We start from the raw sequence: 56,254 nt of genomic DNA, 5'->3' as shown, positions 1-56,254 counted from the left end.
CGGCGACGACGACGTCGAACTCGCCGGCGCGGATCAGCTGGTCGGCGAGCGCGATCGCGTCGAGGCCCGAGAGGCACACCTTGTTGACGGTGAGCGCGGGGACGTTCATGGGGATGCCCGCCTTGACGGCGGCCTGGCGCGCCGGGATCTGCCCCGCCCCGGCCTGGAGCACCTGACCCATGATCACGTACTGGACCTGGTCGCCGCCGATGCCCGCGCGGTCCAGCGCGGCCTTGATCGCGAATCCGCCCAGGTCCGCACCCGAGAAGGACTTCAGGGAGCCGAGGAGGCGGCCCATGGGCGTGCGGGCGCCCGCGACGATCACTGAGGTGGTACCGGACGTTCGAGACATGTGCCACGGCCCCTTGGGAGGAGAGGTTAACGAGGGTTTATCTGAATGTACTGAGCGGTACCCCGCACGTCATCGGGGTGTGGGTGTGATCGCGCGCACGTTGCGTAATCACCCCGTCAAGCGCTGCACTTGAACCATGCTGACGCGAATCGACCACATCGGGATCGCCTGTTTCGACCTCGACAAGACCGTCGAGTTCTACCGGGAGACGTACGGATTCACCGTCTTCCACACCGAGGTCAACGAAGAGCAGGGCGTGCGCGAGGCCATGCTGAAGATCAACGAGACGAGTGACGGGGGCGCCTCCTACCTCCAGCTCCTGGAGCCCACGCGGGACGACTCGGCGGTGGGCAAGTGGCTGGCCAAGAACGGTGAGGGCGTGCACCACATCGCCTTCGGCACGGCCGACGTGGACGGCGACGCCGCCGCCATCAAGGACAAGGGTGTGCGGGTGCTGTACGAGGAGCCGCGCGTCGGTTCCATGGGGTCGCGGATCACCTTCCTCCACCCCAAGGACTGCCACGGAGTCCTCACCGAACTCGTCACTTCGGCGCCCTCGGAGTCACCGACGCACTGACCTCCGTATATCCGGCCCGGTAGGGTTAGTGACCGGCCGTCCGAAGTCGGGGCGGCAGGCTGCCCGAAAGCTGGGCGGCCGCATACCGGGGTCCGGGTTTCGGGGGGCGAGCGTGGGGGCGACGACCCCTGCTCCGCCGTTGATCTGACACCATTCCCCCGGGGGCCTCGTTCGGCGGATGGACGAGGCTCGTTGGAGAGACTTGCGACCAGGAGTGGGGCCTCCCCTGCTCGAGCGCAGCCAAGAGCTCGGGGAAGGATGGGACCGCGCAGTGCGGGGCTACGAACGCCAGGAGAACTCGCGGGCTGAGACCGACAGTCTTTCGCGGTTCGAGGCCGAGATGGACCGGCTGAGGACCGAGCGGGAGAAAGCCGTCCAGCACGCCGAGGATCTCGGCTACCAGGTCGAGGTGTTGCGCGCCAAGCTGCACGAGGCGCGCCGCAACCTCGCGTCCCGCCCTGCCTACGACAGCGCGGACATCGGCTACCAGGCCGAGCAGTTGCTGCGCAACGCGCAGATCCAGGCCGAGCAGCTGCGCGCGGACGCCGAGCGCGAGCTGCGCGACGCGCGCGCGCAGACCCAGCGCATCCTCCAGGAGCACGCCGAGCAGCAGGCCCGGCTCCAGGCCGAACTGCACGCCGAGGCCGTGGCCCGCCGCCAGCAGCTCGACCAGGAGCTGTCCGAGCGCCGGCAGACCGTCGAGTCGCACGTCAACGAGAACGTGGCGTGGGCCGAGCAGCTGCGGGCCCGCACCGAGCAGCAGGCCCGCCGTCTCCTGGACGAGTCGCGCGCCGAGGCCGAGCAGGCGCTGGCCGCCGCCCGCGCCGAGGCCGAGCGCGTCGCCGAGCAGGCCCGCCGCCGCCTGGCGAGTGACGCCGAGTCCGCCCGCGCCGAGGCCGAGGCGATCCTGCGCCGGGCCCGCTCCGACGCCGAGCGCCTGCTGACCGCCGCCTCCACCCAGGCCCAGGAGGCCACCGACCACGCCGAGCAGCTGCGCTCCACCACGGCGACCGAGTCCGAGCAGGCCCGCCGGCAGGCCGCCGAGGCGAGCCGGGCCGCCGAGCAGCGCATGGCCGACGCCGACACGGCGCTGCGCGAGGCACGGGCCGAGGCCGACAAGCTGCTGGCCGAGGCCAAGGAGAGCGCCGGCAAGCAGCTCGCGGCCGCCGAGGCCGCGGGCGAGCAGCGCACCCGCACCGCCAAGGAGCAGGTCGCCCGCCTCGTCAGCGAGGCCACCAAGGAGGCCGAGTCCGCCAAGTCCGAGGCGCAGCAGCTGATCGCCGACGCCCGCGCGCAGGCCGAGAAGCTCATCGCGGACGCCGCCGAGAAGGCGCGCACGCTCGCCGCCGAGGAGACCGCGGGCCAGCTCGCCAAGGCGGCGCGGACGGCCGAGGAGGTCCTCGACAAGGCCTCCAAGAACGCCAAGGAGACCACGCGGGCCGCCACCGAGGAGGCCGAGCGGATCCGCTCCGAGGCCGAGACGGAGGCCGACCGGCTGCGCGCCGAGGCGCACGACATCGCCGAGGAGCTCAAGGGCGCGGCGAAGGACGACACCAAGGAGTACCGCGCCAAGACCGTCGAGCTGCAGGAGGAGGCGCGCAGGCTGCGCGGCGAGGCCGAGCAGCTGCGGGCCGAGGCGGTCTCCGAGGGCGAGCGCATCCGGGGCGAGGCGCGGCGCGAGGCGCTCAAGGAGATCGAGGAGGCCGCGAAGTCCGCCGAGGAGCTGCTCGCCAAGGCGAAGGCGGACGCCGAGGAGCTGCGTACGGCCGCGACCGCCGACAGCGAGCGGCTGCGCGGCGAGGCGCAGGAGAGGGCGACGAGCCTGCGCGCGCAGGCCGAGGAGACCCTGGAGCGCACCCGCGCGGAGGCCGAGCGGCACCGCGAGGAGGCCGCCGAGCAGGCCGCGAGCACCAGGGCCGAGGCCGAGGAGGCCGCCCGGACGCTGCGCGCGGAGAGCGAGCGGGCCATCGCGGCCCGCCAGGCCGAGGCGGCCGAGGAGCTGACCCGGCTGCACGCGGAGGCCGAGGAGCGTCTGGCCGCCGCCGAGCAGGCGCTGGCCGACGCGCGTTCCGAGGCCGCGCGCATGCGCAAGGAGGCCAAGGAGGAGACGGACCGGCTGCGGGCGGAGTCCGCCGAGCGGATCCGCGCGCTCCAGGCGCAGGCGGAGGCGGAGGCGGAGCGGCTGCGCGACGAGGCCGCCGCCGACGCCTCGCAGGCCCGCGCGGAGGGCGAGGCCCTCGCGGTCCGGCTGCGTTCGGAGGCCGCGGCCGAGGCCGAGCGGCTCCGGACCGAGGCGCAGGAGTCCGCCGACCGCGTGCGCGCGGAGGCCGCGGCCGCCGCCGAGCGGGTGGGCGCGGAGGCCGCCGAGGAGCTGGCCGCCGCCCAGGAGGAGGCCGCCCGGCGCCGCCGCGAGGCCGAGGAGACCCTGGGCTCGGCGCGCGCGGAGGCAGGTCAGGAGCGCGAGCGGGCCCGTGAGCAGAGCGAGGAGCTGCTCGCCTCCGCCCGTAAGCGGGTCGAGGAGGCGCAGGCCGAGGCCGTGCGCCTGGTCGAGGAGGCCGACCGCCGCGCGACGGAGATGGTCTCGGCCGCCGAGCAGACCGCCCAGTCCGTACGGGATTCCGTCGCCGGCCTGCACGAGGCGGCGCAGGAAGAGGTCGCGGGCCTGCGTTCGGCGGCGGAGCACGCCGCGGAGCGCACGAGGACGGAGGCGCAGGAGGAGGCGGACCGGGTCCGCGCCGACGCCCACGCCGAGCGGGAGCGCGCCGCCGAGGACGCCAGCCGCACGCGGCGTGAGGCGGCGGAGGCCTCGGAGGCGGCCAAGGCCCTCGCCGAGCGCACGGTCTCGGACGCGATCGCGGAGGCCGAGCGGATGCGCTCGGACGCCTCGGAGCACGCCCAGCGGGTGCGCACGGAGGCCTCCGACACCATCGCGCAGGCCGAGCAGGACGCCGCCCGCACCCGGGCCGACGCCCGTGAGGACGCCAACCGCATCCGCAGCGACGCGGCCGGGCAGGCCGACACCCTGATCGGTGAGGCCCGCAGCGAGGCCGAGCTGCTGCAGAACGAGACGATCGCGGAGGCCGAGCGGCTCAAGGCGGAGTCCACGGCGCAGGCCGAGCGGCTGCTCGCCGAGTCGACGGAGCGCGCGGAGCGGCTCAAGGCGGAGTCGACCGCCGAGGCCGAGCGGCTGCACGCGGAGTCGACGGAGCGGGCGAAGCGGCTCGAGGCGGAGTCGACCGCCGAGGCCGAGCGGCTCAGGGCCGAGTCGAGCGCCGAGGCCGAGCGGGTCCGCGCGGAGTCGGTGGCCAAGGCGGAGAAGCTCATCTCGGACGCCTCCGGCGACGCGGAGCGGCTGCGCGCGGAAGCCGCCGAGTCGGTCAACTCCGCCCAGCAGCACGCCGAGCGGATCCGCGCCGAGGCCGAGCGGCTCAAGGCGGACGCGGCGCGGGAGGCCGAGCGGCTCACGTCCGAGGCGCGCGAGGAGGCCGAGCGCACCCTGGACGAGGCGCGCCGGGCCGCCAACAAGCGCCGCCAGGAGGCCGCCGAGCAGGTCGACACGCTCATCACCAAGGCGACGGCCGAGGCCGAGAAGCTGACGTCGGACGCCCAGGAGAAGGCGCTGAAGGCGACCACGGACGCCGAGGCGCAGGCCGACACGATGGTCGGCGCGGCCCGCAAGGAGGCCGAGCGGCTGGTCGCCCAGGCGACGGTCGAGGGCAACACGCTGGTGGAGAAGGCCCGTACGGACGCGGACGAGCTGCTCATCGGCGCCCGGCGCGACGCGACCGCCATAAGGGAGCGCTCGGAGGAGCAGCGCGACCGGCTGACCACCGAGATCGAGGAGCTGCACGAGCGCGCGCGCCGGGAGTCGGCCGAGGCGATGAAGTCCGCCGGTGAGCGCTGCGACGCGCTGGTGAAGGCGGCCGAGGAGCAGCTCGCCGAGGCTCAGGCGAAGGCGAAGGAGCTGGTTTCGGACGCCGATTCCGAGGCGGGCAAGGTGCGTATCGCCGCGGTGAAGAAGGCCGAGGCGCTGCTGAAGGAGGCCGAGACCAAGAAGGCCTCGCTGGTCGGCGAGGCCGAGCGGATCAAGGCCGAGGCCGAGGCCGAGGCGACGCGCACGGTCGAGGAGGGCAAGCGTGAGCTGGAGGTCCTGATGCGGCGCCGCGAGGACATCAACGCGGAGATCTCCCGTGTCCAGGACGTGCTGGAGGCGTTGGAATCCTTTGAGGCCCCGACGGGCGGGGCGAAGTCCTCGTCGGGCGGCGGCTCCGGTGGGGGCGGCGTCAAGGCGGCGGCCGCGGCCGGATCTACTCGTTCGGGTGGCAAGACGTCAGAGGGGTAGCGAAAGAGGGCCTACCGTGCTTGTGAGGACCTTCGGCCCTGTCGCTGGCAAGTCCTCTGACGTCTTGCCACTCAAAAGGGGTGTCATTCTCCAGATCAAACAGGCATCTGCTCGATGACACGCCGCCTGGACCCCTAGGATTCCCTCTATCACCTCACCGGTCTCATTCGACAGGAACCCCATGAGCGACACTTCCCCCTACGGCTTCGAGCTTGTGCGGCGTGGGTACGACCGCGCTCAGGTGGACGAACGTATCTCCAAGCTCGTCTCCGACCGTGACAACGCTCTCGCCCGTATCACTGCTCTGGAAAAGCGCATCGAGGAGCTGCACCTCGAAACGCAGAACGCCCAGGCCCAGGTCGCCGACGCCGAGCCGTCGTACGCCGGGCTCGGGGCGCGCGTCGAGAAGATCCTCCGTCTCGCGGAGGAGGAGGCGAAGGACCTGCGCGAGGAGGCCCGTCGCGCGGCCGAACAGCACCGCGAGCTGGCCGAGTCCGCGGCGCAGCAGGTGCGCAACGACGCCGAGTCTTTCGCCTCCGAGCGCAAGGCGAAGGCCGAGGACGAGGGCGTCCGGATCGTCGAGAAGGCCAAGGGCGAGGCGAACACCCTGCGGGCCGAGGCCCAGAAGGACGCGCAGTCCAAGCGGGAGGAGGCGGACGCCCTCTTCGAGGAGACGCGCGCCAAGGCCGCCCAGGCCGCCGCCGACTTCGAGACGAATCTCGCCAAGCGGCGCGACCAGTCCGAGCGCGACCTGGCCTCCCGTCAGGCCAAGGCGGAAAAGCGCCTCGCGGAGATCGAGCACCGTGCGGAGCAGCTGCGGCTTGAGGCGGAGAAGCTGCGGACCGACGCCGAGCGTCGCGCCCGGCAGACGGTGGAGACGGCGCAGCGTCAGGCCGAGGACATCGTCGCCGACGCCAACGCCAAGGCGGACCGCATCCGCTCGGAGTCCGAGCGGGAGCTGGCGGCGCTCACCAACCGGCGCGACTCCATCAACGCGCAGCTCACCAATGTGCGGGAGATGCTGGCCACCCTCACCGGTGCGGCGGTCGCCGCCGCGGGTACGCCCGCGGAGGACGAGCCGATCTCCCGTGGGGTGCCGGCTCAGCAGACGCGCTGAGGCCGTGCTCGTCACAGCCCCCTGCCGTCGCTGAGTGGCAGGGGGCTTTGAGCCGTTTTAGCGTTGCCGCATGATCGAGCTCGACGGGCTGACCAAGCGGTACGGCGAGAAGGTGGCCGTCAACAACCTCACCTTCACCGTCTCCCCCGGCATCGTCACCGGTTTCCTCGGTCCGAACGGCGCGGGGAAGTCCACCACGATGCGGATGATGCTCGGGCTCGACAACCCGTCGGCCGGCGATGTCCGCATCGACGGCCAGCACTACTCCCGGCTGCGGGACCCGCTGAAGCACATCGGTGCCCTCCTCGACGCCAAGGCCATGCACGGCGGGCGCAGCGCCTTCAACCATCTGCTGTGCCTCGCGCAGAGCAACGGCATCCCGCGCGGCCGCGTCGGCGAGGTCCTCGACACCGTCGGGCTGAGTGCCGTCGCCAGGAAGAAGGCCAAGGGCTTCTCGCTCGGCATGGGCCAGCGCCTGGGCATCGCGGGCGCGCTGCTGGGTGACCCCGAGATCCTGATGTTCGACGAGCCGGTCAACGGCCTCGACCCCGAGGGCATCCACTGGATCCGCAACCTCATGAAGTCGCTGGCCGCCCAGGGGCGTACGGTCTTCGTCTCCTCGCACCTGATGAGCGAGATGGCACTGACCGCCGACCACCTCGTCGTCATCGGCCAGGGCCGCCTCCTCGCCGACACGTCGATGTCCGACTTCATCCGGCGGAACTCCCGCTCGTACGTACGTCTGCGCTCCCCGGAGCACGAACGGCTCCTCGACGTGCTGCACCAGGCGGGTGTCACCGCCGTGGCGGCGGACGGCGGCGGCGTGGAAGTGGACGGTACGACCTCGGAGCGGCTCGGTGAACTCGCCGCGGCGCACGGGCTCGTCCTGCACGAGCTGAGTCCGCAACAGGCCTCGCTGGAAGAGGCGTTCATGCGGCTCACCGCGGAGTCGGTCGAGTACCACGCGCACTCCGGCCCCACCGGCGCGAGCCCGCCGGCCCCGGCGGCGCCCGGCTGGGGCGCGGGCTGGCAGCAGCGCGGGAAGGGGGCCTGAGCGATGGCCGCGACACAGGTACTGAAGTCGGAGTGGACGAAGATCCGCTCGGTGTCCTCGACCGTGTGGACGCTCGGTCTCGCCGCCGTCGTCACGATCGCGCTCGGCATGCTGATCAGCATCCTGTCCAAGAACGACTACGACAGCCTCGACGCCAAGGAGAGGCTGAGCTTCGACCCGACCTTCATCAGCTTCGCCGGGATGTCGCTCGGCCAGCTCGCGATGATCGTCTTCGGGGTGCTCGTCGTCTCCAACGAGTACAGCACCGGGATGATCCGCACCTCGCTCGCGGCCGTGCCCCAGCGCGGCACGTTCCTGTTCGGCAAGGTGCTCGTGGCCACCCTGCTCGCCCTCGTGGTGGGCCTGGCCACCAGCTTCGTCACGTTCTTCGTCGGGCAGGCGATGCTCGGCCCGTACAAGGCGCAGATCGGCGACCCCGGGGTGCTGCGGGCCGTCATCGGCGGCGGGCTCTACATGACCCTCATCGCGATGTTCTCGATGGGCGTGGCGGCGATGCTGCGCAGCCCGATGCTGTCGCTGGGCATCCTGATGCCGTTCTTCTTCATCATCTCCAACATCCTGGGCAACGTGTCGGCCACCAAGAAGATCGGCCGCTTCCTGCCCGACCAGGCCGGCAGCAAGATCATGCAGGTCAGGACCCCGTTCGACGACGACACGCCCTACGGCCCCTGGGGTGGCCTGGTGATCATGGTGGCGTGGGTGGCGGCGGCGCTCCTGGGCGGCTACGCCGCCCTGAAGAAAAGGGACGCGTAGGGGACACCGGCCAGCACCGGCGTAAGAGGGCCGCCGCCCCTTTACCCGCTCTTGGGTGGAACCGTCAGCTCCCCGTTATCCTCCTAACCCTTACGGGGGCGTGTGCCCCGACGTCCTGAACCATTCGATGGGTGCGGAGAATGATCGAGGCAGTCGGCCTGACGAAGCGCTACGGCGCCAAGACAGCCGTGTACAACCTTTCCTTCCAGGTGCGACCCGGTACCGTCACCGGCTTCCTCGGGCCCAACGGCTCCGGCAAGTCGACGACGATGCGCATGATCCTCGGGCTCGACGCCCCCACCACGGGGCAAGTGACGATCGGCGGTTACCCGTACCGCAAGCTCCCCAACGCGCCCCGCCAGGTCGGCGCCCTGCTCGACGCCAAGGCCGTGCACGGCGGCCGGCACGCCCGCAACCACCTGCTGAGCCTCGCGCAGCTCTCCGGCATCCCGGCCCGCCGGGTCGACGAGGTGCTCGGCGTCGTCGGACTCCAGGACGTGGCGAAGAAGCGCTCCAAGGGCTTCTCGCTCGGCATGGGCCAGCGCCTCGGCATCGCGGCGGCGCTCCTCGGCGACCCGCAGGTGCTGCTCTTCGACGAGCCGGTCAACGGCCTCGACCCCGAGGGCATCCTCTGGGTCCGCAACCTGATGAAGTCCCTCGCCGCCGAGGGCCGCACGGTCTTCGTGTCGTCGCACCTGATGAGCGAGATGGCCCTCACCGCCGAGCACCTGATCGTGATCGGCCGCGGCCAGCTCCTCGCCGACATGAGCGTCAAGGACTTCATCTCGCACAACTCCGCCGACTTCGCGCGGGTGCGCACACCGGACACCGACCCCCAGCAGCGCGAGAAGCTGACGGCCGCGCTGACCGAGGCCGGCGGCCAGGTCCTGCCCGAGCAGGACGGCGCGCTGCGCGTGACCGGTCTGCCGCTCCCCCGCATCAGCGACCTCGCCCACGGCGCCGACGTACGCCTGTGGGAGCTGTCCCCGCACCAGGCCTCGCTGGAGGAGGCGTACATGCGGATGACGCAGGGCGCCGTCGACTACCGCTCGACGGCCGACCAGCTCGCGGGCTTCCAGCAGCAGCCGCCCCCGGGCGCCCTGCCGCCCGGCGCCCTGCCGCAGGGCCCGCTGCCGGTGCCCGGCCAGGGCCAGCCCGGCTGGTACGCCCCGCCGCCGCCCCAGCAGGGCGGCCACCCCTTCGCGACCCAGCAGCCGCAGGCCGGCCCCGGGGCACCGAACCCCTACGCCACCGCCCCGCAGCCGCCGGCCGCCCCCGCCCCCGCCTCCGCGCCCGAGACGACCAAGCGCGCCACCGACAACGAGGATGCCTCCCGATGACCACGCCTGAGACTCCGCAGCAGCAGCCGCAGGCGCAGCAGGCCCCGCAGCACCAGCCGGCGTACGCCCAGGCCGGCGCTCCCCCGCAGGGCGCCCCGATGGGCGCGCCGGCGGCTCCCCCGCCCGCCGCCCCGGCGCCGCCCTCCGCCTGGCAGCAGGCCATGGCCAACGCCTACACCTCGCCGATCCCGGTGAAGAAGACGCACCTCGGCAACGCCCTCGCCTCCGAGTGGACGAAGATCAAGTCGGTCCGCTCCACGATGTGGACGCTCGGCGTCTTCGTCGCCCTGGTCGTCGGCATCGGCCTGGCCGCCGCCGCGCAGACCACCCCCGAGGACTACGCGGACGTGCCGTTCACCATCCCGGCGTTCTTCGGCCTCATGCTGGGCCAGATCTGCCTGATCACGCTCGGCGTCCTGGTGACGTCGTCGGAGTACGGCACGGGCATGATCCGTACGACGTTCACCGCCTCCCCGCAGCGTTACCGGGTGCTGGCCGCGAAGGTCGTGGTCTTCTTCGTGACGGCCTTCGTCGTCTCCGCCGGTTCCATCCTGCTGGTGGGCCTCGCGGCCTCGTCGATGAACAGCGGCCCGGGCGCCGGCGACCTGCCGTGGGCGGGCACGGTCTTCAAGGGCGGCCTGTACGTCTCGCTGCTCGGGGTCCTGGCGCTGGCCGTGGGCTCCATGCTGCGGCACTCCGCGGGCGCCATCACCGCGATGCTCGGCCTCGTCCTCGTCCCGGCGATCCTGCCCGCGTTCCTGATGATCTGGCAGAGCACGCAGTCCCTGGCCGAGAAGATGACGGACTACAACGCCATCAACTCCCTCGCGATGATCTTCGGGGCGGACGGCGCCGACGGCGCCACGGGCACCTCCCAGCTGATGGTGCTGGTCGTGGTGACGGCGATCGCACTCGGCGGCGCCTTCGCCCTCCTGGAGAAGCGCGACGTGTAGTCGGCGCGAGGCCCTAGTACCTGGGCGCGTTACGGGACCGCTGCACCCGCGTGGTGCGGCGGTCCTTCGCGTTCCAGCACGCCTTGTGCCAGTGCCTGCGCTCGTCCACCCCGGAGTGCTCCGGCCAGGCCACCACGTGCGCCAGGGACGAGGGGATCTCCTGGTCGCACCCGGGGCAGCGGTACCGCTTGCCCGGCGAGGCGGCGCCCGCCACATGGCGTACGCTCCACTGCTCGCCCTGCCAGGTCTCGGCGTTCTGGAATCCGCCGTAGCGTCCCGAGGACTCCGCGTCCAGGGACGCCCTCGGCTCTGCGGTGCCCTTGGGGCGGTTGCGACGCGGGGACACAGGACACCTCACGGCTGTACGGCGATCAGGAGGATGACCAGCCTACGCGTCGTCCCACCGGGTACTCCTCCCGTGCCCACTCCCCCGGGCCCCACCGCGCCGCGCGGAAAATCCAACAATCTTCCTGCCAGGCCGTGCCTTTGGCACGTGTCACGCGTTGTTGCCCGTGGGGAGTGCCTGCGTCGGCGCCAAGGAGGCAGGAGTTCGATGCGTGTAGGTAGTTTTGTGCTGGCCGCCCAGTTCCCCGGACAGGGGCAGGGGGAGGCGCTGCACCGCGCGGTGCGGTCCGCCGAGGTGGCCGAGGAGGCGGGGCTCGACTCGGTCTGGCTCGCCGAGCACCACTTCGTGCCGTACGGCACCTGCCCGTCGGCGGTGACCCTGGCCGCGCTGCTCCTGGGGCGCACCCGCCGGATCCGGGTCGGCACCGCCGTGAGCGTGCTGCCGACCGTCCACCCGGTCGCGCTCGGCGAGCAGAGCGCCCTGCTCCACATCACCTCCGGCGGCCGCTTCTCGCTCGGTGTCGGGCGGGGCGGGCCGTGGGTGGACCTGGAGGTGTTCGGGGCGGGCCTCGACGCGTACGAGAAGGGCTTCCCCGACTCCCTCGACCTGCTGCTCAGGTGGCTGGGCGAACCGCGGGTCGGGAGCACGGGCGGGCGGTTCCCCTTCCGCGAGGTCGCCGTCGTACCCCGCCCGCAGGAGGCGCTGAGCGGACAGGGCGACAGCGGCCCCGAGGTGATCCTGGCCTGCACCTCGCCGTCCAGTGTGCGGCTGGCCGCGCAGCGCGGTCTGCCGATGCTGCTCGGCATGCACGTCGGGGACGAGGAGAAGGCCGAAATGGTGGCCCTGTGGAACCGGCACGCGCGCGCCGCCGGGCATACGCCGGAGGACATCGCCGCCGCCGCGCACATCTCCGCCGGAGTGGCGCAGATCGCGGACCGGCGCCTCGACGCGGCCGAGACCCTGCAGAAGACCATGCCGGGCTGGCTCAGGCACGGCCTGGACGCCCATGTCACGATCGACGGCCGCCGCCGCCCCATGCGGGACCCGGTGGCGTACACCGAGCTGCTCTGCGCACTGCACCCCGTCGGCACCCCGCGGATGTGCGCGGACCGCCTGGCCGCCACGTCGGAGCGCACGGGCATCACGCGCTTCGCCCTGCTCGTCGAGGGCTCGGGCGACCTCGCGGCCACCGAGGAGAACGTACGAAGGCTCGGGGCCGAGGTGCTGCCCCACCTCGGCTGAGCGCCGGGCATCGCGCGAAGACGGGAGCTGCCGCTCCGGACTGACACACCTCCCGCGTACGGAGCGGCAGCAACAAGCGTCAGCAGTCCCGCAGTTCGGGCGACTGGTTGAGCAGCTGGCCCCGGATCGAGGTGAAGCGGGCAAGCCTGTCGTCCACCGAGGAATCCAGCGGGAACACCGCCACACGGTGGCAGTTCTGGAATGCCAGACGCACTCCGAAGTGCCGCTGCAGAGCACCGCGAATCGCGTCACTCGCGAGCGCGCGCAGCAGCTGTCCACGTGCCTGCTCGTCCGGGGGCGGCGTCTGGTTGTCGGCGAACTGTCCGCCGTCGACCTTCAGCTGGGCCACCAGGGAGCTGATCATCTCCCACGCGTAAGGCAGGGAGGTCCGGACGCAGTCGACGAAAGCTGCTTCGTCCACCTCGCCTCGCTCGGCCTGTTCCAACAGTGCCGGTGAGACGTCGAGCGACATGGGTTCTCCTCTCGCACCCCCGTCGAGCGAGGGCTTACGGACAGGGATGGAGTCCGCATACGCAGCGTGCACGGATGGCGACCTCCCGCTTCTACGGTAGGCAACGCGAGGGGAGCGCACCAGGAGATTGGACGCATAACCGGCCAGGATCGAAGGGTTCATCGGCGGACAAGTCGTGCGGCCCGCCCCGCTCCCCCGGGCCGTGGGCGGGCGAATCGCGCGCACCGCCTCCAGTCGAGTAGCGTTGCGCCCCATGCGTCTCGTCATTGCCCGATGCTCCGTGGACTACGCGGGCCGGCTCACCGCCCATCTCCCCTCGGCGCCCCGCCTGATCCTCGTGAAGGCGGACGGCAGCGTCTCCATCCACGCGGACGACAGGGCCTACAAGCCCCTCAACTGGATGTCCCCGCCCTGCACGTTGAAGGAGGGATCAGGGGGCGACGCCGGTGTGTGGACCGTCGTGAACAAGGCGGGCGAGAAGCTCATCATCACGATGGAGGAAGTGCTGCACGACTCCTCGCACGAACTGGGTGTGGACCCCGGCCTCATCAAGGACGGCGTGGAAGCGCACCTCCAGGAGCTGCTCGCCGACCGGATCGAGACACTCGGTGAGGGATATTCGCTCATCCGCCGCGAGTACATGACGGCGATCGGCCCCGTGGACATCCTGTGCCGGGACGCCGACGGGCAGACGGTCGCCGTGGAGATCAAGCGGCGCGGGGAGATCGACGGCGTCGAGCAGCTGACCCGCTATCTGGAGCTGCTCAACCGCGACCCGCACCTGGCGCCCGTCCGCGGCATCTTCGCCGCCCAGGAGATCAAGCCGCAGGCCCGCGTCCTGGCCACGGACCGCGGCATCGGCTGCACGGTCCTGGACTACAACGCCCTGCGCGGCATCGAGGACGACAAGCTGCGGCTGTTCTGAGAGCCGCCACGCACAGGTGACAGATGACGAAGGGGCCGGGTCCTGCGGGACCCGGCCCCTTCGTCATGACGCGCTCGCCTGCTTCGAGGTGCCGGTCGAGGCGGGCGGGGAGTCGCTGGAGGGCGTGGCCGGCGGCGGCTCGTCGGTGGTCGGCGGGTCCGTCGGGTCGGTGGGCCGGGCCGTGGTGGGCGGGTCCGTCGGCTTGTCGGTCGGCTTCTCCGTCGGCTTGTCGGTGGGCTTGTCCGAGGGCTTGCCGGTCGGTGTGCCGCTGGGTTTGCCGCTCGGCTCCTCCGACGGCTCTCCGCTCGCGCTCGGCCTGCCCGAGGGCGCGCCGCTGGCCGAGGGCTTCGGGTCGTCGGCGGTGCCGACCACGCCGTCCTCGCCGGGGCCGCCGGGGCGGGTCGGGGAGCCCTGCCACGGCTCGTCGGCGGTCGGCCCGCCGTCGTCGTCGTGGTCCTCCCGCGCCGACTGCTCCGTGCGGACGCGGTGGTCTTCGGGGTGGTCGTCGTCGGACGTGGCGCCGAGGGTGACGACGGTGCCGAGCACGGCGGCGAGCAGCGCTCCGGCTCCCGCGGCGACGAGGTTGCGGCGGGTGCCCCGCAGGAGGGAGCGGCGGCCGGGCGCGGGGCCGGCGACGGCGGGCGAGGCCGTGCTGGCGACCAACGTGTCCGGCTCGGCGGAGGCGGGGGGCGGTGCGGGCGGCGCCGGCAGCGCGAACGGGGCGGGGACCGCGCTCGGGGGCGGCGCCGATTCCTCGTGGCGCGCGCCCGGCACCTCCTCGCCCGCGGTCGTGCGCCCGCCGGGCAGCGGGCCGCCCGAGCAGTCGGTGACCAGGGCGAGCGCCCGGCGCCCGGAGATCGCGCCCCGCTTGTCGGCGAGGGCGCCGCGCAGCCCGATGGAGGCCTCCAGCTCGGCGCGGGCCCGGTCGAGCCGCCCGCCGCAGAGCGCGAGGATCCCCAACTCGTGGTGGAAGTAGGCCTCTTCGGCGACCTCCCCGGCGTTGCGCGCCGCCTCCAGGCCACAGCGCAGCGCGCGTTCCCAGGCGCCCCAGCGCAGTGCGCCGGCGAAGGCGGGCGCGGCCGTGCGGGCCAGCAGCACCGCGGTGCCGCTCTCCGCGGTGACCAGGGCGCCCAGGGCGGCCAGCACGGCGTCCGCCTCGGCGGCGACCCGCTCGGGGGTGACCGAGGGGTGGCCGGCCCACCAGGCGTAGTGCCGGGCGGCGGTCCTGGCGTACTCGGCGGCGTCGTCGCCGTAGCCGGCGTCCTCCAGCTGCGCGCGTACGCCGGTGGCGAGGCGGTGGCGTGCGCCGACCGGGGTGACCAGGGCGCAGCCGACCAGTTCGGCGAGGGCCGCGTCGGCGTGGGTGTCGCCGACGAGGGCGGGCAGGTGGGCCTGGTGCGGCAGTTCGCCGCCGAGGGCCACGGCGAACCTCAGGGTGGCGCGGGCCGAGGGGCTGAGGCGTGCGGCGAGCAGGGCGGCGGGCGCGGCTCCCTCGGCGAGCGAGGGCAGCGGGGCCTCGGCGTCCTCGGGGGTCTCGGCGGCGCGGCCGTCCTCCTCGCCGGCGTGCGGGTCGGCGCGCGGCTGGTCGCGTCGGCGCAGCAGGGCGCCCGCCTGGGCGAAGTGCAGCGGCAGGCCCTCGGACGCGAACCACAGGTCGCCGGCCCAGTGGGCCTCCTCGTCGGCGAGGACGCGGCCGGCGGCGCGCTCCAGGAGCTCCAGGCTGCTGCCGCGGCCGAGGCCGCCGAGGAAGACCTCTTCGAGGTGGGAGTCGGCCGACGGGGCGGCGACGTCGGGTGTGGCGGCCAGGAGGAAGGCGCACTCGGGCGTCGCGTCGAGCAGTTCGTCGAGGGCGGTGCCGCCGAACTCCAGGTCGTCCAGGACGACGACGGCGCCGATGTCGCGGACGAGGTCGAGCAGCAGGGCGCGGTCGGGGCGGTGCAGGGGTGTGTCGTAGACGGTCGCGCAGAGGTCGTGGAGCAGCTCCGTGACGGTCCTGCGGTGGCCGGAGAGGCGGACGACGCCGTCGGGGGCGAGGTCCGCGCAGGCGTCGGCGACGGCGCCCAGCAGCGCCGTGCGGCCCGATCCGGCGGGTCCGGTGAGCCGCACCGAGCGGCCGTGCGAGAGGAGCCGTACGAGGCGCTCACGCTCCTCCTCGCGCTCCAGGAGGGGCGGCGCGGGCAGCGCGGGGCCGGGCGGCACGGGCGGCAGTGCGGCGCGGCGCAGCTCCTCGCGGTCGGCGGCGGTGCGCCGGGTGGGCCGCCGCGGCCGCTCCCCGGGCGGGCAGGGCTCTATCTCGCTGCCGTCGACGGGGTTGACGGTGAGCAGGAAGTCGCCCGAGACGAGCCGGACGGTGCGGGCGAGCGCGGGCTGTCCGAGGTCGGGCGTCAGCGGGTCGCGCGGGTGCGCGGCGTCGTCGTGCTCGTCGCCACCGCCACCGTGGCCGTACTCTTCGGGTTCCCGGTTCATCGGGTCCATGATCCCAGCCCCCCAGATGCGTGGTGTGCAGAGCCCCTTCCGGCCTTCGTGCACACTGCGCTGTCGCTTCTGGTCCGGTGCCCCCGCGCGGGTCCGTCCATCGGCGGGCGTGGGAACCCTAGACCTCGGCCAGTATCTCCGAGTGGGCGGGGTGCCGCCCCGCCCGAGACGTCACGGTCTCGTGAGGATTGCGTGGGAGGTTCTGTTCGAGACCTGTGGTGCGGTTCAGGTCCTGTGGTGCGGTTCAGGCCCTGGGGAGCGGTTCGACGCCGATGCCGCCCTCGATGGCGAGGATGCGGTGCAGTCTCGTCGCGACGAGCAGGCGCTGCATCTGGGGCGGTACGTGGCGCAGGACGAGTCTGCGTCCGCACCGTCCCGCGCGCCGGTGCGCGCCCATGATCACGCCGAGCCCCGTGGCGTCCCACGAGTCGAGTTCGGACAGGTCGAGCACCAGGTCGCCGGCCCCGTCGTCGACGGCCGAGTGCAGGACCGTACGGGCGTCCGCCGCGCTACGTACGTCGAGGCGTCCCCCGACGACCAGCTGGGCCTGGTCGCCCTTGATGTGCATATGCGCTCCCCGAGAGTGCTGAGTCGGCTGAGACGTCTGAGCCGTACGTCGTCGTCTGCGTATGTCACTGCAACTGACTGCCGCGTGGGACAGGAAGTTGCCGTCTGTAAGCGAACCGATACCGAATTCACTCCGAGGGGTGACCCAGCGGGCGACGAATCGTCGGACGAGGCGTCAGCGGGCGTACACGGGTGCCGGTCAGTGCTTGTAGAAGCCCTGCCCGCTCTTGCGTCCGATGTCACCGGCGTCAACCATCCGGCGCATCAGCTCGGGCGGTGCGAACTTCTCGTCCTGGGACTCCGTGTAGATGTTGCTCGTGGCGTGCAGCAGGATGTCGACACCGGTGAGGTCGGCGGTCGCCAGCGGGCCCATGGCGTGGCCGAAGCCGAGCTTGCAGGCGATGTCGATGTCCTCGGCGCTGGCGACGCCCGACTCGTAGAGCTTGGCGGCCTCCACGACGAGCGCGGAGATCAGACGGGTCGTCACGAAGCCGGCGACGTCGCGGTTGACGACGATGCAGGTCTTGCCGACGGACTCGGCGAACTCCTTGGTGCGGGCGAGCGTTTCGTCGCTGGTCTTGTAGCCGCGTACCAGCTCGCACAGCTGCATCATGGGGACCGGCGAGAAGAAGTGGGCGCCCACGACGCGCTCCGGGCGCTCCGTGACGGCCGCGATCTTGGTGATCGGGATGGCGGAGGTGTTGGAGGCGAGCACCGCGTCGTCGCGCACGAGCTTGTCGAGCGCGCGGAAGATCTCGTGCTTGACCTCCAGCTTCTCGAAGACGGCCTCGACCACGATGTCCGCGTCGGCGACGGCGTCCAGGTCGGTGGTCGTGGTGATGCGCCCGAGCGCGGCCTCGGCGTCCTCGGCGGCGAGTTTGCCCTTGCCGACGAACTTGTCGTACGACGCCTTGATGCCGTCGGTGCCCCGGGTCAGCGCCTCGTCGGTGACGTCGCGCAGGACGACGTCCCAGCCCGCCTGGGCGGATACCTGAGCAATGCCCGACCCCATGAGTCCGGCTCCGATGACGGCGACCTTGCGTGCCACTCCGACTCCCCTACCGCTTGTCCCGCTTGGCTCACACGCTGTTCACGCGAGCCTCTGCAGCGGACATTAGCGGCCGTGAGGGCGCCTGTGGCGGCGAAGAGATGCGCGTCACGTCTCAACTGACGGACATCACACCGATACGCGTCACCCGGCCGCGCGCGTCGCGTAGTTGAGGACCTTCTCACCGAGGAGGGCCTCCATCTCGTCCAGCAGGGCGAGCCCCTCGCGGGAGACCTCGGCGACCTCGCGGCCCTTGGCCATCTCGTCGCCGATGCGGCTCATGAGCGTGGTGTGGAGCCAGGAGAGCTGCCCCGCGACGAGCGCGGGCAGGGGGTCGCCGTCGGCGGCGCCGGCCTCCTCGGCGAGGGTCGCGGCGAGGTTGTCGAGGGCTTCCTGCTGGATGGCCCAGAGGCGGGAGCGCAGCGGCGGCGCCTCGGTGATGACCTTCATGAAGTCGGCCCAGCCGGTGACGAGCCCGACGGCCGGCGAGGCGCTCTCGACGTCGGTGCGCAGCTCGCGCAGGACCGCGTCGGCGGCGGACTCCCCCGCGCGGCGGCCGCGCACATGGCGGGAGAGCCGGTCGACGGCGTCCGCGCCCCGGTCGAGGAAGAGGTCCTCCTTGGCCGGGAAGTAGTTGTAGACCGTGTTGACCGAGACGTCCGCGGCCTCGGCGATCTCGGCGATGGTCACCGCCATGAAGCCGTGCTCCAGGAAGAGCCCGGTCGCGATGTCCGAGATCCGCTGCTTCATCTGCCGCTTCTTGCGCTCCCTGAGCCCCTCAGCCATGTCGCCATCTTAGGCACTCTGAAAACTTGGGGGGATTGCAAAATTACAGGCACTCTGTTTTTGTGGTCCCTATGCCCATCATCAGCACCGCCGGGCTCGCCCGGACCTTCCGCACGAAGAGCGGACCCGTCGAGGCCGTGCGCGGCATCGACCTGACCGTCCAGCCGGGCGAGATCCTCGGCTTCCTCGGCCCGAACGGCGCCGGCAAGACGACGACGCTGCGCATGCTCACCACCCTGCTCGCGCCCACCGGCGGCGCCGCCACTGTCGCCGGGTGCGACCTCGCCGCCGACCCCGCCGGGGTGCGGCGCAGCATCGGCTACGTCGCGCAGTCCGGCGGCGTCGACCCGAGCGTCTCCGTGCGCGAGGAGCTGATCACCCAGGGGCGCCTGTACCGCCTGTCCAAGGCACGGGCCGAGGAGCGGGCCGAGGAGCTGGCGCGCGACCTCGGCCTGGGCGAGCTGATGGAGCGCACCTGCGGCGCGCTCTCCGGCGGCCAGCGCCGGCGCCTGGACATCGCCCTCGGTCTCACGCACCGGCCCGAGGTGCTCTTCCTGGACGAGCCGACCACCGGCCTCGACCCGGGCAGCCGCGCCGACCTGTGGGCGCTGGTGCGCCGGCTGCGCGACGAGCACGGCACGACGGTCTTCCTCACCACGCACTACCTGGACGAGGCCGACGCCCTCTCCGACCGGCTCGTCGTCGTCGACAAGGGGGTCGTGGTCGCCGAGGGCACGCCGAGCGCGCTGAAACTCCGGTACGGCGGCTCGATCGACGCCTCCCTCCAGGACACCTTCCTCGCCATCACCGGGCGCGCCCCCGCGCCCAAGGACACGGCCCCCGTCGCCGTCTGACCCCCAGGACTCCCCGATGCCCGCACTGCTCCTTGACACCGCGCTGATCTTCGGGCGGTACGCCCGGCAGACCCTGCGCTCCAAGTTCCAGATCCTCTTCGGCGTCCTGACGCCCCTGCTCTACCTGCTCTTCTTCGGGCCGCTGCTCACCGACCTGCCGCTGGGCTCCGAGGGCGACTCCTGGCAGGTGCTCGTCCCCGGGCTGCTGCTCCAGCTCGGCCTCTTCGGCGCCATGTTCAGCGGTTTCGCACTCATCATCGAAAAGCAGTTCGGCGTGGTGGAGCGGATGCGGGTCACCCCCGTCAGCCGCCTCGCGCTGCTGCTCGGCCGGATCCTGCGCGACGCCGCGCTCTTCGTCTTCCAGGCGGTGCTGCTGGTGCTCGCCGCGCTGGCGATGGGGCTCAGGGCGCCGCTCGGCGGCATCCTCATCGGGTTCGCGTTCGTGGCGCTGCTGAGCGCCTCGCTCGCCTCGCTCTCGTACGCGCTGGCCATGAAGCTCGGCAAGGCGCACGAGTTCGGACCGGCCGTGAACGCCATCAGCATGCCCTCGATGCTGCTCTCCGGCCTGATGCTGCCGATGGCGCTCGCGCCGACCTGGCTCGACGTCCTGTCGCACTTCATGCCGTTCCGCTACCTGGTCGACGCCATGCGGGCCGGCTACGTGGGCGACTACGCGAGCACCACCATGCTGTACGGCGCCCTGACGGCCCTCGCCTTCGGCCTGCTGTCCGTGACGGTGGGCACACGGGTCTACAAGAAGGCCGGCGCGTAACTACGCTGGCCGCATGGTCAATCTGACGCGCATCTACACCAGGACCGGCGACCAGGGGACGACGGCCCTCGGGGACATGAGCCGCACCGCCAAGACCGACCCGCGGATCGCGGCGTACGCCGACACCAACGAGGCCAACGCGGCCATCGGCACGGCCATCGCGCTCGGCCGGCTCGACGAGGCGGTCGTAAAGGTTCTGGCGCGGATCCAGAACGACCTCTTCGACGTGGGCGCCGACCTGTCCACGCCGGTCGTCGCGGACCCGAAGTACCCGCCGCTGCGCGTCGAGCAGTCGTACATCGACAAGCTGGAGGCGGACTGCGACCGCTTCCTTGAGGAGCTGGAGAAGCTGCGCAGCTTCATCCTGCCGGGCGGCACGCCGGGCGCGGCGCTGCTGCACCAGGCCTGCACGGTGGTGCGGCGGGCCGAGCGCTCCACGTGGGCCGCGTTCGAGACCCACGGCGAGACGATGAACCCGCTCACGGCGACCTACCTCAACCGCCTCTCCGACCTCCTGTTCATCCTGGCCCGCACGGCCAACAAGGAGGTCGGGGACGTGCTGTGGGTGCCGGGCGGCGAGCGCTAGGCCCGGTCAGACCCCGGCCGGCCGCTCCCCGTCCCGTTCGCCCGGGGCCGGGGCCGGGGCCCGCTTGGGGAAGAGCGCGTAGCTGAGCGCGATCAGGCCGTGCAGGCCCGCCGTCCGCCACGCCGTGTGCATCCACGCCTCCAGCGACGAGGTGCGGCCGGGGTCGTCCACGTACCACATGGCGAGCAGCAGCAGCCCGCTGGCGACGGCCGCCGCGACGACGGTGCCGAGCCACACCTTGGCCTCGTGGACGGCGCGGGCCCTGCCGTGGCGCGGCGGGCTCGGCACCGGCGTGCCCTCGAAGCGGTGCGCCGCGTGGCCGTCGAGCCACTTCACCGTGCGGTGGCCGTGGCCCACGGTGTAGCCGATGTACAGCGCGGCCAGGCCGTGCTTCCAGCTCGGCTCGGCGCCGTTCCTCAGGTCGACGGCGGTCACGACGAGGAGGACGACCTCCAGCAGCGGCTCGCAGAGCAGGAGCGCGATGCCGAGGCGCGGCATCCGCAGCGGGTAGCGGGCGGCGAGGCCCGCCGCGAGCAGCACCCAGAAGCCGACCTCGCAGACGACGATCAGCGTGACGATCACGGTTCGCTCCTCTCGCTCGCCCCTCCAGGCTCCCCCGGGAGCGGGCCCGGATCGTCGTCGTCAGTGACGAAGTGGGACTGCATCCTTCGATGTAGCGGGCGGTTCCTCCCCCAGGACCAGGCACGCGGTCCTGACTGCGTGTTGGATGGAGGGCATGGCCCTGTCCCCGCCCCGCCCGCAGCGCGTCGACGTGCAGATCGCCGTCGTCAGCCTGCTCAGCGGGCTCGCGCTGTGGGCGCTCGGGCTGCACATGCAGACGGACCGGCTGCTCGGCGCCGACTGGACGCTGATCCCGCTCCTCGCCCTCGCCGCGCTCGAACTGCTGCGCAGCAGCATGCCCCAGACCGCCCTGGTCCTCGCCACCTGCGCGCTGGTGTTCGACCAGTTCACGACGGGCAACCTCGCCTCGGTGATGATGTTCACCGACATCATGTACGCCGCCGTCGTCTACGGGACGCCGGCCGCCGCCCGCCGCATCCCGCTGACCACCGGAGCCATCACGGTCGCGGTGACGCTCGGCCTGCTCGCGTGGTGGCGTGAGCCCGACGCCGTGCTCGTCGGGGTGCTGACCGGCATCGTGTCGTTCGGCCCCGCCGCCACCGGCTCCCTGGTGCGCAACCACCGCGAGGCCGCCGCCGCGGCGAGGCTGCGGGCCGAGCAGACCGCGCTGCTCGCCGAGATGGACCGCGTCCAGGCGGTCACGGCCGAGCGCGCCAGGATGGCCCGCGAACTGCACGACATGGTCGCCAACCACCTCTCGGCGATCGCCATCCACTCCACGGCCGCGCTCTCCCTGGACGACCCGGCCACCAGCAAGGACGCCCTCGCCGTCATCCGGGAGAACAGCGTCGAGGGGCTGGCCGAGATGCGCCGGCTCATCGGCATCCTGCGCGACGACAGCGGCGACCTGGAACCGGCCGCGGCCCCCACCCTGGACGGCCTCACCGCCCTGATCGACGGGGCCCGCACCAACGGCCTGGACGTCGCCCTGGAGGACGCGCGCCCCCCGCGGGGCCCCGAACTGCCCGCTCCGGTCGGGCTGGCCGCGTACCGCATCGTCCAGGAATCCCTGACGAACGCCCTCAAACACGCCTCGCCCGGCCGGGTCACCGTGCGCCTCACCCAGGAGCCCCGCGCCCTGAAGGTCCGCGTCACCAGCCCGTACGACGCCCCGGCCGGGCCCCGCGCCCCCGGCTCGGGAGCCGGCCTCGTCGGCATGCGCGAGCGCACCGAACTGCTCGGCGGCACCTTCGAGTCGGGCCCCGAGAACAGCCACGACGGCATGGCATGGACCGTCTCCGTGTCCCTGCCCGTCGACCCCGCGGACGAAGGAGCCAAGGAATGATCCGGGTGTTGGTCGCCGAGGACCAGTCGGCCGTACGCGCGGGACTCGTCCTGATCCTGCGCAGCGCGCCCGACATCGAGGTGGTCGGCGAGGCGGCCGACGGCGAGCAGGCGGTGGCGCTCGCCCGCGAGCTGCGCCCCCACCTGATCCTGATGGACATCCAGATGCCGCGCCTGGACGGGGTGGCGGCGACCCGCCAGGTGGTCGCCGAGGGGCTCGCGGACGTCCTCGTCCTGACCACGTTCGATCTCGACGAGTACGTCTTCGGGGCGCTGCGCGCGGGCGCCTCGGGATTCCTGCTGAAGAACACCGAGGCGAAGGACCTCCTCGAAGGCGTTCGCACGGTCGCGCGCGGCGAAGGGCTGATCGCCCCGGCCGTCACCCGCCGGCTGATCGCCGAGTTCGCCGCCCCCCGCAGGCCCCCGCGCGGCCACGGCGCCGCGGACCCGGCCGTCCTGGAGAGCCTCACCCGGCGCGAGCGCGAGGTGCTGTCCTGCATCGGGGAGGGGCTGTCGAACGCGGAGATCGCGGACCGTCTCGCCATGGCGGAGGCGACGGTGAAGACCCATGTGAGCCGCATGCTCGCGAAGCTCGAGCTGCGCAGCCGGGTCCAAGCGGCCGTGCTGGCACAGGAGTTGGGCGTCTGATCGCGGCCCCGGCGAACCGGGCGATCAGCGACTGATCGCTCCGGACCGGCACAATCCGGCCAATGGTTCAGACCTCTTGACCCGCTGGTCCAGACCTTTCTATTCTCGCCGCACTGCGGTGAGCACTTCCCCACGTGTCCACGTGCTCACGGGCGGCGCAGGGTCCCACCCCGAACCCCCGGATCTCACCCGAGGAGCACCTTGTGCGCTTCACACAGAGCACCACACGCCCGAGACTCAGATTCCGACACAGGACCGTGGCCGGACTGACCACGCTGCTGCTGCCGTTCGCCACCCTGGTCGCTCTCGGCGCTCCCGCCGAGGCGACCCCCGAAGCCGCCTCCCAGGCCGCTTCCGAGGCCACCGCCACGTACACCAAGACCCAGGACTGGGGCAACGGTTTCGAGGGCAAGTGGACCATCAAGAACACCGGCACCACCACGATCGACTCGTGGAACGTCCAGTGGGACTTCCCCGCCGACACCAAGGTGACCTCCGCCTGGGACGCCACGGTCACGAACTCCGGCACCCGCTGGAGTGCGAAGAACCTCGGCTGGAACGGCACGCTCGGCCCGGGCGCCTCGGTCTCCTTCGGCTTCAACGGCACGGGCCCCGGCGCCCCGGCCAAGTGCACGCTCAACGGCGGCAGTTGTGACGGCGGCAGCGTCCCCGGCGACAACCCGCCGAGCGCCCCGGGCACCCCGACCGCGTCCGGCGTCACCGACACCTCGGTGAAGCTCGACTGGAAGGCCGCCACCGACGACAAGGGCGTCAAGAACTACGACGTCCTGCGCGACGGCGCCAAGGTCGGCACGGTGACGGGCACCTCGTACAGCGACAGCGGGCTGACCGCGGGCACGGACTACTCGTACACCGTCCAGGCCCGTGACACCGCCGACCAGACCGGTCCCGCGAGCGGCGCCGTCAAGGTCCGCACCACCGGCGGCGGCGGCGACCCGGGCCCCGGCCCCGGCGACAAGGTCAAGCTCGGCTACTTCACCGAGTGGGGCGTCTACCAGCGCAACTACCACGCGAAGAACATCGCGACCTCCGGCTCCGCCGCGAAGATCACGCACATCAACTACAGCTTCGGCAACGTCCAGGGCGGCAAGTGCACCATGGGCGACTCCTACGCGGCGATCGACAAGGCCTACACCGCCGACCAGAGCGTCGACGGCGTCGCCGACACCTGGGACCAGCCCCTGCGCGGCAACTTCAACCAGCTGCGCAAGCTGAAGGCCAAGTACCCGAACATCAAGATCCTGTGGTCCTTCGGCGGCTGGACCTGGTCCGGCGGCTTCACCGACGCCATGAAGAACCCGGCGGCCTTCGCCAAGTCCTGCCACGACCTGGTCGAGGACCCGCGCTGGGCCGACGTCTTCGACGGCATCGACCTGGACTGGGAGTACCCGAACGCCTGCGGCCTGTCCTGCGACACCTCGGGCCCGGCCGTCTTCAAGACGATGATGCAGGCCTTCCGCAACGAGTTCGGCGCCAAGAACCTCGTCACGGCGGCCATCACCGCGGACGCCTCCGACGGCGGCAAGATCGACTCCGCCGACTACGGCGGCGCGGCGGCCTACGCCGACTGGTACAACGTGATGACGTACGACTTCTTCGGCGCCTGGGCGGCCAAGGGACCGACGGCCCCGCACTCGCCGCTCACCTCCTACGCCGGCATCCCCCAGGAGGGCTTCAACAGCGCCGCCGCCATCGCCAAGCTGAAGGCCAAGGGCGTGCCCGCCACGAAGCTGCTGCTCGGCATCGGCTTCTACGGCCGCGGCTGGACCGGCGTCACCCAGAAGGAGCCGGGCGGTACGGCCACGGGCGCGGCGCCCGGGACCTACGAGGCGGGCATCGAGGACTACAAGGTGCTGAAGAGCTCCTGCCCCTCGAACGGGACGATCGCCGGCACGGCGTACGCCCACTGCGGCACGAACTGGTGGTCCTACGACACCCCGGAGACGGTGCGCTCCAAGATGGCCTGGGCCAAGCAGCAGGGCCTCGGCGGCGCGTTCTTCTGGGAGTTCAGCGGCGACACCGCCAACGGTGAGCTGGTGAGCGCCATCAACGACGGTCTGAAGTAGACCGCACCCCCCAGAACGAAGCCGGGGAGACGGGATCGCCCCCTGTCTCCCCGGCTTCTCCATGTCCGGACTCAGGCCACGTTCACACGCTGCCCCGGAGGCGCCGCCTCCAGCCAGGCCAGGAAACCCGTCAGGGCGTCCTCGCTCATCGCCAGCTCCAGGCGGACACCGCGGTGCGTGCAGCCGAGGACGGTGGCGTCGGAGAGCAGGGCCAGCTCCTCCTCGCCGGCCGGCGCGCGGCGGTCGACGACCTCGATGGCCGAGCGTTCGAGAACGCGGCGGGGCCGGGGGGCGTAGGAGAAGACGCGGTACCACTCGACGCGGTCGCCGTTGTAGCGGGCGACCCCGTACCCCCAGCCCTTGCCGGAGGTGTCGCCCTTCTCCGGGGCCTCCCAGCGCAACGAACAGTCGAACGTCCCGCCGGAGCGCTGGATCAGCCGGCGGCGCAGTCCGAAGACGAAGAGCCCCACCACAACCAGCGCGATCACAGCAAGTCCGCACACGAGCAGAGTGAGGATCATCGGCACCGACCTCCTCGCCTCTACTGTCGGTCAACGGACCGGCAACGGACCAAACACCTTGCACCCGCATTGCCTCAGCCGCGACCCGGTCCGGATTGTTCCCGGACCTGGCCGCGGCTGAGTCACGTCACGCCACGCGCTGGGGTCAGCGCGCGGACACCGCACGCAGTCGGACGTCGGCACGCCGCTCGGCGGAGGCGTCGGCCTCCGACTTCGCGCGCTCCAGCGCCCGCTCCGCACGCTGGACGTCGATCTCGTCGGACAGCTCCGCGATCTCGGCCAGCAGCGACAGCTTGTCGTCCGCGAAGGAGATGAATCCCCCGTGGACAGCGGCGACGACCGTGCCGCCATCGCTCGTACGAATGGTCACCGGGCCCGACTCCAGCACACCGAGCAGCGGCTGGTGACCGGGCATGACGCCGATGTCGCCGGACGTGGTGCGCGCGACGACCAGGGTGGCCTCGCCGGACCAGACGCTGCGGTCCGCGGCGACCAGCTCGACATGCAGCTCAGCAGCCAAGGGTGGCTCCTCGGGTCACCACCCGGCGGCTTCGCCGGGTGTTGGGTCAAATTCTAGTGGGCGTACGACGAGAGGCGGGACTCGGCCCCCGAAGGGGGTGGGCCCGCCCCTCGTCGCGGTGGAGCTGAGGGGCTTCAGGAGACGCCGAGCTCCTTGGCGTTCTTCTTGAGGTCCTCAAGACCACCGCACATGAAGAACGCCTGCTCCGGGAAGTGGTCGTACTCGCCGTCGCAGATCGAGTTGAACGCCGCGATCGACTCCTCGAGGGAGACGTCCGAGCCGTCCACACCGGTGAACTGCTTGGCCGCGTGGGTGTTCTGCGACAGGAAGCGCTCCACGCGACGGGCACGGGCCACGACGAGCTTGTCCTCCTCGCTGAGCTCGTCGATGCCGAGGATCGCGATGATGTCCTGGAGGTCCTTGTACTTCTGCAGGATTCCCTTGACGCGCATGGCGCAGTCGTAGTGGTCCTGCGCGATGTAGCGCGGGTCCAGGATGCGGGACGTGGAGTCCAGCGGGTCCACGGCCGGGTAGATGCCCTTCTCGGAGATCGGACGGGAGAGAACCGTCGTCGCGTCGAGGTGGGCGAACGTGGTGGCCGGGGCCGGGTCGGTCAGGTCGTCCGCGGGGACGTAGATCGCCTGCATCGAGGTGATCGAGTGACCGCGGGTCGAGGTGATGCGCTCCTGGAGGAGACCCATCTCGTCGGCCAGGTTCGGCTGGTAACCCACCGCGGAGGGCATGCGGCCGAGCAGGGTCGAGACCTCGGAACCGGCCTGGGTGAAGCGGAAGATGTTGTCGATGAAGAACAGCACGTCCTGCTTCTGCACATCGCGGAAGTACTCCGCCATGGTCAGACCGGCCAGGGCGACGCGCAGACGCGTGCCCGGCGGCTCGTCCATCTGGCCGAAGACCAGCGCGGTCTTGTCCAGAACGCCGGCTTCCTCCATCTCGACCATGAGGTCGTTGCCCTCACGGGTGCGCTCGCCGACACCGGCGAAGACGGAGACGCCGTCGTGCAGCTTGGCCACACGGACGATCATTTCCTGGATCAGCACGGTCTTGCCGACACCGGCACCACCGAACAGACCGATCTTTCCACCCTTGACGTACGGGGTGAGAAGGTCGACGACCTTCAGGCCGGTCTCGAACATCTCGGTCTTGGACTCGAGCTGGTCGAAGGCCGGGGCCTTGCGGTGGATCGTCCAGCGCTCGGCGTCGGCGACCGTGGACGGGTCGTCGTTCAGCACCTCACCGAGGGTGTTGAACACACGGCCCTTGGTCACGTCGCCGACCGGCACCGAGATGCCCTTGCCGGTGTCCGTCACCGGGGCCTGGCGGACCAGGCCGTCGGTGGGCTGCATCGAGATGGAGCGGACCACGCCGTCACCCAGGTGCTGGGCGACCTCGAGGGTCAGCGTCTTGCGGCCGCCCTCGATCTCCGGGTCGTCGACCTCGGCGTGCAGGGCGTTGTAGATCTCCGGCATCGCGTCGACGGGGAACTCCACGTCGACGACCGGGCCGATCACCCGGGCGACGCGGCCCGTGGCAACGGCCGTCTCAACAGTGGTCGTCATTACTTGTCACTCCCCGCGGTCGCGTCGGCCAGCGCTGCTGTGCCGCCGACGATCTCGCTGATTTCCTGGGTGATTTCGGCCTGGCGGGCCGCGTTGGCAAGCCGGGAGAGGCTGTTGATCAGATCCCCGGCGTTGTCGGTCGCCGACTTCATCGCGCGGCGCGTGGCGGCGTGCTTGGAGGCGGCCGACTGGAGCATCGCGTTGTAGATACGGCTCTCGACGTACCGCGGCAGCAGGGCGTCGAGGACGTCCTCCGCCGACGGCTCGAAGTCGTACAGCGGAAGGATCTCGCCCTTGGCGGGCTTCTCCTGCGCGACCTCTTCGAGGCTGAGCGGCAGCAGGCGGCCGTCGACGGCCGTCTGCGTCATCATCGAGACGAACTCGGTGTAGACGATGTGGATCTCGTCCACGCCGCCCTCCGCCGTCTCCTTCTCGATCGCCTCGATCAGCGGCGCCGCGACCTTCTTGGCGTCCGCGTACGTGGGCTCGTCGGTGAAGCCCGACCACGACTCCACGACCTTGCGCTCGCGGAAGTTGTAGTGCGACAGGCCACGGCGGCCGACGATGTACGTGTCGACCTCCTTGCCCTCCGTCTCAAGACGCGCGGTCAGCTGCTCCGCGGCCTTGATGGCGTTCGAGTTGAAGGCGCCGGCCAGACCGCGGTCGCTCGTGAGGAGCAGCACCGCGGCACGGGTCGGCGACTCGGCCTCGGTCGTCAGCGGGTGCTTCGTGTTCGAGCCAGTGCCGACCGCCGTGACCGCGCGGGTGAGCTCGGTCGCGTACGGCGTGGAGGCCGCCACCTTGCGCTGCGCCTTGACGACACGCGAGGCGGCGATCATCTCCATCGCCTTGGTGATCTTCTTGGTCGCGGTGACGGATCGGATGCGACGCTTGTAGACCCGGAGCTGAGCTCCCATGAGTCAGGTCCCTTCCTTACGTCACTTGGCGGCGGCCGGAGCGTCCTCGCCGAGAAGCTTCCCGTCCGAGGTCTCGAACTGCTTCTTGAATTCCGCGATGGCGTCGCCGAGGGCCTGGAGCGTGTCGTCCGACATCTTGGCGCCCTCCTTGATGGAGGTCATGAGGCCCTGCTCCTTGCGGTGCAGGTACTCCAGGAGCTCCTTCTCGAAGCGGCGGATGTCGCCCACCGGCACGTCGTCCATGCGACCGGTGGTACCGGCCCACACGGACACGACCTGGTCCTCGGTCGCCATCGGCTCGTACTGCGGCTGCTTGAGCAGCTCGACCATGCGCTGGCCGCGCTCCAGCTGCGCCTTCGACGCGGCGTCCAGGTCGGAACCGAAGGCGGCGAACGCCTCCAGCTCACGGAACTGGGCGAGGTCCACGCGCAGTCGGCCGGAGACCTGCCTCATCGCCTTGTGCTGCGCGGAACCACCGACTCGGGAGACGGAGATACCGACGTTCAGCGCGGGGCGCTGACCGGCGTTGAAGAGGTCCGACTCCAGGAAGCACTGGCCGTCGGTGATGGAGATGACGTTGGTCGGGATGAACGCCGACACGTCGTTCGCCTTGGTCTCGACGATCGGCAGACCCGTCATAGAGCCCTTGCCCAGCTCGTCGGAGAGCTTCGCGCAGCGCTCCAGGAGACGCGAGTGCAGGTAGAAGACGTCACCGGGGTAGGCCTCGCGCCCCGGCGGACGGCGCAGCAGCAGGGACACGGCGCGGTAGGCGTCGGCCTGCTTCGAGAGGTCGTCGAAGACGATGAGGACGTGCTTGCCCTCGTACATCCAGTGCTGGCCGATGGCCGAACCGGTGTACGGCGCCAGGTACTTGAAGCCGGCCGGGTCGGACGCCGGGGCGGCGACGATGGTCGTGTACTCCAGCGCGCCGGCCTCTTCGAGGGCACCACGCACGGAGGCGATGGTGGACCCCTTCTGACCGATGGCGACGTAGATGCAGCGCACCTGCTTGTTCACGTCGCCCGAGCGCCAGTTGTCGCGCTGGTTGATGATCGTGTCGACGGCCAGGGCGGTCTTGCCGGTCTGGCGGTCACCGATGATCAGCTGACGCTGACCACGGCCGATCGGGGTCATCGCGTCGACGGCCTTGTAGCCGGTCTCCATCGGCTCGTGCACCGACTTACGGGCCATGACGCCCGGGGCCTGCAGCTCGAGGGCGCGACGTCCGCTGGTCTCGATCTCGCCGAGACCGTCGATCGGGTTGCCGAGCGGGTCGACGACGCGGCCGAGGTAACCCTCGCCCACGGCGACGGAGAGCACCTCACCGGTGCGCTGCACCGGCTGGCCCTCCTCGATACCGCTGAACTCGCCGAGGACGACGGCACCGATCTCGCGCTCTTCGAGGTTCAGCGCGAGGCCGAGGGTGCCGTCCTCGAACTTCAGCAGTTCGTTCGCCATCGCCGAGGGAAGACCCTCGACCTTGGCGATACCGTCGCCGGCGACGGTGACCGTACCGACCTCCTCGCGCGAGGCCGCGTCCGGCTTGTACGCCTGGACAAAGTTCTCCAGCGCGTCCCGGATCTCCTCCGGCCGGATCGTGAGCTCCGCCATCTGGGTTCCCTGCTCTCCTTGTTGGGCCCGAAGTTTTCTTGGGGGGTCTGGGGTCAGCCCCCAGGAATCCTCTGCACGGCCCAACTAGGGCCGTATTTCGTGCTTGTTGGGTTACTGGCCGGCCACGCGGCGGCCGGCTTCCTCGATGCGGTCCGCGATGCTGCCGTTGATGACCTCGTCGCCCACCTGGACCCTGATCCCGCCGAGGATCTCGGGGTCCACGTCGAGGTTGAGGTGCATCGGACGTCCGTACACCTTGACCAGGGCGGCACCGAGACGCAGCTTCTGCTGGTCCGAGAGCGGAACAGCGGAAGTGACGACGGCGACCATGCGGTTGCGTCGGTCCGCGGCCAGCTTGGAGAGGGACTCGAGTCCCTCTTCCAGGCTACGTCCGCGGGGCGCGGTCACCAGGCGCTCGACGAGCCGCTCCGTCACGTCCTCGGCGCGACCGCCGAGCAGGCTGCGCAGCAGCTCGCTCTTGGCCGTGCCCGTGGCGGCGCGGTCGGTCAGCGCCGCCCGCAGCCCGGTGCTGGAGGAGACGATCCGGCCGAACCGGAACAGCTCGTCCTCGACGTTGTCCAGCGCGCCGGCCTGCTGCGCGCCGGTCAGGTCGGCGAGGTTGGCGAGCTCCTCGAGGGCGTCCACCAGGTCCCGCGACTGCGACCAGCGCGAGCGGACCATGCCGGCCACCAGGTCGGCGGTCTCGCCGCCCACCTGGCCGCTCAGCAGGCGCCCGGCCAGCGCGGCCTTGGCCTCACCGGACTGCGCCGGGTCGGTCAGGACCCGACGCAGCGAGACCTCGCGGCCGAACAGCGCGGTGACCGCGGCCAGCTCGTCCGCGAGCCGCTTCGCGTCGACCGACGTGTTGTCGGTCAGCGCGTCCAGACGCTCGCGCGCGGCGGCCAGTGCCTCGCGGCTGGCTCCGTGCGCTGTCATCGAGCCGCCTCGGCCTTCTCCTCGAGCTCGTCGAGGAAGCGGTCGATGGTGCGGCTCTGCCGGGCGTGGTCCTCAAGGGACTCGCCGACGAGCTTGCCGGCCAGGGCGGTGGCCAGGTGGCCCACGTCCTGACGCAGCGACTGCGCGGCGGCCTTGCGGTCGGCCTCGATCTGGGCGTGACCGGCGGCGACGATCTCCTCGCGCTGACGCTGGCCCTCGGCCCGCATCTCGGCGATGAGCTGAGCACCCTGCTCCTGCGCCTCCTGGCGCAGGCGCGCGGCCTCGTGCCGGGCCTCGGCGAGCTGAGCCTTGTACTGCTCGAGCACGCTCTGGGCCTCGGTCTGCGCGGCCTCGGCCTTTTCGATGCCGCCTTCGATCGCCTCGCGGCGCTCTTCCAGAACCTTGTTGATGTTCGGGAGGAACTTCTTGGCGAAGAAGCCGAAGACGATGACGAACGCGATGAGGCCGATGACGAGCTCAGGGATCTCCGGAATCAGAGGGTTTTGAGGCTCCTCCGACGCCAGCTGTACCAGAGAGATCACATCAGTGCCTTCCGTTGAAGTTTCTCGTCAACGAGACCGGATCAGGAAGGAACCGGGTAAACGAAGCCCATGACCAGACCGATGAGCGCCAGGGCCTCACAGAGCACGAAGCCGAGGATCTGGTTCTGGCGGATGAGGCCGGCGGCCTCGGGCTGACGGGCGAGGGCCTGCGTACCGTTACCGAAGATGACGCCGACGCCGATGCCGGGGCCGATCGCGGCGAGGCCGTAGCCGATCGCACCGAAGTTGCCCTGGATGTTGACCGCGGCGAGGGTCTCGAGAGCGGACATGCCGTAACTTCCTTCTTTTTACGGGCCGGTGGGGGTTGGCCACCGGATGTATCGGGGGGAGGAGAGGCGTACTCAGTGGTGCTCGGCGAGCGCGCCCTGGATGTAGCTGGACGCCAGCAGGATGAAGACGTAGGCCTGCAGCGCCTGGATGAACAGCTCGAAGATCGTCATCACGATGACCATCACGAACGAGACACTTGCGTAGGCGATGCCGATGCCGTTCAGCAGGTACCAGCTCGCGATGGTGAAGATCACCAGCAGGACGTGACCCGCGAACATGTTGGCGAAGAGCCGCACCGCGTGGGTGAAGGGCCGGATGATCATGTTCGAGAGGAACTCGAAGAACATGACCATCGGGAAGACGGGGCCGAGCGAGCGGTCGTAGCCGGTGATGTTCTTCCAGCCGCCGATGAAGCCGTGCCTCTTGAAGGTCACGCTCACCCAGAGGATGTAGACGATCGCCGCGAGACCCGCCGGAAGGGCGATGACCGAGGTCACCGGGAACTGGGCGAGCGGAACGACCGACCAGAGGTTCATGATCCAGATGAAGAAGAACAGCGAGACCATCAGAGGGACGTACTTCTCGCCCTCCTTCTTGCCGAGCGTCTCGTAGACGACGCCGCGGCGCACGAAGTCGTAGCCGATCTCACCGATCATCTGGAGCTTGCCAGGGATCAGCTTTGGCTTATTGAAAGCCGCCCAGAAGAAGCCGATGACGACGACCGAACTCACCAGGGCCAGCAGCATCGGCTTGTTGAACTCAAAGCCGTTGACGGTGAAAATCGGCTCGAAGAGGAAGGAGTGCAGGCCGGGGGTCGGGAAACCGCACCCTTCAAAAATATGGCAATCGGTCTCGAAGGCGAGCGTCTGGGCGTTACTCACCGCGAGCTCCTTCAACGTGGCGCATGGGTACGGCAACCTCGATGTGTCGGCGCGGCCTACGACCGCGGAGCGGCACTGGACTGGACTTGCGGATTTGGGGGCGGCGGCTGGGCTCCGAGCCGTAAGGCTTCACAGGCACGGCCGCCTCCCGCGCCAGCTCTGCCGCAGTTGTGGCGAGACCATAGCAAATGAGCGGAGGCCTTCTTACGCTGCCCCTACAGCTCACGATTGCGGCCGGGCGGATTCCGGCTCCACGTAGAGGACCTTGGCCTTCATATGGGAGCGCACCTGCGCGGCCATCCACACCAAAGTGGCGGCGAGCAGGGTGAACGCGAAGCACTTGTGATTGAAGGCCGACGTACCGCGCAGCGCGGTGAGAGCGACCATCAGCACCAGGATCTGGACGGTGTAGACCAGCAGACCCATCATCTGGAACAGATGAGGGAAGGAGCGCGCGCCTCGCTGCAGCGCCACAAGGCCACCGCCCATGAACAACAGGACGACCAGTGCGCCGAAGGTGGCACCGAGCGCACCCTTGCCGCCGGCTACGGCGGCGCTGACCGCGATCCCCGCCGCGCCCGCGGCAGCGGTGGGCAGGGCACAGTGCAGGAGTGTGCGGGCGTCGTTGGACTGCATGGCGGCAGCTCCTCCGGCGAAATTTGGGGACGTGGCATTGCGATCGTCGAGCGAAGGCCCTGGCCCGGACACGACGAGGCGCACCTCACCAAGGCGGCCGGTCTCTTCGGGGCCGCCCCAATATATCTCGGGTTCTCGTGAACCGTATCACAAACTATTTGATGCAGTCTTTACCTGAAAGTGTGCCGACCGTCACACGTTCGGCCCACCGCGCGCGTTGCGCGTTGGCCGCGCGCGCGTCGGGGTGGTAGCCGCCGCTAGTCGCGCTCGTGCGACCGTACACGAGGCCGCGCGGAGAGCGCCGTGCTGCCGTGCGGGCGCCCGGCGCCGCTCAGCTCGGGCACCGGGGCGGCGGCCTCGGCGGAGAGCTTCTCGGGGCCGTCCGGGGCCGGTTCGGCGGTGGCCCGCTCCTGCCTGCGGCGGCGGTAGCGCGGCGGCACGAACGCCTCCGCCCAGCGCGGGGTGCGCGGCGTGAAGCGCGGCAGCAGGAGCAGCACGAGGCCCAGTGCGCTCAACGCGACGATGACGAACAGGATCCACACGCTGGTGGAGTGCACCGAGTACGCGACGGTGCCGAAGGCGATGAGCGCCGACCAGAAGTACATGATCAGCACCGCACGGCTGTGCGAGTGGCCGATCTCCAGGAGCCGGTGGTGCAGGTGCCCGCGGTCGGCGGCGAACGGCGACTTGCCGTTCCAGGTGCGGCGCACGATCGCGAGGACCAGGTCGGCGAAGGGGATCGCGATGATCGTGAGCGGCATCAGGAGCGGGATGAAGACCGGCAGCATCGCGTGCGTGGCGTCGCGGTCGCCGCCGAAGTTCAGCTTCAGGGTGGCCGGATCGACCTGCCCCGTCACGGAGATGGCGCCGGCCGCCAGGATCAGGCCGATGAGCATCGAGCCGGAGTCGCCCATGAAGATGCGGGCGGGGTGCATGTTGTGCGGCAGGAAGCCCAGGCACATGCCCATGAGGATGGCGGCGAAGAGGGTCGCGGGGGCGGCGGCCTCGATGCCGTAGCCGTACCAGATGCGGTAGGCGTACATGAACGACGCGGCGGAGGCGATGCAGACCATGCCGGCCGCGAGGCCGTCGAGGCCGTCCACGAAGTTGACGGCGTTGATGGTGATGACCACGAGCGCGACCGTGAGCAGCGTGCCCTGGCCGGAGGTCAGGGAGACCGGGCCGACGCCGGGGATGGGGATCCACAGGATCGTCAGGCCCTGCATCACCATGACGCCCGCGGCGATCATCTGGCCGCCGAGCTTGATCAGCGCGTCGATCTCGAACTTGTCGTCGAGGACGCCGATCAGCCAGATCAGCGCCGCCCCGGAGAGCAGCGCGCGCGGTTCGTTGGAGTTCTCGAAGACCGCGTTCAGGTTCGGCAGGTGGTCGGCGACCAGCAGGCCCGCGCACAGGCCGAAGAACATCGCGATCCCGCCGAGCCGGGGCGTGGGCTCCCGGTGCACGTCACGAGCGCGGATCTCCGGCATCGCGCCGGCCACGATCGCGAACTTCCGCACCGGTCCGGTCAGCAGATAGGTCACCGCGGCCGTGATGCAGAGCGTCAGCAGGTATTCACGCACGGGCTTCCCCACAGGTATCGCTGGCCATCTCAGCCCCACACCCTAGCTTTGCGCGCATACGGTTGGGGACTTACGGGTAGCGACGATGGTTGCACGAGTACGCGTCCGTCTCTGACGCGGCCACCCCCTCCTATCGCGGATACGGTGGAAATCCGCCCGCCAGTTCGCGCACCTCACGCCGTACGTCCGCGCCCTCGCGCACCGCGTCGGCCAGCAGGCCGGCGATCCGCTCCATCTCGGGGCCGGTCATCCCCTGGGTCGTGACGGCCGCCGTGCCCAGGCGCAGCCCGCGGGCGTCACCGTGTGCCAGGGCGCAGGTGTCCAGGACGATCCCGGCGGCGGCGAGCCTGCCGCGGGCGGTGTGCGCGTCCACCCCGAGGGGCGCGGGGTCGATCAGGAGCAGGTGGGTGTCGGTGCCGCCGGTGGCGACCGCGAACCCGGCGGCGGCCAGGCCCTCGGCCAGCGTGCGTGCGTTGGCGACCACCTGATGGGCGTACGACCTGAAGTCCGGCGCCGACGCCTCGCCGAAGGCGACGGCCTTGGCCGCGATCGTGTGCATCTGGGCGCCTCCCTGCGTGAACGGGAAGACGGCCCGGTCGATCCTGTGCGCCAGGTCCGCCCCGCAGAGCAGGAGGCCGCCCCTGGGGCCGCGCAGGACCTTGTGGGTGGTGGCGCAGACGACGTCGGCGTGCGGCACCGGGCTCGGCGCCGCTCCCCCGGCCACCAGGCCGAGGGGGTGGGCCGCGTCGGCGATGAGGTAGGCGCCCACGTCGTCGGCGATCTCGCGGAAGGCCGCGTAGTCGATGTGCCGGGGGTAGGAGATCGAACCGCAGACGATGGCCTTCGGGCGGTGGGCGCGGGCCAGGGCGTGCACCTGGTCGTGGTCGATGAGGCCGGTGTCGGCGTCGACGCCGTAGCCGACGAAGTCGAACCAGCGTCCGGAGAAGTTCGCGGGCGAGCCGTGCGTGAGGTGCCCGCCGTACGGCAGGCCCATGGCGAGGACGGTGTCGCCGGGCCGCAGCAGCGCGGCGTACGCGGCGAGGACGGCGGAGGAACCGGAGTGCGCCTGCACATTGGCGTGTTCGGCGCCGAAGAGGGCCTTGGCGCGCTCCACGGCGAGCCGCTCGGCGACGTCCACCAGTTCGCAGCCGCCGTGGTGGCGGGCGCCGGGGTAGCCCTCGGCGTACTTGTTGGCGAGCGGGGAGCCGAGGGCGGTCAGGACGGCCGGTGAGGTGAAGTTCTCGGCGGCGACCAGCTGGAGCCCGGCGGACTGCCGGGCGGCCTCGGCGGCGAGGACCTCGGCCAGCTCGGGGTCCTGCCGGCGCAGCGCGTCGAGGTCGGTGTACGACGCCGGGTGGGCGGCGGGGGCGGCGGTGCTGACCGTGCTGAGCGACATCGTGGGCTCCGGGGCCTGGCGGGGGGTGACCTCAGATCCAATGTAGGCCGCCGCCCGGGGGCGGGCACCCCGGTCCGGCTACATGTGTGCGGGCACCCCGGTCAGCGCCGTCACCACGGGGTCGAGCGCCTGGTTGATCTCGTCGCCCACGGACCGGAAGAACGGCAGCGGGGCGCCGTAGGGGTCGTACACCTCGTCGGCCTCGACGTTCGGCGCCAGCAGCCAGCCGCGCAGGGCGGCGGCGGCCCGCACCAGGGCGCGGGCGCGCTCCACCACGCCGTTGCCGTCGGGCTCGGGCAGGGTGGTCGGGTCTATGGCCCGCACCAGGCGCGTGAACTCCTTGAGCGTGAACGTGCGCAGGCCCGCCGAGTGGCCCATGGAGATGACCTGGGCCCGGTGGTCGCGGGTGGCGGTCAGGACCAGGTCGGCGCGGATGACGTGGTCGTCGAGGAGCTCGCGTCCCATGAAGCCGCTGGCGTCCGCGCCGAAGTCGGCGAGGACCGTCTCGGCGTTGGTCTCCATGGGGGCGCCCTCGTGGCCCCAGGTGCCCGCGCTCTCCACGATCAGGCCGCCGGTGAGCGGGTCGCCGAGGCGGTCGGCGAGGGCATGCCGGGTCAGCCGCTCGGTGATCGGCGAGCGGCACACGTTGCCGGTGCTGACGTGGAGGATGCGGAAGGTGCCCGCAGAGCCCGGGAAGCCCGTTATGCCACGCCCCGTCTCAGGGGCTGTCAATTCGCCACCTCGAGGTCGGGGACCACCTTGCGCAGCTCGTCCGCGTCGAGGGCGCCGGCCCGGAGCAGGACCGGCACCCGGCCCGTGACGTCGACGATCGAGGAGGGGACGATGCCGGGCGTCGGGCCGCCGTCCAGGTACACGGAGACGGAGTCGCCGAGCATGTCCTGGGCGGCGTCGCAGTCCTCGGGGGCGGGGTGCCCGGTGAGGTTGGCGGAGGAGACGGCCATCGGGCCGACCTCGGTGAGCAGTTCGATGGCGACGGGGTGCAGCGGCATGCGGATGGCGACCGTGCCCCGGGTGTCGCCGAGGTCCCACTGGAGGGAGGGCTGCTGCTTGGCGACCAGGGTCAGGGCGCCGGGCCAGAAGGCGTCGACCAGCTCCCAGGCCATCTCGGAGAAGTCGGTGACCAGGCCGTGCAGGGTGTTCGGGGAGCCGATGAGGACGGGCGTCGGCATGTTGCGGCCGCGGCCCTTGGCGTCGAGCAGGTCGGCGCACGCCTCGGGGCTGAAGGCGTCGGCGCCGATGCCGTAGACGGTGTCGGTGGGCAGGACGACCAGCTCGCCCCGGCGGACGGCGGACGCGGCCTCGCGCAGACCGGTCGAGCGGTCGGTCGCGTCGTTGGTGTCGTATCGCCGTGCCATCAGCGGGCCTCCTCGTACACGTACTGCTGCCTTGGGGTATCGGTCATCACGGCGTCGCCTTGCGGGCTGTCGCGAAGCGCGGCCGGTTGTTGAGGTCGGGGTGGTCGGCCGCGTCGGCCCAGCCCCGCTCCTCGGTGAAGATCCAGGGGACCTGGCCGCCCTGGGTGTCGGCGTGCTCGACGACGACGACCCCGCCCGGGCGCAGCAGCCGGTGGGCGGTGCGCTCGATGCCGCGGATCAGGTCCAGGCCGTCCTCGCCGGAGAACAGGGCGAGGTCGGGGTCGTAGTCGCGGGCCTCCGGGGCGACGTACTCCCACTCGGTGAGGGGGATGTACGGCGGGTTGGAGACCACCAGGTCGACCTGGCCGTCCAGCTCGGGGAACGCGTCGCGGGCGTCGCCCTGGACGAGCTTGACCCGGGAGCCCTCGACGTTCTTGCGGGTCCACTTCAGGGCGTCCTCGGACAGCTCCACGGCGTGCACGCGCGAGCGCGGGACCTCCTGGGCGAGGGCCAGCGCGATGGCGCCGGAGCCGGTGCACAGGTCGACGATGAGCGGTTCGACGACGTCCATCGCGCGCACCGCGTCTATGGCCCAGCCGACGACCGACTCGGTCTCGGGGCGGGGCACGAAGACGCCGGGGCCGACCTGGAGCTCCAGGTAGCGGAAGTAGGCGCGGCCGGTGATGTGCTGGAGCGGCTCGCGGGCCTCACGGCGCGCGATGGTCTCCCAGTAGCGGGCGTCGAAGTCGGTGTCCTTGACGGAGTGCAGCTCGCCCCGCTTCACGCCGTGCACGAAGGCCGCGAGCTCCTCCGCGTCGTTGCGCGGCGAGGGCACGCCGGCGACGGCCAGCCGCTGGGTGGCCTGGGCCACTTCCGCGAGCAGCAGGTTCACGCATGTCCTCCGGGGGCGTCGTACGAGGGATGGGGGCGTCAGGCCGCCGCGAGCTTGGCCGCGGAGTCCGCGTCGACGCAGGCCTGGATGACCGCGTCCAGCTCGCCGTCGAGCACCTGGTCCAAGTTGTACGCCTTGAAGCCGACGCGGTGGTCCGAGATCCGGTTTTCCGGGTAGTTGTACGTCCGGATCTTCTCGGAGCGGTCGACGGTGCGGACCTGGCTGCGGCGGGCGTCGGCGGCCTTGCTCTCCGCCTCCTCCTGGGCGGCGGCGAGCAGCCTGGAGCGCAGGATGCGCATGGCCTGCTCCTTGTTCTGGAGCTGGCTCTTCTCGTTCTGGCAGGAGGCGACGACGCCGGTCGGCAGGTGGGTGATGCGCACCGCGGAGTCGGTGGTGTTCACGGACTGGCCGCCGGGGCCCGAGGAGCGGTAGACGTCGATGCGCAGGTCGTTGGCGTGGATCTCGACGTCGATCTCCTCGGCCTCGGGCGTCACCAGGACGCCGGCGGCGGAGGTGTGGATGCGGCCCTGCGACTCGGTGGAGGGCACGCGCTGCACGCGGTGCACGCCGCCCTCGTACTTCAGCCGGGCCCACACGCCCTGGCCGGGCTCAGTGGCGCCCTGGCCGCCCTTGGTCTTCACGGCGACCTGGACGTCCTTGTAGCCGCCCAGCTCGGACTCGGTGGAGTCGATGATCTCGGTCTTCCAGCCGACGCGCTCGGCGTAGCGCAGATACATGCGCAGCAGGTCGCCGGCGAACAGGGCGGACTCGTCGCCGCCCGCGCCCGCCTTGATCTCCAGGATGACGTCCTTGTCGTCGGACGGGTCCCGGGGCACGAGCAGCAGCCGCAGCTTCTCGGTGATCTCGTCGCGCCGGCGCTCCAGGTCCTTGACCTCGGCGGCGAACTCGGGGTCGTCGGCGCCCAGCTCGCGGGCGGTCTCGATGTCGTCCCCGGTCTGCTTCCAGGTGCGGTACGTCGTGACGATCGGGGTCAGCTCGGCGTAGCGCTTGTTGAGCTTGCGCGCGTTGGCCTGGTCGGCGTGGACCGACGGGTCGGCGAGCTTCTTCTCGAGATCGGCGTGTTCGCCGATCAGTTCCTCGACCGCCTCGAACATCGGGGGCTCCTGGTTTTCTGCGCGAGGGATTTCTGCGCGAGGGTGCTTCGCGCGGGTTTCTACGCGAATTGGCTGCGGGACGGCAAAAGCGCCGGTCCCGGCCACCCCCTCCCGAGGGCGGCCGATGACCGGCGCAGTGGCTCGCTACTTCTTGGCAGCCGCGGCCTTGCCGAAGCGGGCCTCGAAGCGGGCCACGCGGCCACCGGTGTCGAGGATCTTCTGCTTGCCCGTGTAGAACGGGTGGCACTCGGAGCAGACCTCGGCGCGGACGGTGCCGCTGGAGATCGTGCTGCGGGTGGTGAACTCGGCGCCACAGGTGCAGCTGACCTGGGTCTCGACGTACTCGGGGTGGATGTCGCGCTTCAAGGTGTCTCCTAGTTTCGGGAGGGCGCCGGGTCGTACGGGCGGATTGCTCGTACGTGAACCGGGGCCGACGTACCAGTCTGCCAGGACCGGCCGTATCTCCCAAAACGAGGGGAGGCCGGGATCTATTCCGGGGCCGGTTCCGGGGCCGTGCGGGCCGGTCCTATCCGCTGCTCACCACGGAGCCCACGGCTCCCTTGTCGCCCGCGGACTTGTCGGTGGCGGACTTCGGGATGGGCCTGTCGGCCCGCAGGGCGTCCCAGACCTCCCGGTCGGCCTCTTCGAGGGGCAGGACGCGGTTGGGGTCGGCGGGGTCGTACTGGATGGGCATCGTGACCATCTTCATGTCACCCGCGCCGATGCCCTTGAGGCCGTTCGCGAAGCCCGCGAGGCTCTTGACGTCGTTCAGGTCGGAGTCCGTGGTGACGGCGCTGGTCGCGTCGTCGGCGAGGTCGAAGAGCTTCTTCGGGCTGCTGAACACCCCGACCTCCTTGACCTGGTCCAGCAGGGCCTTGATGAACGCCTGCTGGAGCTGGATGCGGCCGAGGTCGCTGCCGTCGCCGACGCCGTGGCGGGTGCGGACCAGGCCGAGCGCCTGCTCGCCGTTCAGGGTGTGCGTGCCCGCGTCCAGGTCGAGGTGGCTGTCCTTGTCGTGGATCGCCTTCTTGGTGGTGATGTCGACGCCGCCGAGGGTGTCGATGAGCTTCTTGAAGCCCGTGAAGTCCACTTCGAGGTAGTGGTCCATCCTGATGCCGGACATCTCCTCGACGGTCTTGACGGCGCAGGCGGGGCCGCCGACCTCGTACGCCGTGTTGAACATCTGCCGCTGCCCGCCGGGGTCCGTGCGGCCGTCCTCGCTCGCGCACTCGGGCCGGGATATGAGGGTGTCGCGGGGTATGGAGACCACGCTGGCCTTCTGGTGGCCCTTGTAGACGTGGACGATCATCGCGGTGTCGGAGCGGGCCGCGCCCTCGTCCTTGCCGTACTTGGCGTTCTTGCCGGAGCGGGAGTCGGAGCCGAGGACCAGGATGTCCTGGGAGCCGTTGTCGATGTCCGGGGGGCGGTTGGTGCCGAGGGCGGCGTTGATGTCGACGCCCTTGATGTTGCCGTTGAGCTTGAAGTACAGGAAGCCGGCGCCCGCGCCGCCGAGGACGACCACCGAGGCCGCGGCCCACGCCGTGCCGACGAGCACCTTCTTGCGCTTGTCGCGCGGCTTGCGGCGACGGCCGCGCTTGCCCCGCTTGCGCGCGGCGGCGGCCCTGCTCTCGTCGGTCATGCGCCCCTCAGTCCTCGTCGGCCGGTACCCCCCTGATGTCAGGGTCAAGCGTGGTTTTCCGTCACTTGTCAGACGGGAAATCCGAAAGAAGGGTTGCACGGCGCCCTGTGTGCGCCCCGGGTCGCATTCGCTACGGACCGTGTGGACGGCCCAGCCCTTTTCCGCTTCTCACCTGCGCTTTCACGCCTTGTGGCGCTACCGCCCGAAGCCGTGAGAATTTCTTATGGGTGTGGCCAACGTCTCGCGTGCGACAAAAGGGCCGCCCCGTCACAGGTGTGACGGGACGGCCCTTTCGCGTGCCGGTGACGACTAGTCGTTGCCGTTGCCCGGCGTCGGGGTCGTCTTCTGGATCTGCAGCAGGAACTCGCCGTTCGACTTCGTCTGCTTCATCTTGTCCAGCAGCAGCTCGATGGCCTGCTGCTGGTCGAGCGCGTGCAGCACGCGGCGCAGCTTCCAGGTGACGGCGAGCTCGTCGCTGCCGAGCAGGATCTCTTCCTTGCGGGTGCCGGACGCGTCCACGTCCACCGCCGGGAAGATGCGCTTGTCGGCGAGCTTGCGGTCGAGCTTGAGCTCGGCGTTGCCGGTGCCCTTGAACTCCTCGAAGATGACCTCGTCCATGCGGGACCCGGTGTCGACGAGCGCGGTGGCGAGGATGGTCAGCGAGCCGCCGTCCTCGATGTTGCGCGCGGCACCGAAGAAGCGCTTCGGCGGGTACAGGGCCGTCGAGTCGACACCACCGGACAGGATGCGGCCGGAGGCCGGCGCCGCCAGGTTGTAGGCACGGCCCAGACGCGTGATCGAGTCGAGCAGCACGACGACGTCGTGGCCCAGCTCCACCAGGCGCTTGGCGCGCTCGATGGCCAGCTCGGCGACCGTGGTGTGGTCCTCGGCGGGACGGTCGAAGGTCGAGGAGATGACCTCGCCCTTCACCGACCGCTGCATGTCGGTGACCTCTTCCGGACGCTCGTCGACCAGGACGACCATCAGGTGGCACTCGGGGTTGTTGACCGTGATCGCGTTGGCGATCGCCTGCATGATCATGGTCTTGCCGGTCTTCGGCGGGGCCACGATCAGGCCGCGCTGTCCCTTGCCGATGGGCGCGACGAGGTCGATGATGCGGGTGGTGAGCACGCCCGGGTCGGTCTCCAGGCGGAGCCGGTCCTGCGGGTAAAGGGGCGTCAGCTTGCTGAACTCCGGTCGCCCGCGCCCGGATTCGGCCGCCATGCCGTTCGCCGAGTCGAGGCGTACGAGCGCGTTGAACTTCTCGCGGCGCTCGCCGTCCTTGGGCTGGCGGACCGCGCCGGTGACGTGGTCGCCCTTGCGCAGGCCGTTCTTGCGGACCTGGGCCAGCGAGACGTACACGTCGTTGGGGCCGGGGAGGTAGCCCGACGTACGGATGAACGCGTAGTTGTCGAGGATGTCCAGGATGCCCGCGACGGGGATCAGGACGTCGTCCTCGGAGACCTGCGGCTCGTTGCCGAAGCCCTGCTCGTCGCGCCCGCGGCGGCCACGGCGGTCCCGGTAGCGACCGCGGCGGCCGCGGCGGCCACCCTCGAAGTCGTCCCCGTCCTCGTCGGCCCGCGGGCCGTTGTCCCGCTGGCGGTCCTGGCGGTCCGGACGGCCGCCGCCCTGCTGCTGGCGGTCCTGCCGGTCCTGACGGTCCTGGCGGTCCTGGCGGCCGCCGCCCTGCTGGCCGCCGCCCTGCTGGCCGCCGCCCTGCTGGCCGCCGCCCTGCTGGTCGTCGCCCTTGTTGCCGCGGCGGTCGCGGTCGCGGCCGCGGCCCTGGCGGTCCCGGCGCTCGCGGCGGCCCTCGGCGTCACCGGAGGCCTCGCCGCCCTTGGCCTCGGACGCGTCGCCCTTGGCCTCGGCCTTCGGCTCGCTCTTGGCCTCGGCGGTCACGGTCTCCGGGCTGCCCGCGTCGGCGGTGGCCCGGCGCCGGCGGCGCTCGCCGGCCGGCTGGTCGTCCGCGCCGCGCTCGGCCGGCTGGCCGGGGATCTCGATCTGCTGCTGGGCGGGGGCCTTCTCGGCCTTGGGGCTCTCGGCCTTGTCGGCGGCGGCCGCCTTGCCGGTGCTCGCCGCGTCCTCACCCGTACGGGCCTTGGAGGTGGCCCGGCGCTTGGGCTTGGTCTCGGCGGTGTCGCCGGCGGGCGCGGCGCTCTTCGCCGGGGCTCCGCCCCCTGCCTGCGCCTCCTTGATGACCTCGATCAGCTGGCTCTTGCGCATGCGCCCGGTTCCCTTGATCCCAAGGCCCGAGGCGACCTGCTGCAGTTCCGCCAGCACCATGCCCTCGAGGCCGGTGCCGCGGCGCCGCCGGGACCCGGCCGAAGCACCGGTGGCAGGCGCCGCGGAGGCGTCCGTGGCGGGCGTGTCGGCAGTCACGCCCATCAGATCGGTGGTGTCGCTCACGAAGGGTCCTTCCCTGGAGCGGACGTCGGCCTGTCTGGCTCGGCGACCGGTTGTGCTGTCCGGCGGTCCTATGCGTATGGACCGTGCCGGGGCGGTGGTCCGCCAACGAGGCGGAAGAATTCATTGGTGATGGCGATTGCGATGCCGTGCCACTGATGTGCGGTGTCACTCGGCTCGGTCACGCCGGTTCCGGAGCGTGCTCAGGACCGCTCAGTGCGGGGCACGAAGCAGTTTGGGGGGCTCCCGGAAGAATGGTTGTCCCGGACGGGGACACAAAGCACCTCGCCATGGTGAGGTCGGGTGCAGACTTGAGATTAACACTACCGGATCCAACAAACATTCCCCCTCTCGAAATCGGGTCGCCCCGAATTCCCTGCGTTCCCTGCGTTCGCTGCGGTCACCGCGGTCACGGTGCGCACCGCGTCAGGACGCGAGCGGCAGCACGCTCGCTCCCCTGGCGTCGAGCGCCAGGCGATTGGCCGCCCAGCCCTCTCCCGCCAGGCGTGCGACCTTGTCGGCCGCACTGTCTTCGGCCAGCGCGAGGACCGTGGGGCCCGCGCCGGAGATCACCGCGGGTACGCCGTCTGCGCGCAGCCGCTCCACCAGGGCGGCGCTCTCCGGCATGGCCGGCGCGCGGTACTCCTGGTGCAGGCGGTCCTCGGTGGCGGGCAGCAGCAGCTCGGGGCGCCTGGTCAGGGCCTCGACGAGCAGGGCCGCCCGGCCCGCGTTGGCGGCCGCGTCGACGTGCGGGACGGTGCGTGGGAGCAGGCCGCGCGCCGTCTCGGTGAGGACGGGCTTGCCGGGGACGAAAACCACCGGAACGATGGAACCGGCCGGTTCCATCCTGATCGCCCGCGCGGCTCCCGCGTCCATCCAGGAGAGGGTGAAACCGCCGAGCAGACAGGCGGCGACGTTGTCGGGGTGGCCCTCGATCTCGGTGGCGAGCTCCAGGAGCGCCGCGTCGTCGAGCCTGGCCTCGCCGCCTATCGTCACGGCGCGGGCGGCGACGATGCCCGCGCAGATGGCGGCGGACGAGGAGCCGAGGCCGCGGCCGTGCGGGATGCGGTTGGCGCACACGATCTCCAGGCCGCGCGGCTGTCCGCCGAGCAGGTCGAAGGCGGTGCGCAGGGAGCGTACGAGCAGATGCGACTCGTCGCGCGGGAGGGCGTCGCCGCCCTCCCCGGCGATGTCGATGTTCAGGCCGGAGTCGGCCACCCGGACGACCACGTCGTCGTACAGACCCAGCGCCAGGCCCAGGGCGTCGAAGCCCGGACCGAGGTTGGCGCTGGTGGCGGGGACGCGCACCCGGACGGCGGCGGCGCGGAACGCTGGACCGGCCATCGCTCGATGACTCTCCTTGAGCTGCGTGTTTTTGAGGCTGCGTAGTTTCGTACGTGCCACATGTACAAAAGACCCGAAGGCCGCGCACTACGGCGGCACCGCGGCATATGCGGCGGGGCGGGTTCGGTACAGCCTATCGAAGGAAGGTTCTGTGGCGACATAGGGCGCACAGGAGGCGCACGATGCGTGTCGTAAGCCCCCTGTGCCACCCCTCGTATGCGCCCGCGGGGTTACGCCAGACCGAGGCGCTCGGCGGCGGTGGCCGCGTCGACCGGGACCGTGACCGGCTGCGGGGCGCCCGCGACGGCCCAGTCGGGGTCCTTGAGGCCGTTGCCCGTGACCGTGCAGACGATTTTCTGGCCCGGGTCGACCTTGCCCTGCTCGGCGGCCTTCAGCAGACCGGCGACCGAGGCGGCCGACGCGGGCTCCACGAAGACGCCCTCCTGGGAGGCCAACAGTTTGTAGGCGCGCAGGATCTCACGGTCCGTCACCTCGTCGATGAAGCCGCCCGACTCCTCGCGCGCGTCGAGCGCGTACTGCCACGACGCGGGGTTGCCGATGCGAATCGCGGTGGCGATCGTCGAGGGGTCCTTGACGATCTCGCCGCGCACGATGGGCGCCGATCCGGAGGCCTGGAAGCCCCACATACGGGGGGTACGGGTCGACACCGAGTCGGCGGCGTACTCCTTGTAGCCCTTCCAGTAGGCCGTGATGTTTCCGGCGTTGCCGACGGGAAGGACATGGATGTCGGGGGCGTCGCCGAGGGCGTCCACGATCTCGAACGAGGCGGTCTTCTGGCCCTCGATGCGGAACGGGTTGACGGAATTGACCAGCGCCACCGGGTAGTTCTCGGACAGGGACCGCGCGAGGTTCAGGCAGTCGTCGAAGTTGCCGTCGACCTGGAGGATCTTCGAGCCGTAGACGAGCGCCTGGCCCATCTTGCCGAGCGCGATCTTGCCCTGCGGCACGAGGACCGCGCAGACCATGCCGGCGCGTACGGCGTAGGCCGCGGCGGACGCCGACGTGTTGCCGGTGGAGGCGCAGATGACGGCCTTCGCGCCCTCCTCCTTGGCTTTGGTGATCGCCATGGTCATGCCGCGGTCCTTGAAGGACCCGGTGGGGTTGGCGCCCTCGACCTTGAGGTGGACCTCGCAGCCGGTGCGCTCGGAGAGCACCTGCGCGGGCACGAGCGGCGTACCGCCCTCGCGGAGCGTCACGACCGGCGTGGTGTCGGAGACCGGAAGCCGGTCCCGGTACTCCTCGATGATTCCGCGCCACTGGTGGGTCATTGCTGCTTACTCCCCTTCAACCCGCATGATGCTGGCGACACCACGCACGGTGTCGAGATTGCGCAGCGCCTCGACGGTGCCGGTGAGGGCGGCGTCGGGCGCGCGGTGGGTGACGACGACGAGGGAGGCCTCGCCGTCCTTGCCCGTCTGACGGACCGTATCGATCGATACGCCGTGCTCGGCGAAGACCGTCGCGACCTGGGCGAGGACGCCCGGCTTGTCGGCCACGTCGAGGCTGATGTGGTAGCGCGTGACGACCTCGCCCATGGAGCCCACGGGCAGCTGGGTGTACGCGGAGTCGCCGGGCCCGGTGGACTCGGCGAGCTTGTTGCGGCAGACGGCCACCAGGTCGCCGAGGACGGCGGACGCGGTGGGCGAGCCACCCGCGCCGGGCCCGTAGAACATCAGCTGCCCCGCGGCCTCCGCCTCGACGAAGACGGCGTTGTACGCCTCGCGGACCGACGCCAGCGGGTGGCTGAGCGGGATCATCGCGGGGTGCACGCGCGCGGTGACGGACCCGCCGTCGGCGGCCCGCTCGCAGATGGCGAGCAGTTTGATGGTGCAGCCCATGCGTTTCGCGGACGCGAAGTCGGCGGCGGTGACCTCGGTCATGCCCTCGCGGTACACGTCGTCGAGGCGTACGCGCGTGTGGAAGGCGATGCCGGCGAGGATCGCGGCCTTGGCGGCGGCGTCGAAGCCCTCGACGTCGGCGGTGGGGTCGGCCTCCGCGTACCCGAGCGCGGTGGCCTCGTCCAGGGCCTCCTGGTATCCGGCGCCGGTGGTGTCCATGGCGTCGAGGATGAAGTTGGTGGTGCCGTTCACGATGCCGAGGACGCGGTTGACCTTGTCGCCGGCGAGGGACTCGCGCAGCGGCCGGATCAGCGGGATGGCGCCGGCGACGGCGGCCTCGTAGTAGAGGTCCCGCCCGTGGTCGACGGCGGCGGCGTGCAGCGCGGCGCCGTCCTGCGCGATGAGCGCCTTGTTCGCGGAGACGACGGAGGCGCCGTGCTCGAACGCCGTGGTGATGAGGGTCCTCGCGGGCTCGATGCCGCCGATGACCTCCACGATCACGTCGATGTCGCCGCGCTTGACGAGGGCGGTCGCGTCGGTGGTGATGAGTGCGGGATCGATTCCCTCGCGCACCTTCGACGGGCGGCGGACGGCGACCCCCGCGAGCTCCAGGGGGGCGCCGATCCTGGCCGTGAGGTCGTCGGCGTGCGTCGTCATGATGCGCGCCACCTCTGAGCCGACAACACCACAGCCCAGCAGCGCCACCTTCAGCGGACGCGTACGCATCATCCGACCTCACTTCTCATACAACTACGGTGGGACCAGTCTCACCCACCGGAACGGACTTTCTGTCCAATGTCCGGATCCTGAGACATCTATTTCATCTTTTTCGTCATCCGACGTCCAGACGCAGGAGATCTTCCTCCGTCTCGCGCCGCACGATCACCCGCGCCGCACCGCTGTCGACGGCGACGACGGGCGGGCGCAGGGCGTGGTTGTAGTTGCTCGCCATCGAGCGGCAGTACGCGCCGGTCGCGGGCACGGCGATCAGATCGCCGGGCGCGAGGTCGGCGGGCAGGAAGGCGTCGCGCACGACGATGTCACCGCTCTCGCAGTGCTTGCCGACGACGCGCACCAGCATGGGCTCGGCGTCGGAGGAGCGGGAGACGAGGGCGACGGTGTACTCGGCGTCGTAGAGCGCGGTACGGATGTTGTCCGACATCCCGCCGTCCACGGAGACGTAGGTGCGCAGCCCTTCGAGGGGCTTGACGGTGCCGACCTCGTAGAGGGTGAAGGCGGTCGGACCGACGATGGCGCGCCCGGGCTCGACGGAGATGCGGGGGGTGCGCAGCCCGGCGGCCGCGCACTCGCGCGTGACGATCTCGCCCAGCGCCTTGGCGATCTCGTGCGGCTCGCGGGGGTCGTCCTCGGAGGTGTACGCGATGCCGAGGCCGCCGCCGAGGTCGATCTCCGGGAGCTCCACGCCGTGCTCGTCGCGGACCTCGGCGAGCAGCTGGACCACGCGCCGGGCGGAGACCTCGAAGCCGGCCATGTCGAAGATCTGCGACCCGATGTGCGAGTGGATCCCGATCAGCTCGATGCCGTCGAGCCTGAGGGCGCGCCGCACGGCCTCCGCGGCCTGCCCGCCGGCCAGGGCGATGCCGAACTTCTGGTCCTCGTGCGCGGTGGCGATGAACTCGTGGGTGTGCGCCTCGACGCCCACGGTCACGCGGATCTGCACGCGCTGGCGGCGGCCGAGCCGCTCGGCGATGTGCGAGACGCGCACGATCTCCTGGAAGGAGTCGAGCACGATGCGCCCGACGCCGGCCTCGACCGCCCGGTGGATCTCTGCCTCGGTCTTGTTGTTGCCGTGGAAGGCGATGCGCTCGGCGGGCATGCCGGCGGCGAGGGCGGTGGCCAGCTCGCCGCCGCTGCACACGTCGAGGTTGAGCCCCTCCTCGTGCAGCCACCGCACGACGGCCCGGGAGAGGAAGGCCTTGCCGGCGTAGAAGACGTCGGCGTCGGTGCCGAAGGCGTCGCGCCAGGCCCGGCAGCGGGCGCGGAAGTCGGCCTCGTCGAGGAAGTACGCCGGGGTGCCGAACTCCTCGGCGAGCCGGGTCACGGCGATGCCGCCCACGCTGACGACGCCTTCGGCGGTCCGGGTGACGGTGCGGGACCAGACCTTGGCGTCCAGGGCGTTCAGGTCGGTCGGCGGCGCGGTGTAGTGGCCCTCGGGCAGGACGTCGCCGTGGCGGGGGCCTGCGGGGTGTGCGGAACGGCTCATGGCTCGTTTGTCTCGTCTCTCACGGGTGGCACGCGGGACTCGTGGCTCTCGGGCGTCGCGGGTGTCACGGGCATCACAGGTGTTCGGGCGCGCTCGTGGCTCACGGGGGTCACGGATGTCACGGGCGTCACAGATGTTCGGGCGCGCTCGTGGCTCACGGATGTCACGGGCGTCACAGATGTTCGGGTGCGCTGATGCCGAGCAGGGACAGGCCGCCGGCGAGCACCGTCCCGGCGGCTTCGGCGAGCGCGAGCCGGGCGCGGTGGGCGGCCGAGGGTTTCTCGTCACCGAGCGGCAGCACGAGGTGCTGGTAGGCGAGCAGGGCGTCGGCGGTGCCGATCAGATGCCGGGCGAGGCGGTCCGGAGCGTGGTGCCGGGCGGCGGCGGCGAGGGTTCGGGGGTGGGCGGCGAGGTGGCGGAGCAGTTGCTCGCCGGGGGCGGTTTGCTCGCCGGGGGCGGTTTCGGCGCCGGGGGCCGTTTGCTCGTCCGGGACGGTTTCGGCGCCGGGGGCGGTTTGCTCGTCCGGGGCGGCTTGGGCGCCGGGGGCGGTGGCGTGGGGAGTGGGTTCGCTGCCCGGGGCGGTGGCTCGGGGGGCGGTGTCGCCGGGGGCGGAGGTGAAGCCCAGTTGGGCGGCGTTGCGGGTGAGCGCGCGGGCGCGGGAGTGGGCGTACCGGACGCGGAAGAGGGGATTGGCCTCGCGCTGCGCGAGATGGTCGTCGCCGCCCTGCTCGGGGGCGACGCGGGGCCGGTCGTGGGCGGCCGGGTGGAGCAGCGCCCAGCGGGCGGCGTCACGGCCGAGACGCAGGGGGTCCGACCCGGCCGGGGCGGGGACGGGACGCAGGGTGGGGAGCGGCCGCGGGGGGCGGCCGTGGGCGTCGACTCGTACACCGATGAGGTCGACCCAGCGCGGGTCGGGGGCCGCGTCGCACGTGACGCGGACGAGGACGCCCTGGGAGCGCAGGATGCGGCGGACACTGTCGGCGAGGACGACGGCGCGCAGTTCGTGGGGGGTGTGGAGCTGGGCGGTCTCCCCGGTGTCGGGATGGACGTGCCCGTAGCAGGTGCCGCGCCGAAGGATCTCGCGTACGAGGGTTTCGGCGGGCGTGCCGGCGAGGGTGATGTTCAGGAACCCGGGCCCGGTGACGTCGACGCCGGCGATGCCGGGCTCGGCGGCGATCCGCGGTGACAGCAGCTCGGCCACTTGCCGGGGGGGCCGGCCTGCGGCGCGGGCGACCTGGAGGGCGACGTTGGTGGCGTAGTCCCCGTGCCCCCCTGGCCGGGGCGGCTCCACCAGCACCTTCTCCGGCACGACCACACTGAGTTCCCCCACGTCAACGGCATGACGCAGGGCACGCAGCACGGTGCGGGAGAGCTCGACGGGGGTCACGGGGACAAGCGTATGGGAGGAGGGGGGTGGGTCGGCGACTCGGTTTCCGGGTGGTCTTGGGATGTGGACGGCCTGTCCGGTCCTGTCCCGGCTCTGCGGCTCGGGTCAGCCGCCGGGCCGGGCGGCGGGCTCGGCGTCACCGGGGACACCGGTGTCATCGCCACCGCCATCACCGGCGCCTGCGCCACCGTCGACGGAACAGTCACCCAGCGAGCTGGGCCCGAACTCAAGCCCACACCCCCGGGGCTGGGCGTCACCACCGCCCGCATCGGCATGCGCGACGTGACACCGGTCGACCTCCCCGACCTCCTCGGCCCCTCCGCTCCCCTCCGAGTCCCCCGACAACTCGCGCCCCACCAATTGCCGCACGACGGTGACGAGTTCACTCGGCTCGAAGGGCTTGGCGAGAAAGGCGTCGACGCCGACCTCCAGCCCGCTCTCGACCTCGTACTGCGTACAGGCGCTGACGACGACGATGGGCAGCTTCCGGGTCCGCGCGTCGGCCCGCAGCAGGGCGGCGGTCCGCAGACCGTCGAGCCGGGGCATCACGACGTCGAGGGTGATGACGTCGGGCTGAACCTGATGGACGACGTCCAGGCACTCGGCACCATCGGCCGCGGTCACGACCTCGAAGCCCTCCAGCTCGAGATTGACCCTGATCAGTTGCCGAATGACCTTGTTGTCGTCCACAACAAGCACGCGGCCGGGCACGCCTGGCACAACTCGAGAGTAGGTCCGCGGCCCCGACCGCGTCCCGGTTTTCCCCACTTCCACCTCCCGGGAGCCGCCTCCCGCCCGCCTCCGGCCCCGTGGCCGCCGCGCTCCCCCGACGCCCGTCGAAGCGAAGAAATACCTGTTCATGGAGAGCCCCGGAGAGCTGGTAAGGTTCTACCCGTCGCCGCGCAACGCGACGATGCGCCCCCGTAGCTCAGGGGATAGAGCAACGGCCTCCGGAGCCGTGTGCGCAGGTTCGAATCCTGCCGGGGGCACTTCGCAGCTATCAGTGTGATCGAGTCGCTGACCTGCGCAAGTGCCACGTTAAAGAGCCGGACTCAGTCTCACTGGGTCCGGCTCTTTGTCGTTGGCTGGCGCCTGACCAGGGCACGCCTGCCCACGGGCTGTAGGTGCACTGCCCAGGGGCAACTGAGCGAGGACACGGTTCCGTCCCAAGTGGGGACTGCACTTGCCGACTCGCCCGCGGCCTACGGCAGAATCGGCCCCTTGGAGAATGCGTGCCCACCATGCGGTGCACGCTGGCACACAGGGGGAGCCTTGCCCGTTGGGCCCATCCCGATCCCGGGTCACTTAAAGCTGCCGTCCACGCGCACGCCCCTGGTCAGACGGCTACGGCGTACTTGGCGCTCACGGAAGGCGCTGAAAGGTGTCAGTCAGTGGGTCCTCGACGTCGGAGTCCCCATCGGCATCCTGGTGGGGGTTCTGTACGTTTTTGCCGCACGCGCTGCAAGCCCTGGCGACGTCTACCAGGCCTTCGCCCTATTGAGCGCTCCCCGTCATGTCCTCCTGTGGATCGCGTCGGTCATCGGCTGGCTCCTCGTCCCCGCCATCATCGGTGGAATCGCCGGCCACGTGATCGCGAAGCGCATTGACCGGTCAAAGGCAGTGGCGAGCAATGCCGCCTTCACACAACGGCGCTTGGCCCAGCGACTTTCGCCCCCAGGACTCATCGAGGATCTCCGGCCGTACTTTCACGGGACGCACGCGCAACAGGGTTTCGTCGACGCCTGGGTACGCGTCGCCCATCGCAACGACTGGGACCGGGCGCAAGATCACTGGGAGCTTTTCGTCAAGTACGTCATGTCGACGGAGCAGTACGCCCTCCTGGACAGACACGAATGTCTGCGACAGGCTCAGAACACAGCGAAGATGGCGCTTCGGTTCGCGGCCCTGACTGGTCAGTGCCTCGTCTGCGAGAGGAGACGCTGACATGCGCGGAGAAGACGCGCTGGAGATCGTCCGGGCTTCGCTGGCACTGGCCATGCCCACTGCGAGCACAGACGGTCTCACCCGGGCCGCGGAGGCGGTGCTTCTTTGGGGTTCGGAGGATGCCGCCGACCACCTTGACGAGAGTCTGAGTCGCCGGATGCTTGTCGACCTTTTCGATGCCGCTCACGCCGCACCCAGTGGATTTCCCGCAGCGGAACCGGAGCAGTTCGTGCACGGGTGGGATCGCAATGCCGAATCCGTCGCCCAGTATCGGACGTGGGCGCATACGGACGACATGGCGGACCTCATCCGTCGGACTCGGCCGCCCGAGCCCGACGACCCCGTTGTGCCGTTCGCGTGAATAGAGCGGCGCCGGAGCCATATACGGAATGGTGCGGCACTCAAATCGGCGCGGTGCGTCAAGTGCCTCGCCGAGTTCCGCCGGAACGTCAGCGCCGTCGGCCATAGTGCCGCCGCACGCGAATTGGCAGAGGAGGCCGGCGAGCACAGGCTGTGGATCGCCGCGGGAGTGTAGGGCTTCTCGGCGGTCTCCGGCGGTACACCGCGTTGGAGGTCGTGCGGAGCAGTTCTGCCTCGGTGGAGTCGAGGTCTGCCGCCTCGCACGCCTCACGCATGACGGCTTCCATGCCCTCCGCCGTTAACTACGGGCCGACGTCGTGATGATCTTGACTTGGCCCCGCCTCGGGCACCGCCTCGCCGAGGGCGGGGGGGGGCTCGCGTATACGCGGCCATGCGTCGCTAGGAACGTCCATCAGCCGGCGTCCGGCCACTTCTCAGGAGGTGGAGGCTGTTCCGGATCGTCCCGCCGTCTCATTTGCCGGGCGTTCTCCCCTCGTAGGGAGGTCAGCCACGGCCATAGATCTGGCAACGGCTGTGCGGGGCACGCGAGGCGGTGCTCTACGCGGCAGCGCTGGAACTGGTCCGGCGGGCATACCCCGTACACCGTCACCCGCCCGTCGGGCAGTTCGATCCACCGATGCTCGGCCGGCACTGTGTGTGCCAGCGGCCTCATGTCCGGTTCCAGCAGTACCCAGTCCTGCTCGAGTGTCGGCACCCGGTCCTGCAACAGCCCACAGACAGAGCAGCGGGACTGCCCACCACTCAGTCGCCGCGGTTCCTTCTCTGCAAGCCCCATACCGTGAGGGTCGCCAGTCTGTTAGTCCAGGCGTAGAGCGCGAACTGGACGCAACCCCTGGAGCAGCAGTCCGTCAGCGGTACGAAACGCGACGCGGCAGGTACCGCCAACAACCGATGTCCGTCGGCACACGGCCGAGATGCGGCGGAGCCCCCGGTTCAGCGGCTGCCGCAATGGCACTGGGTCGACCCGGCGATTCGCTGGCGGCGAGCGCACGGCTTGCTCCATCCCGTCGGTTGGATGGCGCTGCTCGGGAACCTCGTTGTCCGGCGCTCGGGAGAATTTGAGGTATACGCCGAGACCGCCGATCTCCTCGGCTTGTCGGCGGCAGAATGGTGGGGGTGGAGGACTGGGGGGTCGCGTTGATCGCGGCGGGGGCGGCGGTGGCCGGGAGTGTGGTGACGGGGTGGTTCACGCGGAGTACCGGGGTTCGGCAGGCCGAGGCCGCTCGGCATGCCGGGGAGGAGCAGGCCGCAGCCGCCCGGCACGCGGGGGAGCAACAGGCGCACGCGCTCCTGCGCTCCGTCCAGGCGACGCTCAGCGATCAGCGCGCCATGCGCCGGCTGGATCTGCGGCGGCAAGCCTACGTCGCCTTCCTCGTCGTGGCCGAGCGGCTTGTGGAGGCGCGGCGCAGTGGCGTCGGCATCAGCCGGCCGCTCATGAGCGAGGCGCGTCACGCGATGTACGTCGTCACCCTTCAGGGGCCGACCGAGGTTTCCAGCGCCGCCTCCCTCGTCGTGGAGAGCGCGCTCCGGTCCGTTGGCGGCCGTGCGGGCGGGCTTGAGGACATGCAGGCCGCCGTACGCGACTTCTTGTTCGCGGCGCAGGACGCCCTCAGGTCGCCGCCCGGGTGAGACGGTCTCCCCGACGGGCGGGGAGCCCTCTCGGGAGTGCCCGCAGTCCACGTACGCACCGTCCGGCGCGTCAGGCGCCCGTCGCCTCGTGTTCCGCCATGCGTTTGAACTCGCCCAGGTCGTAGTTGGCCAGGGTCGCGTCGAGGTTGGTGAGGGCGCCGAGGTGTTCCAGGAAGCCTTTGGGGTCGTATTCGATCTGCAGTGTTACCCGGCTCTCCGTGTCGCTGAGGTGGTGGAAGGTGACCACGCCCGCGTGGTGGACGCCCTCCGTCGTGCGCCAGGCGATGCGCTCCTGGGGGATCACCTCGGTGAGTTCCGCCACGAAGCTCTTGTCCGCGCCGGGGAGCGAGACCTGCCAGGCGAAGGTGGTGCCGTCGATCCGCTGGACGTGCTTGACGTGGCTCAGGAACGCCGGCCAGCGCTCCACGTCCGCCCAGAGTTCCCAGCTCACGGCCACGGGTGCCTTGATGTCGACGGCTTCGAGCAGCGAGGATGCCATGAGTTCATCTCTCCTTCGTACGTGGCGCGTTCGGCGGGTCCGGTGACTCTCCTTCCGTTACCCGCGCTCGGGGGATCCACCGCCGTGGATGTTCCGCCGCCGGGAATTCGCCCCGCCGTCGCCGTTCGTCCGGCATGCTGGCCGCGGTGGCGCACCGGTCGGCGGTTCGCCGCGGTACAGGAGAGGAGGGCGCCTTCGTGGGCGACTGGATACGTTGCTATCACCCGGCACCCGAGGCCGGGGTCCGTCTGCTCTGCTTCCCGCACGCCGGAGGGTCGGTCAGCGCCTATCACGCGATGTCCGCCGCCGTCACGGGTGTCGTGGAGCCGCTGATCGTGCAGTACCCGGGGCGGCAGGACCGGTTCGGCGAGCCGTTCGCCGCGGGGCCGGACGAGATCGTCGACGCCGTCTTGGACGAGCTGCCCCAGGGGCCGGGGGACGCGCCCCTCGCCCTGTTCGGGCACAGCATGGGCGCCCTGGTGGCGTTCGAGGCCGCACGGCGTCTGGAGGCCGAGGGGCGGCCCCCCGTGGCCCTGTTCCTCTCCGGCCGGGCGGCGCCCGCCGTGGCCCGGCCCGCGGCGGGGCGTGCCGTGCGGGACATGACCGACGCCGAACTCGTCGAGGAGATGCGCAAGTTGTCGGGCACCGCCGACGAGCTGCTCGACTCCCCCGAGTTGGTCTCGCTGTTCCTGCCGCCGATGCGTGCCGACTACCAGATCGTCGACGACTACGTCTACCGGCCCGGGAAAGCGCTGAGCTGCCCCGTCGTCGTCCTCACCGGCGACAGCGATCCGCGCGTCACCCCCGACGAGGCGCGTGCCTGGGAGAGCGAGACGCGGGGCGCCTTCTCCTGTCACGTCCTGGCCGGGGGCCACTTCTTCCTCGACTCCCATCTGCCGTACGTCGCG

At 71.1% G+C, this 56,254-nt stretch carries 54 protein-coding genes and 1 tRNA gene (2 of these 55 cut by a window edge); 20 read left to right on the top strand and 35 right to left on the bottom strand.

Annotated elements, in window-relative coordinates; genetic code table 11:
• On the bottom strand, window positions 1-352 hold the 5' end (the start) of the coding sequence (locus ABZ385_RS15660) for an acetyl-CoA C-acetyltransferase (protein WP_358590049.1). 851 nt of this gene lie to the left of the window's left edge; 352 of the gene's 1,203 nt are visible here — the first part of the coding sequence; its start codon is at window positions 350-352; its stop codon lies off the left edge, out of view.
• 136 nt (window positions 353-488) lie between these two features.
• On the opposite strand from ABZ385_RS15660, the gene mce reads away from it, so the two are divergent.
• From mce to ABZ385_RS15625, 7 genes are all read left to right on the top strand, one after another.
• The gene (gene mce / locus ABZ385_RS15655) at window positions 489-929 is read left to right on the top strand and encodes a methylmalonyl-CoA epimerase (RefSeq protein ID WP_358590046.1); all 441 of its coding nucleotides are present in this window, start codon (window positions 489-491) and stop codon (window positions 927-929) included.
• 271 nt (window positions 930-1,200) lie between these two features.
• Window positions 1,201-5,271, top strand: a complete 4,071-nt coding sequence (gene scy, locus ABZ385_RS15650; RefSeq protein ID WP_358911708.1) for a polarized growth protein Scy — start codon at window positions 1,201-1,203, stop codon at window positions 5,269-5,271.
• A gap of 181 nt (window positions 5,272-5,452) precedes the next feature.
• Window positions 5,453-6,388 (top strand): cellulose-binding protein, encoded by a 936-nt coding sequence (locus ABZ385_RS15645; RefSeq protein WP_358589423.1) that lies wholly within the window; start codon window positions 5,453-5,455, stop codon window positions 6,386-6,388.
• 70 nt (window positions 6,389-6,458) lie between these two features.
• Window positions 6,459-7,442, top strand: a complete 984-nt coding sequence (locus tag ABZ385_RS15640) for an ABC transporter ATP-binding protein (RefSeq protein WP_358589426.1) — start codon at window positions 6,459-6,461, stop codon at window positions 7,440-7,442.
• A gap of 3 nt (window positions 7,443-7,445) precedes the next feature.
• Window positions 7,446-8,216 carry an ABC transporter permease gene (locus tag ABZ385_RS15635; RefSeq protein WP_358589429.1) on the top strand — a complete coding sequence of 257 codons (771 nt, stop codon included), beginning with the start codon at window positions 7,446-7,448 and terminating at the stop codon, window positions 8,214-8,216.
• Between the two features lie 140 nt (window positions 8,217-8,356).
• On the top strand, window positions 8,357-9,556 hold the full coding sequence (locus ABZ385_RS15630; RefSeq protein ID WP_358911706.1) for an ABC transporter ATP-binding protein: 1,200 nt from the start codon (window positions 8,357-8,359) through the stop codon (window positions 9,554-9,556).
• Between the two features lie 161 nt (window positions 9,557-9,717).
• Window positions 9,718-10,509, top strand: coding sequence for an ABC transporter permease (locus ABZ385_RS15625; protein ID WP_358589445.1), 792 nt, complete (start codon window positions 9,718-9,720; stop codon window positions 10,507-10,509).
• A 13-nt stretch (window positions 10,510-10,522) separates the two neighbouring features.
• Here the strand turns inward: ABZ385_RS15625 and ABZ385_RS15620 are convergent, their stop codons facing one another.
• Window positions 10,523-10,855: an ATP/GTP-binding protein gene (locus ABZ385_RS15620; RefSeq protein ID WP_358589434.1), complete on the bottom strand. Its 333-nt coding sequence runs from the start codon at window positions 10,853-10,855 to the stop codon at window positions 10,523-10,525.
• 207 nt (window positions 10,856-11,062) lie between these two features.
• On the opposite strand from ABZ385_RS15620, the gene ABZ385_RS15615 reads away from it, so the two are divergent.
• On the top strand, window positions 11,063-12,097 hold the full coding sequence (locus ABZ385_RS15615; protein ID WP_358911704.1) for an LLM class flavin-dependent oxidoreductase: 1,035 nt from the start codon (window positions 11,063-11,065) through the stop codon (window positions 12,095-12,097).
• A gap of 79 nt (window positions 12,098-12,176) precedes the next feature.
• On the opposite strand, the gene ABZ385_RS15610 is transcribed toward ABZ385_RS15615, so the two are convergent.
• Window positions 12,177-12,569 carry an SCO5389 family protein gene (locus ABZ385_RS15610; protein ID WP_358589439.1) on the bottom strand — a complete coding sequence of 131 codons (393 nt, stop codon included), beginning with the start codon at window positions 12,567-12,569 and terminating at the stop codon, window positions 12,177-12,179.
• Window positions 12,570-12,822: 253 nt separating this feature from the next.
• Between ABZ385_RS15610 and nucS the strand changes: the two genes are divergently transcribed.
• Window positions 12,823-13,494: an endonuclease NucS gene (gene nucS / locus ABZ385_RS15605; RefSeq protein ID WP_358589441.1), complete on the top strand. Its 672-nt coding sequence runs from the start codon at window positions 12,823-12,825 to the stop codon at window positions 13,492-13,494.
• A gap of 63 nt (window positions 13,495-13,557) precedes the next feature.
• Here the strand turns inward: nucS and ABZ385_RS15600 are convergent, their stop codons facing one another.
• The 4 genes from ABZ385_RS15600 to ABZ385_RS15585 form a co-directional block, all read right to left on the bottom strand.
• Complete coding sequence (locus ABZ385_RS15600; RefSeq protein WP_358911702.1) at window positions 13,558-15,969, bottom strand: PT domain-containing protein; 2,412 nt, start codon at window positions 15,967-15,969, stop codon at window positions 13,558-13,560.
• Window positions 15,970-16,213: 244 nt separating this feature from the next.
• A complete protein-coding gene (locus tag ABZ385_RS15595; RefSeq protein WP_358585142.1) occupies window positions 16,214-16,537 on the bottom strand; it encodes an STAS domain-containing protein in 324 nt (107 codons plus the stop codon).
• A gap of 198 nt (window positions 16,538-16,735) precedes the next feature.
• On the bottom strand, window positions 16,736-17,584 hold the full coding sequence (locus ABZ385_RS15590; protein ID WP_358585140.1) for a 3-hydroxyacyl-CoA dehydrogenase family protein: 849 nt from the start codon (window positions 17,582-17,584) through the stop codon (window positions 16,736-16,738).
• A gap of 144 nt (window positions 17,585-17,728) precedes the next feature.
• Window positions 17,729-18,370 (bottom strand): TetR/AcrR family transcriptional regulator, encoded by a 642-nt coding sequence (locus ABZ385_RS15585; protein ID WP_358911700.1) that lies wholly within the window; start codon window positions 18,368-18,370, stop codon window positions 17,729-17,731.
• Between the two features lie 71 nt (window positions 18,371-18,441).
• On the opposite strand from ABZ385_RS15585, the gene ABZ385_RS15580 reads away from it, so the two are divergent.
• Genes ABZ385_RS15580 through ABZ385_RS15570 form a run of 3 tightly spaced genes read left to right on the top strand, consistent with a single transcriptional unit; the run spans window position 18,442 to window position 20,582 of the window.
• On the top strand, window positions 18,442-19,224 hold the full coding sequence (locus ABZ385_RS15580) for an ATP-binding cassette domain-containing protein (RefSeq protein WP_358699313.1): 783 nt from the start codon (window positions 18,442-18,444) through the stop codon (window positions 19,222-19,224).
• A 16-nt stretch (window positions 19,225-19,240) separates the two neighbouring features.
• A complete protein-coding gene (locus ABZ385_RS15575; RefSeq protein WP_358585134.1) occupies window positions 19,241-19,996 on the top strand; it encodes an ABC transporter permease in 756 nt (251 codons plus the stop codon).
• A 13-nt stretch (window positions 19,997-20,009) separates the two neighbouring features.
• A complete protein-coding gene (locus ABZ385_RS15570) occupies window positions 20,010-20,582 on the top strand; it encodes a cob(I)yrinic acid a,c-diamide adenosyltransferase (protein WP_358585133.1) in 573 nt (190 codons plus the stop codon).
• 6 nt (window positions 20,583-20,588) lie between these two features.
• Here the strand turns inward: ABZ385_RS15570 and ABZ385_RS15565 are convergent, their stop codons facing one another.
• Window positions 20,589-21,164, bottom strand: coding sequence for a hypothetical protein (locus ABZ385_RS15565; protein ID WP_358911698.1), 576 nt, complete (start codon window positions 21,162-21,164; stop codon window positions 20,589-20,591).
• Window positions 21,165-21,318: 154 nt separating this feature from the next.
• Between ABZ385_RS15565 and ABZ385_RS15560 the strand changes: the two genes are divergently transcribed.
• The 3 genes from ABZ385_RS15560 to ABZ385_RS15550 all read left to right on the top strand — a co-directional run bounded on the left by ABZ385_RS15560 (window position 21,319) and on the right by ABZ385_RS15550 (window position 25,243).
• Window positions 21,319-22,509, top strand: a complete 1,191-nt coding sequence (locus tag ABZ385_RS15560; protein WP_358585129.1) for a histidine kinase — start codon at window positions 21,319-21,321, stop codon at window positions 22,507-22,509.
• A complete protein-coding gene (locus ABZ385_RS15555) occupies window positions 22,506-23,156 on the top strand; it encodes a response regulator transcription factor (protein WP_358911696.1) in 651 nt (216 codons plus the stop codon). The genes ABZ385_RS15560 and ABZ385_RS15555 overlap by 4 nt, the downstream gene beginning before the upstream one ends.
• Before the next feature lie 257 nt (window positions 23,157-23,413).
• Window positions 23,414-25,243 carry a glycoside hydrolase family 18 chitinase gene (locus ABZ385_RS15550; protein ID WP_358585125.1) on the top strand — a complete coding sequence of 610 codons (1,830 nt, stop codon included), beginning with the start codon at window positions 23,414-23,416 and terminating at the stop codon, window positions 25,241-25,243.
• Between the two features lie 71 nt (window positions 25,244-25,314).
• Here ABZ385_RS15550 and ABZ385_RS15545 read toward each other — a convergent pair whose 3' ends face one another.
• The 25 genes from ABZ385_RS15545 to ABZ385_RS15425 all read right to left on the bottom strand — a co-directional run bounded on the left by ABZ385_RS15545 (window position 25,315) and on the right by ABZ385_RS15425 (window position 51,583).
• On the bottom strand, window positions 25,315-25,764 hold the full coding sequence (locus tag ABZ385_RS15545; RefSeq protein WP_358585123.1) for a DUF2550 domain-containing protein: 450 nt from the start codon (window positions 25,762-25,764) through the stop codon (window positions 25,315-25,317).
• Window positions 25,765-25,909: 145 nt separating this feature from the next.
• On the bottom strand, window positions 25,910-26,284 hold the full coding sequence (locus ABZ385_RS15540) for a F0F1 ATP synthase subunit epsilon (protein ID WP_358585121.1): 375 nt from the start codon (window positions 26,282-26,284) through the stop codon (window positions 25,910-25,912).
• 134 nt (window positions 26,285-26,418) lie between these two features.
• On the bottom strand, window positions 26,419-27,861 hold the full coding sequence (atpD, locus tag ABZ385_RS15535) for a F0F1 ATP synthase subunit beta (protein WP_358585119.1): 1,443 nt from the start codon (window positions 27,859-27,861) through the stop codon (window positions 26,419-26,421).
• Complete coding sequence (locus tag ABZ385_RS15530; protein ID WP_358585117.1) at window positions 27,861-28,778, bottom strand: F0F1 ATP synthase subunit gamma; 918 nt, start codon at window positions 28,776-28,778, stop codon at window positions 27,861-27,863. The genes atpD and ABZ385_RS15530 overlap by 1 nt, the downstream gene beginning before the upstream one ends.
• A gap of 21 nt (window positions 28,779-28,799) precedes the next feature.
• Window positions 28,800-30,389: a F0F1 ATP synthase subunit alpha gene (atpA, locus tag ABZ385_RS15525; RefSeq protein WP_358585115.1), complete on the bottom strand. Its 1,590-nt coding sequence runs from the start codon at window positions 30,387-30,389 to the stop codon at window positions 28,800-28,802.
• 111 nt (window positions 30,390-30,500) lie between these two features.
• Window positions 30,501-31,325, bottom strand: coding sequence for a F0F1 ATP synthase subunit delta (locus ABZ385_RS15520; protein WP_358585113.1), 825 nt, complete (start codon window positions 31,323-31,325; stop codon window positions 30,501-30,503).
• Window positions 31,322-31,867 (bottom strand): F0F1 ATP synthase subunit B, encoded by a 546-nt coding sequence (locus ABZ385_RS15515; protein WP_125515121.1) that lies wholly within the window; start codon window positions 31,865-31,867, stop codon window positions 31,322-31,324. Before ABZ385_RS15515 ends, ABZ385_RS15520 begins: the two co-directional genes overlap by 4 nt.
• Before the next feature lie 41 nt (window positions 31,868-31,908).
• Window positions 31,909-32,157 carry an ATP synthase subunit C gene (locus ABZ385_RS15510; protein WP_030792134.1) on the bottom strand — a complete coding sequence of 83 codons (249 nt, stop codon included), beginning with the start codon at window positions 32,155-32,157 and terminating at the stop codon, window positions 31,909-31,911.
• 72 nt (window positions 32,158-32,229) lie between these two features.
• Window positions 32,230-33,039, bottom strand: coding sequence for a F0F1 ATP synthase subunit A (gene atpB, locus ABZ385_RS15505; protein WP_358585111.1), 810 nt, complete (start codon window positions 33,037-33,039; stop codon window positions 32,230-32,232).
• A 222-nt stretch (window positions 33,040-33,261) separates the two neighbouring features.
• On the bottom strand, window positions 33,262-33,675 hold the full coding sequence (locus tag ABZ385_RS15500; protein ID WP_358585109.1) for a hypothetical protein: 414 nt from the start codon (window positions 33,673-33,675) through the stop codon (window positions 33,262-33,264).
• Window positions 33,676-33,932: 257 nt separating this feature from the next.
• Window positions 33,933-35,258, bottom strand: coding sequence for an MraY family glycosyltransferase (locus ABZ385_RS15495; protein ID WP_358585107.1), 1,326 nt, complete (start codon window positions 35,256-35,258; stop codon window positions 33,933-33,935).
• Window positions 35,259-35,388: 130 nt separating this feature from the next.
• Complete coding sequence (gene glyA, locus ABZ385_RS15490; RefSeq protein WP_358585105.1) at window positions 35,389-36,654, bottom strand: serine hydroxymethyltransferase; 1,266 nt, start codon at window positions 36,652-36,654, stop codon at window positions 35,389-35,391.
• A 78-nt stretch (window positions 36,655-36,732) separates the two neighbouring features.
• Window positions 36,733-37,386, bottom strand: coding sequence for a protein-tyrosine-phosphatase (locus tag ABZ385_RS15485; RefSeq protein ID WP_125515116.1), 654 nt, complete (start codon window positions 37,384-37,386; stop codon window positions 36,733-36,735).
• Window positions 37,383-38,030 (bottom strand): L-threonylcarbamoyladenylate synthase, encoded by a 648-nt coding sequence (locus tag ABZ385_RS15480; protein WP_030792118.1) that lies wholly within the window; start codon window positions 38,028-38,030, stop codon window positions 37,383-37,385. The genes ABZ385_RS15485 and ABZ385_RS15480 overlap by 4 nt, the downstream gene beginning before the upstream one ends.
• A gap of 46 nt (window positions 38,031-38,076) precedes the next feature.
• Window positions 38,077-38,922 carry a peptide chain release factor N(5)-glutamine methyltransferase gene (gene prmC / locus ABZ385_RS15475; protein ID WP_358585103.1) on the bottom strand — a complete coding sequence of 282 codons (846 nt, stop codon included), beginning with the start codon at window positions 38,920-38,922 and terminating at the stop codon, window positions 38,077-38,079.
• Between the two features lie 38 nt (window positions 38,923-38,960).
• Complete coding sequence (prfA, locus tag ABZ385_RS15470) at window positions 38,961-40,037, bottom strand: peptide chain release factor 1 (RefSeq protein ID WP_358585101.1); 1,077 nt, start codon at window positions 40,035-40,037, stop codon at window positions 38,961-38,963.
• 144 nt (window positions 40,038-40,181) lie between these two features.
• Window positions 40,182-40,403, bottom strand: coding sequence for a 50S ribosomal protein L31 (gene rpmE, locus ABZ385_RS15465; protein WP_030792109.1), 222 nt, complete (start codon window positions 40,401-40,403; stop codon window positions 40,182-40,184).
• A 160-nt stretch (window positions 40,404-40,563) separates the two neighbouring features.
• Complete coding sequence (locus ABZ385_RS15460; protein ID WP_358697294.1) at window positions 40,564-41,676, bottom strand: LCP family protein; 1,113 nt, start codon at window positions 41,674-41,676, stop codon at window positions 40,564-40,566.
• Between the two features lie 309 nt (window positions 41,677-41,985).
• Window positions 41,986-44,082 (bottom strand): transcription termination factor Rho, encoded by a 2,097-nt coding sequence (gene rho / locus ABZ385_RS15455; protein WP_358911694.1) that lies wholly within the window; start codon window positions 44,080-44,082, stop codon window positions 41,986-41,988.
• A 423-nt stretch (window positions 44,083-44,505) separates the two neighbouring features.
• A complete protein-coding gene (thrB, locus tag ABZ385_RS15450) occupies window positions 44,506-45,423 on the bottom strand; it encodes a homoserine kinase (protein WP_358911692.1) in 918 nt (305 codons plus the stop codon).
• Window positions 45,424-45,653: 230 nt separating this feature from the next.
• Complete coding sequence (gene thrC, locus ABZ385_RS15445) at window positions 45,654-46,712, bottom strand: threonine synthase (RefSeq protein ID WP_358586015.1); 1,059 nt, start codon at window positions 46,710-46,712, stop codon at window positions 45,654-45,656.
• 6 nt (window positions 46,713-46,718) lie between these two features.
• Window positions 46,719-48,008: a homoserine dehydrogenase gene (locus tag ABZ385_RS15440; RefSeq protein WP_358586039.1), complete on the bottom strand. Its 1,290-nt coding sequence runs from the start codon at window positions 48,006-48,008 to the stop codon at window positions 46,719-46,721.
• Between the two features lie 106 nt (window positions 48,009-48,114).
• Window positions 48,115-49,506, bottom strand: a complete 1,392-nt coding sequence (gene lysA, locus ABZ385_RS15435; protein ID WP_358911690.1) for a diaminopimelate decarboxylase — start codon at window positions 49,504-49,506, stop codon at window positions 48,115-48,117.
• Between the two features lie 172 nt (window positions 49,507-49,678).
• A complete protein-coding gene (gene nrtL / locus ABZ385_RS15430; RefSeq protein ID WP_358911689.1) occupies window positions 49,679-50,893 on the bottom strand; it encodes an ArgS-related anticodon-binding protein NrtL in 1,215 nt (404 codons plus the stop codon).
• A gap of 105 nt (window positions 50,894-50,998) precedes the next feature.
• On the bottom strand, window positions 50,999-51,583 hold the full coding sequence (locus ABZ385_RS15425) for a response regulator (protein ID WP_358911744.1): 585 nt from the start codon (window positions 51,581-51,583) through the stop codon (window positions 50,999-51,001).
• Window positions 51,584-51,810: 227 nt separating this feature from the next.
• Between ABZ385_RS15425 and ABZ385_RS15420 the strand changes: the two genes are divergently transcribed.
• From ABZ385_RS15420 to ABZ385_RS15410, 3 genes are all read left to right on the top strand, one after another.
• Window positions 51,811-51,882 (top strand) — tRNA-Arg (locus ABZ385_RS15420).
• Window positions 51,883-52,180: 298 nt separating this feature from the next.
• Entirely contained in the window at window positions 52,181-52,837 is a 657-nt protein-coding gene (locus ABZ385_RS15415) for a DUF6313 family protein (protein WP_358697315.1), read from the top strand.
• Window position 52,838: 1 nt separating this feature from the next.
• On the top strand, window positions 52,839-53,198 hold the full coding sequence (locus tag ABZ385_RS15410) for a hypothetical protein (protein ID WP_358911687.1): 360 nt from the start codon (window positions 52,839-52,841) through the stop codon (window positions 53,196-53,198).
• Window positions 53,199-53,609: 411 nt separating this feature from the next.
• Here the strand turns inward: ABZ385_RS15410 and ABZ385_RS15405 are convergent, their stop codons facing one another.
• Window positions 53,610-53,993, bottom strand: a complete 384-nt coding sequence (locus ABZ385_RS15405; protein WP_358911685.1) for a DUF6083 domain-containing protein — start codon at window positions 53,991-53,993, stop codon at window positions 53,610-53,612.
• Between the two features lie 341 nt (window positions 53,994-54,334).
• Between ABZ385_RS15405 and ABZ385_RS15400 the strand changes: the two genes are divergently transcribed.
• Window positions 54,335-54,847 (top strand): hypothetical protein, encoded by a 513-nt coding sequence (locus ABZ385_RS15400; protein WP_358911683.1) that lies wholly within the window; start codon window positions 54,335-54,337, stop codon window positions 54,845-54,847.
• Between the two features lie 70 nt (window positions 54,848-54,917).
• Here the strand turns inward: ABZ385_RS15400 and ABZ385_RS15395 are convergent, their stop codons facing one another.
• Window positions 54,918-55,346, bottom strand: coding sequence for an SRPBCC family protein (locus ABZ385_RS15395; RefSeq protein WP_358586027.1), 429 nt, complete (start codon window positions 55,344-55,346; stop codon window positions 54,918-54,920).
• Window positions 55,347-55,543: 197 nt separating this feature from the next.
• Here ABZ385_RS15395 and ABZ385_RS15390 point away from each other — a divergent pair, with 197 nt between their 5' ends.
• Window positions 55,544-56,254, top strand: the 5' portion of a protein-coding gene (locus ABZ385_RS15390) for an alpha/beta fold hydrolase (protein WP_358911681.1). The gene runs 51 nt beyond the window's last position; 711 of the gene's 762 nt are visible here — the first part of the coding sequence; its start codon is at window positions 55,544-55,546; the stop codon falls past the right edge of the window.

The organism is Streptomyces sp. NPDC005898 (assembly GCF_040629635.1).
Lineage (GTDB): Bacteria > Actinomycetota > Actinomycetes > Streptomycetales > Streptomycetaceae > Streptomyces.
Note: the sequence above shows the minus strand (reverse complement) of the source record. Positions and strands in the feature narration are given on the sequence as shown.

Excerpts from the sequence above, each read along its gene's own strand:
- ABZ385_RS15510 (WP_030792134.1), bottom strand. The coding sequence starts at position 32,157 with ATGTCCGCTCTCGAGACCCTCGCCGCGGTCAACATCCAGGGCAACTTC.
- ABZ385_RS15645 (WP_358589423.1), top strand. The coding sequence starts at position 5,453 with ATGAGCGACACTTCCCCCTACGGCTTCGAGCTTGTGCGGCGTGGGTAC.
- ABZ385_RS15405 (WP_358911685.1), bottom strand. The coding sequence starts at position 53,993 with ATGGGGCTTGCAGAGAAGGAACCGCGGCGACTGAGTGGTGGGCAGTCC.
- atpA (WP_358585115.1), bottom strand. The coding sequence starts at position 30,389 with ATGGCGGAGCTCACGATCCGGCCGGAGGAGATCCGGGACGCGCTGGAG.
- ABZ385_RS15600 (WP_358911702.1), bottom strand. The coding sequence starts at position 15,969 with ATGGACCCGATGAACCGGGAACCCGAAGAGTACGGCCACGGTGGCGGT.
- ABZ385_RS15615 (WP_358911704.1), top strand. The coding sequence starts at position 11,063 with ATGCGTGTAGGTAGTTTTGTGCTGGCCGCCCAGTTCCCCGGACAGGGG.
- ABZ385_RS15625 (WP_358589445.1), top strand. The coding sequence starts at position 9,718 with ATGGCCAACGCCTACACCTCGCCGATCCCGGTGAAGAAGACGCACCTC.
- ABZ385_RS15500 (WP_358585109.1), bottom strand. The coding sequence starts at position 33,675 with ATGCAGTCCAACGACGCCCGCACACTCCTGCACTGTGCCCTGCCCACC.
- ABZ385_RS15580 (WP_358699313.1), top strand. The coding sequence starts at position 18,442 with ATGCCCATCATCAGCACCGCCGGGCTCGCCCGGACCTTCCGCACGAAG.
- ABZ385_RS15570 (WP_358585133.1), top strand. The coding sequence starts at position 20,010 with ATGGTCAATCTGACGCGCATCTACACCAGGACCGGCGACCAGGGGACG.
- thrC (WP_358586015.1), bottom strand. The coding sequence starts at position 46,712 with ATGACCCACCAGTGGCGCGGAATCATCGAGGAGTACCGGGACCGGCTT.
- atpD (WP_358585119.1), bottom strand. The coding sequence starts at position 27,861 with ATGACGACCACTGTTGAGACGGCCGTTGCCACGGGCCGCGTCGCCCGG.
- ABZ385_RS15630 (WP_358911706.1), top strand. The coding sequence starts at position 8,357 with ATGATCGAGGCAGTCGGCCTGACGAAGCGCTACGGCGCCAAGACAGCC.
- ABZ385_RS15635 (WP_358589429.1), top strand. The coding sequence starts at position 7,446 with ATGGCCGCGACACAGGTACTGAAGTCGGAGTGGACGAAGATCCGCTCG.
- prfA (WP_358585101.1), bottom strand. The coding sequence starts at position 40,037 with ATGTTCGAGGCGGTCGAGGAACTGATCGGCGAACACGCCGATCTCGAG.
- ABZ385_RS15480 (WP_030792118.1), bottom strand. The coding sequence starts at position 38,030 with ATGGCACGGCGATACGACACCAACGACGCGACCGACCGCTCGACCGGT.
- ABZ385_RS15395 (WP_358586027.1), bottom strand. The coding sequence starts at position 55,346 with ATGGCATCCTCGCTGCTCGAAGCCGTCGACATCAAGGCACCCGTGGCC.
- ABZ385_RS15560 (WP_358585129.1), top strand. The coding sequence starts at position 21,319 with ATGGCCCTGTCCCCGCCCCGCCCGCAGCGCGTCGACGTGCAGATCGCC.
- ABZ385_RS15575 (WP_358585134.1), top strand. The coding sequence starts at position 19,241 with ATGCCCGCACTGCTCCTTGACACCGCGCTGATCTTCGGGCGGTACGCC.
- ABZ385_RS15595 (WP_358585142.1), bottom strand. The coding sequence starts at position 16,537 with ATGCACATCAAGGGCGACCAGGCCCAGCTGGTCGTCGGGGGACGCCTC.
- ABZ385_RS15460 (WP_358697294.1), bottom strand. The coding sequence starts at position 41,676 with ATGACCGACGAGAGCAGGGCCGCCGCCGCGCGCAAGCGGGGCAAGCGC.
- glyA (WP_358585105.1), bottom strand. The coding sequence starts at position 36,654 with ATGTCGCTCAGCACGGTCAGCACCGCCGCCCCCGCCGCCCACCCGGCG.
- ABZ385_RS15410 (WP_358911687.1), top strand. The coding sequence starts at position 52,839 with ATGCGCGGAGAAGACGCGCTGGAGATCGTCCGGGCTTCGCTGGCACTG.
- lysA (WP_358911690.1), bottom strand. The coding sequence starts at position 49,506 with ATGAGCCGTTCCGCACACCCCGCAGGCCCCCGCCACGGCGACGTCCTG.
- ABZ385_RS15640 (WP_358589426.1), top strand. The coding sequence starts at position 6,459 with ATGATCGAGCTCGACGGGCTGACCAAGCGGTACGGCGAGAAGGTGGCC.
- ABZ385_RS15555 (WP_358911696.1), top strand. The coding sequence starts at position 22,506 with ATGATCCGGGTGTTGGTCGCCGAGGACCAGTCGGCCGTACGCGCGGGA.
- mce (WP_358590046.1), top strand. The coding sequence starts at position 489 with ATGCTGACGCGAATCGACCACATCGGGATCGCCTGTTTCGACCTCGAC.
- ABZ385_RS15585 (WP_358911700.1), bottom strand. The coding sequence starts at position 18,370 with ATGGCTGAGGGGCTCAGGGAGCGCAAGAAGCGGCAGATGAAGCAGCGG.
- ABZ385_RS15545 (WP_358585123.1), bottom strand. The coding sequence starts at position 25,764 with ATGATCCTCACTCTGCTCGTGTGCGGACTTGCTGTGATCGCGCTGGTT.
- ABZ385_RS15520 (WP_358585113.1), bottom strand. The coding sequence starts at position 31,325 with ATGACAGCGCACGGAGCCAGCCGCGAGGCACTGGCCGCCGCGCGCGAG.
- ABZ385_RS15530 (WP_358585117.1), bottom strand. The coding sequence starts at position 28,778 with ATGGGAGCTCAGCTCCGGGTCTACAAGCGTCGCATCCGATCCGTCACC.
- thrB (WP_358911692.1), bottom strand. The coding sequence starts at position 45,423 with ATGGCCGGTCCAGCGTTCCGCGCCGCCGCCGTCCGGGTGCGCGTCCCC.
- nucS (WP_358589441.1), top strand. The coding sequence starts at position 12,823 with ATGCGTCTCGTCATTGCCCGATGCTCCGTGGACTACGCGGGCCGGCTC.
- ABZ385_RS15610 (WP_358589439.1), bottom strand. The coding sequence starts at position 12,569 with ATGTCGCTCGACGTCTCACCGGCACTGTTGGAACAGGCCGAGCGAGGC.
- ABZ385_RS15440 (WP_358586039.1), bottom strand. The coding sequence starts at position 48,008 with ATGCGTACGCGTCCGCTGAAGGTGGCGCTGCTGGGCTGTGGTGTTGTC.